Origin of the sequence: Pseudomonas sp. MYb327 (assembly GCF_040438925.1) — a bacterium.
GTDB lineage: Bacteria > Pseudomonadota > Gammaproteobacteria > Pseudomonadales > Pseudomonadaceae > Aquipseudomonas.
Window position 1 is genome coordinate 171,959 of the sequence record NZ_CP159258.1, and the last position, 56,248, is coordinate 228,206.

Annotated in this window: 53 protein-coding genes (1 of these 53 only partly in view); 26 read left to right on the top strand and 27 right to left on the bottom strand. The window is 58.8% G+C overall.

Features of this window, described 5'->3' with window-relative positions:
- Both ABVN21_RS00760 and ABVN21_RS00765 read left to right on the top strand, forming a co-directional pair.
- Positions 1 to 306, top strand: the 3' portion of a protein-coding gene (locus ABVN21_RS00760; protein WP_339556441.1) for an OmpA family protein. 600 nt of this gene lie to the left of the window's left edge; the window shows 306 of its 906 coding nt (coding positions 601-906); the start codon falls outside the window, past its left edge; the stop codon is at positions 304 to 306.
- 129 nt (positions 307 to 435) lie between these two features.
- Positions 436 to 1,653, top strand: coding sequence for an argininosuccinate synthase (locus ABVN21_RS00765; RefSeq protein ID WP_034149022.1), 1,218 nt, complete (start codon positions 436 to 438; stop codon positions 1,651 to 1,653).
- 119 nt (positions 1,654 to 1,772) lie between these two features.
- Here the strand turns inward: ABVN21_RS00765 and ABVN21_RS00770 are convergent, their stop codons facing one another.
- Complete coding sequence (locus ABVN21_RS00770) at positions 1,773 to 2,477, bottom strand: hypothetical protein (protein WP_339556442.1); 705 nt, start codon at positions 2,475 to 2,477, stop codon at positions 1,773 to 1,775.
- A gap of 552 nt (positions 2,478 to 3,029) precedes the next feature.
- Between ABVN21_RS00770 and ABVN21_RS00775 the strand changes: the two genes are divergently transcribed.
- Complete coding sequence (locus ABVN21_RS00775) at positions 3,030 to 3,656, top strand: response regulator transcription factor (protein WP_339556443.1); 627 nt, start codon at positions 3,030 to 3,032, stop codon at positions 3,654 to 3,656.
- A 91-nt stretch (positions 3,657 to 3,747) separates the two neighbouring features.
- On the opposite strand, the gene ABVN21_RS00780 is transcribed toward ABVN21_RS00775, so the two are convergent.
- The 8 genes from ABVN21_RS00780 to metG all read right to left on the bottom strand — a co-directional run bounded on the left by ABVN21_RS00780 (position 3,748) and on the right by metG (position 10,625).
- Positions 3,748 to 3,927, bottom strand: coding sequence for a hypothetical protein (locus tag ABVN21_RS00780; RefSeq protein WP_339556444.1), 180 nt, complete (start codon positions 3,925 to 3,927; stop codon positions 3,748 to 3,750).
- A gap of 106 nt (positions 3,928 to 4,033) precedes the next feature.
- The gene (gene nth / locus ABVN21_RS00785) at positions 4,034 to 4,672 is read right to left on the bottom strand and encodes an endonuclease III (RefSeq protein WP_339556445.1); all 639 of its coding nucleotides are present in this window, start codon (positions 4,670 to 4,672) and stop codon (positions 4,034 to 4,036) included.
- Between the two features lie 25 nt (positions 4,673 to 4,697).
- Entirely contained in the window at positions 4,698 to 5,285 is a 588-nt protein-coding gene (locus ABVN21_RS00790; protein ID WP_339556446.1) for an Rnf-Nqr domain containing protein, read from the bottom strand.
- Positions 5,278 to 5,889: an RnfABCDGE type electron transport complex subunit G gene (locus ABVN21_RS00795; RefSeq protein ID WP_339556447.1), complete on the bottom strand. Its 612-nt coding sequence runs from the start codon at positions 5,887 to 5,889 to the stop codon at positions 5,278 to 5,280. Before ABVN21_RS00795 ends, ABVN21_RS00790 begins: the two co-directional genes overlap by 8 nt.
- Positions 5,886 to 6,872 (bottom strand): RnfABCDGE type electron transport complex subunit D, encoded by a 987-nt coding sequence (locus ABVN21_RS00800; protein WP_339556448.1) that lies wholly within the window; start codon positions 6,870 to 6,872, stop codon positions 5,886 to 5,888. Before ABVN21_RS00800 ends, ABVN21_RS00795 begins: the two co-directional genes overlap by 4 nt.
- Entirely contained in the window at positions 6,859 to 7,869 is a 1,011-nt protein-coding gene (rsxB, locus tag ABVN21_RS00805) for an electron transport complex subunit RsxB (protein WP_339556449.1), read from the bottom strand. Before rsxB ends, ABVN21_RS00800 begins: the two co-directional genes overlap by 14 nt.
- Positions 7,866 to 8,435, bottom strand: coding sequence for an Rnf-Nqr domain containing protein (locus ABVN21_RS00810; RefSeq protein ID WP_339556450.1), 570 nt, complete (start codon positions 8,433 to 8,435; stop codon positions 7,866 to 7,868). The genes rsxB and ABVN21_RS00810 overlap by 4 nt, the downstream gene beginning before the upstream one ends.
- Before the next feature lie 138 nt (positions 8,436 to 8,573).
- The gene (gene metG / locus ABVN21_RS00815; protein WP_339556451.1) at positions 8,574 to 10,625 is read right to left on the bottom strand and encodes a methionine--tRNA ligase; all 2,052 of its coding nucleotides are present in this window, start codon (positions 10,623 to 10,625) and stop codon (positions 8,574 to 8,576) included.
- Positions 10,626 to 10,875: 250 nt separating this feature from the next.
- Here metG and apbC point away from each other — a divergent pair, with 250 nt between their 5' ends.
- Positions 10,876 to 11,970, top strand: coding sequence for an iron-sulfur cluster carrier protein ApbC (gene apbC, locus ABVN21_RS00820; RefSeq protein ID WP_339555422.1), 1,095 nt, complete (start codon positions 10,876 to 10,878; stop codon positions 11,968 to 11,970).
- A gap of 93 nt (positions 11,971 to 12,063) precedes the next feature.
- On the opposite strand, the gene ABVN21_RS00825 is transcribed toward apbC, so the two are convergent.
- A complete protein-coding gene (locus tag ABVN21_RS00825) occupies positions 12,064 to 12,822 on the bottom strand; it encodes an SDR family oxidoreductase (RefSeq protein WP_339555421.1) in 759 nt (252 codons plus the stop codon).
- Between the two features lie 167 nt (positions 12,823 to 12,989).
- Between ABVN21_RS00825 and ABVN21_RS00830 the strand changes: the two genes are divergently transcribed.
- The 4 genes from ABVN21_RS00830 (at position 12,990) to groL (ending at position 16,503) form a co-directional block, all read left to right on the top strand.
- The gene (locus ABVN21_RS00830; protein ID WP_339555420.1) at positions 12,990 to 13,721 is read left to right on the top strand and encodes a HugZ family protein; all 732 of its coding nucleotides are present in this window, start codon (positions 12,990 to 12,992) and stop codon (positions 13,719 to 13,721) included.
- A gap of 66 nt (positions 13,722 to 13,787) precedes the next feature.
- On the top strand, positions 13,788 to 14,264 hold the full coding sequence (locus ABVN21_RS00835) for an FxsA family protein (protein WP_339555419.1): 477 nt from the start codon (positions 13,788 to 13,790) through the stop codon (positions 14,262 to 14,264).
- A gap of 249 nt (positions 14,265 to 14,513) precedes the next feature.
- Positions 14,514 to 14,807 carry a co-chaperone GroES gene (locus tag ABVN21_RS00840; RefSeq protein ID WP_034149036.1) on the top strand — a complete coding sequence of 98 codons (294 nt, stop codon included), beginning with the start codon at positions 14,514 to 14,516 and terminating at the stop codon, positions 14,805 to 14,807.
- Between the two features lie 49 nt (positions 14,808 to 14,856).
- Positions 14,857 to 16,503, top strand: a complete 1,647-nt coding sequence (gene groL, locus ABVN21_RS00845) for a chaperonin GroEL (protein WP_339555418.1) — start codon at positions 14,857 to 14,859, stop codon at positions 16,501 to 16,503.
- A 120-nt stretch (positions 16,504 to 16,623) separates the two neighbouring features.
- Here groL and ABVN21_RS00850 read toward each other — a convergent pair whose 3' ends face one another.
- Positions 16,624 to 17,367: a phosphatase PAP2 family protein gene (locus tag ABVN21_RS00850; protein ID WP_339555426.1), complete on the bottom strand. Its 744-nt coding sequence runs from the start codon at positions 17,365 to 17,367 to the stop codon at positions 16,624 to 16,626.
- Positions 17,368 to 17,587: 220 nt separating this feature from the next.
- Here ABVN21_RS00850 and colR point away from each other — a divergent pair, with 220 nt between their 5' ends.
- From colR to ABVN21_RS00875, 5 genes are all read left to right on the top strand, one after another.
- Positions 17,588 to 18,271 (top strand): two-component system response regulator ColR, encoded by a 684-nt coding sequence (colR, locus tag ABVN21_RS00855; RefSeq protein ID WP_020799911.1) that lies wholly within the window; start codon positions 17,588 to 17,590, stop codon positions 18,269 to 18,271.
- Positions 18,261 to 19,544 (top strand): HAMP domain-containing sensor histidine kinase, encoded by a 1,284-nt coding sequence (locus tag ABVN21_RS00860; protein WP_339555417.1) that lies wholly within the window; start codon positions 18,261 to 18,263, stop codon positions 19,542 to 19,544. Before colR ends, ABVN21_RS00860 begins: the two co-directional genes overlap by 11 nt.
- Positions 19,545 to 19,700: 156 nt before the next feature.
- Entirely contained in the window at positions 19,701 to 20,369 is a 669-nt protein-coding gene (locus ABVN21_RS00865; RefSeq protein WP_339555416.1) for a class I SAM-dependent methyltransferase, read from the top strand.
- A 4-nt stretch (positions 20,370 to 20,373) separates the two neighbouring features.
- Positions 20,374 to 21,087: a lipopolysaccharide kinase InaA family protein gene (locus ABVN21_RS00870; RefSeq protein WP_339555415.1), complete on the top strand. Its 714-nt coding sequence runs from the start codon at positions 20,374 to 20,376 to the stop codon at positions 21,085 to 21,087.
- Between the two features lie 2 nt (positions 21,088 to 21,089).
- Positions 21,090 to 21,317, top strand: a complete 228-nt coding sequence (locus ABVN21_RS00875) for a hypothetical protein (protein WP_339555414.1) — start codon at positions 21,090 to 21,092, stop codon at positions 21,315 to 21,317.
- A 161-nt stretch (positions 21,318 to 21,478) separates the two neighbouring features.
- Here ABVN21_RS00875 and ABVN21_RS00880 read toward each other — a convergent pair whose 3' ends face one another.
- From ABVN21_RS00880 to ABVN21_RS00925, 10 genes are all read right to left on the bottom strand, one after another.
- Positions 21,479 to 24,523: a multidrug efflux RND transporter permease subunit gene (locus ABVN21_RS00880; protein ID WP_339555413.1), complete on the bottom strand. Its 3,045-nt coding sequence runs from the start codon at positions 24,521 to 24,523 to the stop codon at positions 21,479 to 21,481.
- A gap of 13 nt (positions 24,524 to 24,536) precedes the next feature.
- Positions 24,537 to 25,685, bottom strand: coding sequence for an efflux RND transporter periplasmic adaptor subunit (locus ABVN21_RS00885; RefSeq protein WP_339555412.1), 1,149 nt, complete (start codon positions 25,683 to 25,685; stop codon positions 24,537 to 24,539).
- 214 nt (positions 25,686 to 25,899) lie between these two features.
- Positions 25,900 to 27,000 (bottom strand): DUF1513 domain-containing protein, encoded by a 1,101-nt coding sequence (locus ABVN21_RS00890; protein WP_339555411.1) that lies wholly within the window; start codon positions 26,998 to 27,000, stop codon positions 25,900 to 25,902.
- Positions 27,001 to 27,014: 14 nt separating this feature from the next.
- Positions 27,015 to 28,079, bottom strand: coding sequence for an imelysin family protein (locus ABVN21_RS00895; RefSeq protein ID WP_339555410.1), 1,065 nt, complete (start codon positions 28,077 to 28,079; stop codon positions 27,015 to 27,017).
- Between the two features lie 27 nt (positions 28,080 to 28,106).
- Positions 28,107 to 29,534 (bottom strand): di-heme oxidoredictase family protein, encoded by a 1,428-nt coding sequence (locus ABVN21_RS00900; protein WP_339555409.1) that lies wholly within the window; start codon positions 29,532 to 29,534, stop codon positions 28,107 to 28,109.
- A 267-nt stretch (positions 29,535 to 29,801) separates the two neighbouring features.
- Complete coding sequence (locus ABVN21_RS00905; protein WP_339555408.1) at positions 29,802 to 31,157, bottom strand: imelysin family protein; 1,356 nt, start codon at positions 31,155 to 31,157, stop codon at positions 29,802 to 29,804.
- A gap of 162 nt (positions 31,158 to 31,319) precedes the next feature.
- Complete coding sequence (locus ABVN21_RS00910) at positions 31,320 to 33,371, bottom strand: EAL domain-containing protein (RefSeq protein WP_339555407.1); 2,052 nt, start codon at positions 33,369 to 33,371, stop codon at positions 31,320 to 31,322.
- A 414-nt stretch (positions 33,372 to 33,785) separates the two neighbouring features.
- Entirely contained in the window at positions 33,786 to 34,382 is a 597-nt protein-coding gene (locus ABVN21_RS00915) for a Fe-Mn family superoxide dismutase (RefSeq protein ID WP_095133215.1), read from the bottom strand.
- Between the two features lie 176 nt (positions 34,383 to 34,558).
- Positions 34,559 to 35,161, bottom strand: coding sequence for a LysE/ArgO family amino acid transporter (locus tag ABVN21_RS00920; RefSeq protein ID WP_274074307.1), 603 nt, complete (start codon positions 35,159 to 35,161; stop codon positions 34,559 to 34,561).
- 5 nt (positions 35,162 to 35,166) lie between these two features.
- Positions 35,167 to 35,568 (bottom strand): ACT domain-containing protein, encoded by a 402-nt coding sequence (locus ABVN21_RS00925; protein ID WP_339555405.1) that lies wholly within the window; start codon positions 35,566 to 35,568, stop codon positions 35,167 to 35,169.
- 96 nt (positions 35,569 to 35,664) lie between these two features.
- Between ABVN21_RS00925 and ABVN21_RS00930 the strand changes: the two genes are divergently transcribed.
- From ABVN21_RS00930 to ABVN21_RS00945, 4 genes are all read left to right on the top strand, one after another.
- Positions 35,665 to 36,558 (top strand): LysR family transcriptional regulator ArgP, encoded by an 894-nt coding sequence (locus ABVN21_RS00930; protein WP_339555404.1) that lies wholly within the window; start codon positions 35,665 to 35,667, stop codon positions 36,556 to 36,558.
- A gap of 54 nt (positions 36,559 to 36,612) precedes the next feature.
- Positions 36,613 to 37,605, top strand: a complete 993-nt coding sequence (locus ABVN21_RS00935) for an NAD(P)-dependent oxidoreductase (protein ID WP_339555402.1) — start codon at positions 36,613 to 36,615, stop codon at positions 37,603 to 37,605.
- Positions 37,606 to 37,711: 106 nt separating this feature from the next.
- The gene (locus ABVN21_RS00940) at positions 37,712 to 38,581 is read left to right on the top strand and encodes an ATPase (protein WP_339555401.1); all 870 of its coding nucleotides are present in this window, start codon (positions 37,712 to 37,714) and stop codon (positions 38,579 to 38,581) included.
- Between the two features lie 134 nt (positions 38,582 to 38,715).
- Positions 38,716 to 39,564 carry a cache domain-containing protein gene (locus ABVN21_RS00945; protein WP_339555400.1) on the top strand — a complete coding sequence of 283 codons (849 nt, stop codon included), beginning with the start codon at positions 38,716 to 38,718 and terminating at the stop codon, positions 39,562 to 39,564.
- A 54-nt stretch (positions 39,565 to 39,618) separates the two neighbouring features.
- On the opposite strand, the gene ABVN21_RS00950 is transcribed toward ABVN21_RS00945, so the two are convergent.
- Both ABVN21_RS00950 and pobA read right to left on the bottom strand, forming a co-directional pair.
- Positions 39,619 to 41,136 (bottom strand): MDR family MFS transporter, encoded by a 1,518-nt coding sequence (locus ABVN21_RS00950; protein WP_339555399.1) that lies wholly within the window; start codon positions 41,134 to 41,136, stop codon positions 39,619 to 39,621.
- Positions 41,137 to 41,215: 79 nt separating this feature from the next.
- A complete protein-coding gene (gene pobA / locus ABVN21_RS00955) occupies positions 41,216 to 42,400 on the bottom strand; it encodes a 4-hydroxybenzoate 3-monooxygenase (RefSeq protein ID WP_339555425.1) in 1,185 nt (394 codons plus the stop codon).
- Between the two features lie 190 nt (positions 42,401 to 42,590).
- On the opposite strand from pobA, the gene ABVN21_RS00960 reads away from it, so the two are divergent.
- Positions 42,591 to 43,487 (top strand): helix-turn-helix domain-containing protein, encoded by an 897-nt coding sequence (locus ABVN21_RS00960; RefSeq protein ID WP_339555398.1) that lies wholly within the window; start codon positions 42,591 to 42,593, stop codon positions 43,485 to 43,487.
- Positions 43,488 to 43,495: 8 nt separating this feature from the next.
- On the opposite strand, the gene ABVN21_RS00965 is transcribed toward ABVN21_RS00960, so the two are convergent.
- Both ABVN21_RS00965 and ABVN21_RS00970 read right to left on the bottom strand, forming a co-directional pair.
- Positions 43,496 to 43,672 carry a hypothetical protein gene (locus ABVN21_RS00965; RefSeq protein ID WP_162837843.1) on the bottom strand — a complete coding sequence of 59 codons (177 nt, stop codon included), beginning with the start codon at positions 43,670 to 43,672 and terminating at the stop codon, positions 43,496 to 43,498.
- Positions 43,673 to 43,873: 201 nt separating this feature from the next.
- Positions 43,874 to 44,779, bottom strand: coding sequence for a LysR family transcriptional regulator (locus ABVN21_RS00970; protein WP_339555397.1), 906 nt, complete (start codon positions 44,777 to 44,779; stop codon positions 43,874 to 43,876).
- 113 nt (positions 44,780 to 44,892) lie between these two features.
- Between ABVN21_RS00970 and ABVN21_RS00975 the strand changes: the two genes are divergently transcribed.
- The gene (locus tag ABVN21_RS00975; protein ID WP_339555396.1) at positions 44,893 to 45,777 is read left to right on the top strand and encodes an MBL fold metallo-hydrolase; all 885 of its coding nucleotides are present in this window, start codon (positions 44,893 to 44,895) and stop codon (positions 45,775 to 45,777) included.
- A 201-nt stretch (positions 45,778 to 45,978) separates the two neighbouring features.
- Here ABVN21_RS00975 and ABVN21_RS00980 read toward each other — a convergent pair whose 3' ends face one another.
- The gene (locus tag ABVN21_RS00980; RefSeq protein ID WP_339555395.1) at positions 45,979 to 46,860 is read right to left on the bottom strand and encodes a LysR substrate-binding domain-containing protein; all 882 of its coding nucleotides are present in this window, start codon (positions 46,858 to 46,860) and stop codon (positions 45,979 to 45,981) included.
- Positions 46,861 to 47,019: 159 nt separating this feature from the next.
- Here ABVN21_RS00980 and ABVN21_RS00985 point away from each other — a divergent pair, with 159 nt between their 5' ends.
- The 6 genes from ABVN21_RS00985 (at position 47,020) to ABVN21_RS01010 (ending at position 54,399) form a co-directional block, all read left to right on the top strand.
- Positions 47,020 to 48,657, top strand: a complete 1,638-nt coding sequence (locus ABVN21_RS00985; RefSeq protein WP_339555394.1) for a 5-guanidino-2-oxopentanoate decarboxylase — start codon at positions 47,020 to 47,022, stop codon at positions 48,655 to 48,657.
- On the top strand, positions 48,654 to 50,102 hold the full coding sequence (locus ABVN21_RS00990) for an aldehyde dehydrogenase family protein (protein WP_339555393.1): 1,449 nt from the start codon (positions 48,654 to 48,656) through the stop codon (positions 50,100 to 50,102). Before ABVN21_RS00985 ends, ABVN21_RS00990 begins: the two co-directional genes overlap by 4 nt.
- A gap of 217 nt (positions 50,103 to 50,319) precedes the next feature.
- Positions 50,320 to 51,423 (top strand): ABC transporter substrate-binding protein, encoded by a 1,104-nt coding sequence (locus tag ABVN21_RS00995; RefSeq protein WP_339555392.1) that lies wholly within the window; start codon positions 50,320 to 50,322, stop codon positions 51,421 to 51,423.
- Positions 51,424 to 51,571: 148 nt separating this feature from the next.
- Complete coding sequence (locus ABVN21_RS01000; RefSeq protein ID WP_339555391.1) at positions 51,572 to 52,480, top strand: ABC transporter permease; 909 nt, start codon at positions 51,572 to 51,574, stop codon at positions 52,478 to 52,480.
- Positions 52,477 to 53,325, top strand: coding sequence for an ABC transporter permease (locus ABVN21_RS01005; protein WP_339555390.1), 849 nt, complete (start codon positions 52,477 to 52,479; stop codon positions 53,323 to 53,325). The genes ABVN21_RS01000 and ABVN21_RS01005 overlap by 4 nt, the downstream gene beginning before the upstream one ends.
- 18 nt (positions 53,326 to 53,343) lie before the next feature.
- Positions 53,344 to 54,399: an ABC transporter ATP-binding protein gene (locus ABVN21_RS01010; protein WP_339555389.1), complete on the top strand. Its 1,056-nt coding sequence runs from the start codon at positions 53,344 to 53,346 to the stop codon at positions 54,397 to 54,399.
- A 131-nt stretch (positions 54,400 to 54,530) separates the two neighbouring features.
- Here the strand turns inward: ABVN21_RS01010 and ABVN21_RS01015 are convergent, their stop codons facing one another.
- The gene (locus tag ABVN21_RS01015; RefSeq protein ID WP_339555388.1) at positions 54,531 to 55,460 is read right to left on the bottom strand and encodes an AraC family transcriptional regulator; all 930 of its coding nucleotides are present in this window, start codon (positions 55,458 to 55,460) and stop codon (positions 54,531 to 54,533) included.
- 406 nt (positions 55,461 to 55,866) lie between these two features.
- On the opposite strand from ABVN21_RS01015, the gene ABVN21_RS01020 reads away from it, so the two are divergent.
- Entirely contained in the window at positions 55,867 to 56,220 is a 354-nt protein-coding gene (locus ABVN21_RS01020; RefSeq protein WP_339555387.1) for an antibiotic biosynthesis monooxygenase family protein, read from the top strand.
- The last annotated feature ends 28 nt before the right edge of the window (positions 56,221 to 56,248 follow it).

A 56,248-nucleotide genomic window follows, 5' to 3' on the forward strand; every position in this document is an offset into this window, starting at 1 on the left:
CAGGCCGATCCAACGGTCAATCACATCGAACTCGATGGCCACTCCGACAATAGCGGCAACCGCTTGACCAATCGTGACCTGTCACGCCGCCGGGCTCTGGCGGTCATGGAGTTCTTCAAGGCCAACGGAATTCAGGAATCGCAAATCACCGTCCGTTTCCACGGCGAGCGTTATCCATTGGCGCCGAACACCAACAACGCCAACCGCTCGAAGAATCGCCGGGTAGCGGTGCGTCTGGAGCGGGGAGCGCCGGCGGAGCAGGTTGCTCCTCAGGCTACGAAACCGGCAGCCTCGGCAACTTCCTGACCACTCGGTCATCGTCGCTCTCTCGACAGATTCTGTCGCTTCGTCGTCATAAGCTGTCGCGCCACTGTAAATTATCCTGCATGAGCGGTAGACTTCCCGGCTTTCCGTAGAACCCCGTGGAGTGATGGCATGGCGGACGTAAACAAGGTCGTTCTGGCGTATTCCGGCGGCCTGGACACTTCGGTGATCCTCAAGTGGCTGCAGGATACTTATAACTGTGAAGTCGTGACCTTCACCGCTGACCTCGGTCAGGGCGAAGAGGTCGAACCTGCACGCGCCAAGGCTCAGGCCATGGGCGTCAAAGAAATCTACATCGACGACCTGCGCGAAGAGTTTGTGCGCGATTTCGTGTTCCCGATGTTCCGCGCCAACACCGTTTACGAAGGTGAGTACCTGCTGGGTACTTCCATCGCGCGTCCGCTGATCGCCAAACGCCTGATCGAAATCGCCAACGAAACCGGCGCTGACGCCATTTCCCACGGCGCCACCGGCAAGGGCAACGACCAGGTTCGTTTCGAACTGGGCGCCTACGCCTTGAAGCCAGGCGTCAAAGTGATTGCTCCTTGGCGCGAATGGGACCTGCTGTCCCGCGAGAAGCTGATGGATTACGCCGAAAAGCACGCGATCCCGATCGAGCGTCACGGCAAGAAAAAATCCCCGTACTCGATGGATGCCAACCTGCTGCACATCTCCTATGAAGGCGGCGTGCTGGAAGACACCTGGACCGAGCACGAAGAAGATATGTGGAAATGGACCGTCTCCCCGGAGAAGGCTCCTGACAAGCCGCAATACCTGGAACTGACCTACCGCAACGGCGACATCGTCGCGCTGGACGGCGTCGAAATGACCCCGGCCACCGTGCTGGCGACCCTGAACCGTATCGGTGGCGAACACGGCATCGGCCGTCTCGACATCGTCGAGAACCGCTACGTCGGCATGAAGTCCCGTGGCTGCTACGAAACCCCGGGCGGCACCATCATGCTGCGCGCTCACCGTGCGATCGAATCGATCACCCTGGACCGCGAAGTGGCTCACCTCAAAGACGAGCTGATGCCTAAATACGCCAGCCTGATCTACACCGGATACTGGTGGAGCCCTGAGCGTCTGATGCTGCAACAGATGATCGACGCGTCCCAGGCACACGTGAACGGTGTCGTGCGCCTGAAGCTGTACAAGGGCAATGTGATCGTTACCGGCCGCAAGTCCGACGAGTCGTTGTTCGATGCCAACATCGCGACCTTCGAAGAAGATGGCGGCGCCTACAATCAGGCTGACGCTGCAGGCTTCATCAAGCTGAACGCATTGCGCATGCGCATTGCGGCGAATAAAGGCCGAAAGCTTTTCTGAGACCTTTGAGCTTGTAATGGATTTGTGGCCTCGTCATCGACGAGGCCACAAACTTGCGAAATGGGGTTTTTACCTGATATTGCGTTTCAATCATTTTTTGTCGACTTATGCCCCTCGTGTCACTTTTGATAGTTGTGTGCCGGCAGGCTGCTCTGATCAATGACCGTCATCTCGTGTGAATTCAAATTGTAAGCAACACAAAAAGCGCTGGTGTCGCGTTTTCTTGTCTGCTTTGAACCTGCGCCTTCTTTCAGTAACGCCTCCGATTCTGCTCCGGTGAGAAACAAAATCACGTGGCTCTTCCTCACCTGCGGATTTTTGATTGTCTCCAGTAAAGAGCCGAACTCCATTTTTTTGCTCAACCAGCGGGCATCAATGATGTACAGGTCATTCAAAAGCTCGGGCAGCCGGACGTGATGTTGAACCGAAAGGGTGGCCTGTAAGCCGATTTCGGTCGGCGGGGCCTGTGCAGTGCGAGAAGAAGGAACTGACCGCCTATCATTTGTCGGCGAATCCCGCCGGGCGTTTTCAGACGAACTCATTGTGTCGTTGTTTTCCGGCCGCTCGACACTGTCGAGTACCTTTATGAAATGTTTTTCTTTTTCAAAGTCCGAAGGTGCGTAAAGCGACCGATAGTTAAAGTTGAGCGTGGCAAAAAAAAGGAGCAGCAAATAAAAAGGGAAGCTGATCAAGAACCAGATGTAGATTTCGCGTTCATCCTCGTCCAGGAACGGCAATGATATGGCCGCCGAAGTTTCGGATAGCGTTGCGAATATTGCGATAATAGTCATGGGGTTGGTGATTCTTTTTTTGAGTTTTGTCATATCTTTTTCTCATGTGATTTAATCTTTCTTCATTGGTGAGTGGCTGTTTTTGTGGGTAGTTGGCATAGTATCTGTGGTGTTTGTGTTTTGGGTATTGATATTTTAATTGTGTGATGTGTCTTGTTCTTGATTATTCTCTGTTTTAATTTTTGAGTGTGCACTTCTTTAATAATTGATCATGGATGCGTTTCTGCTGTAAGAGCAAGTGGATGCATTGTGTATGATATTTCCGGTATGAGTATGGGTTCAGAAAATATCAGTTACTTTCAAACGTGGTTTAAAGGTCGGTGTTGTCCTATTACCGTTGTTTCGTATTTCTAATTGATTTTTTAGTCTTGAGTTGAAACAAAAAACTGGTGAAATGTGAATTGTCTTCACGCGTATTCTGTTTTCGAAGCATCGAATTATCGGTTTTTTTGTAAGACTAATCCGCGATATTTGTAGGGAATGTCTCTCGCTGTGGGTGGCCGGGGGGCATGGCATGCCATGGGTGAAACGACTAGGCTATTGTGCGGGCTCTAAAAATTCGAACAGCGAAAATTGGACTTGCCCATGAATAAAGTGCTGATCGTGGATGATCACCCCGTCATTCGTCTTGCGGTGCGTATGCTGATGGAACGTCATGGCTACGAAGTTATTGCAGAGACAGATAATGGCGTGGATGCATTGCAACTTGCCCGTGACTGTATGCCGGACATTGTCATTCTGGATATTGGAATACCGAAACTCGATGGGCTGGAAGTTATTGCGCGGCTGTCATCGTCAGCCATGCCGGTAAAAGTATTGATACTCACATCCCAGGCACCCGGTCATTTTTCCATGCGATGCATGCAGTCGGGGGCGGCTGGGTATGTTTGCAAGCAACAGGATTTGACGGAGTTGCTCAGTGCAATAAAAGCGGTGTTGTCCGGTTATAGTTACTTTCCAAATCAGGCATTGCATACCGTGCGTGCAAGTCTGGGTAATGCCAGTGAAGCGGATATGGTAGATCGTTTATCAGGGCGAGAGATGATGGTCTTGCAACAGTTAGCCAAGGGTAAGACTAACAAAGAGATTGCCGACGGGATGTTTCTCAGCAACAAGACTGTCAGCACTTACAAGACACGTCTTCTTTTGAAGCTTAATGCGCGCTCTCTGGTTGACCTGATTGAATTGGCTCAGCGCAATGGGCTTGTGTAATCCATTGGCGTTGGACGAAGCGCGATGAACGGGCATTTATCACGAGTCGGAACATAATAAAAAAGCCTCCGTTTCGGGAGGCTTTCAGGTGTCATAAGTCAAAATCGTAATCGGCCAATTGCTTTTGCAGTCGGCGCTCCTCCAGAAGATTGTCGATGGTACGGCGCTTGCTAAGGTTGGTTTTTGCTACTTCAACCACCGGTTCAGCCTCATCAGCCTCCACGGGGGTGAAATCATCTTCAACGTCCAATTGCTCTTTGCCAGTGCTCATTTAGTTACTCCAGGCTAAGACGGCCTTTGGGGCTCCTTATAACGACATTCTCCCGGCGGGTAAAAAAGATTTTTTCAATCGACGAATCAACAAATCTAATAGTGCCTCAATCGTCCGAAGTCTTGTGCTTGTATTCGCACAGGTCTTCGATCCGGCAACTGCCGCAACGAGGCTTGCGGGCCAGGCAGACATAGCGCCCATGAAGGATCAGCCAGTGATGTGAGTCGAGCAGGTATTCCTTGGGCACGAACTTCATCAGTTTTTTTTCCACCTCAACTACGTTCTTGCCGGGCGCAATGCCGGTACGGTTGCTGACGCGGAAAATATGGGTGTCCACGGCCATGGTCAACTGACGGAATGCCGTATTGAGCACAACGTTGGCTGTCTTGCGGCCCACGCCGGGCAGCGCTTCCAGTTCCTCGCGCGTTTGCGGTACTTCGCTCGCATGACGTTCCACCAGCAATCGGCAGGTTTCAATCACGTTTTTTGCTTTGCTGTTGAACAGGCCAATGGTCCTGATGTATTCGGACAATCCCTCGACGCCCAGCGCGTGAATCGCTGCCGGGGTATTGGCTACCGGGAATAGTTTTGCAGTGGCCTTGTTGACGCCGACATCGGTCGATTGCGCCGAAAGAATCACGGCGATCAGCAATTCAAACGGTGAGGAATAGGCCAGTTCGGTCTTTGGTTCCGGGTTGTCTTCATACAACCTGCGGAAAATTTCCAGACGTTTTGCGGCATTCATGGGCAGTGCATTTCCTCGAAGGCTGTCATTGTGAAGGTGTTGGGCTGTGCCAGGCTTGCCATGCGGCGACCAGTAATCCCAGCAGAATGAAACCGCCAGGGGCGAGCGTAGCCAGGCGCAGACCACCGTCGGCGGTCACAACCCAACCTCGCCAGTCAGCCTGTGTCATACCGGCTAGCCACGGTAGATGAGCGACGATCGTTCCGTTGCCGACCAGCTCGCGCAGCAAGCCCATGCCTACCATCAACGAGCCGAACAGGCCGATCAGCCGCAGACGATCTCGCCCCGGTCTCTGGAAAAAACCAGTGTGCTCCAGGACAACGCATTGCAAGGCGATCAGGCCTGCATAGATCCCCACTTGATGATGCCATTGCAGCGACCACACTTGCGCACCCAACTCCGCGCAAGAAGTTAATGTGGCGGCGAGTAGCACGCTGGTCAGCAAGTGCGTTGCCGGATGCATTCGCGATCTCAATGCGCCCATGCTCAGGCCAAAACCACTGATCACTGCGACAAACATCAGCCATAGGCCCAGAGCGGCCGTGATTGAGCCAGTGGCGCCGATCAAGGGTGCGAGCATCAGCGAGTTATGCAGAAACGATGATTTATTCATGGGAAGAACTTCCGAGCAGCTGTTGTCGGTGTTCATCGAAGTAGCGCAACGCATCATGGATCGCGTTGATGACTGCTCTGGAGGTAATCGTCGCGCCGGCGATCTGATCGAACTGACCCTGATCCTTTTTTAGCGCCCAGCCACTGTCGCCGGGCACGCTACGTGATTTTCCGGAAAACGCTTGAAGCCACGCACTGGGCCAGTCGGCGATTCGCGCGCCCAACCCCGGCGTTTCCGTTTGCTTGAGGGTTTTGACACCCACCAGCCTGCCATTGGTATCGATGGCGATCAGCAAGGTGATGGTGCCGGCATACCCCAGGGTCTGGCTGCGCAGCAAGACCACGGAAGGTCGACTGGCTTTGGTCGCCAAATAGCCACCCGACAAGGTGCTATTGGGTAAAGCCGGGTTTTCGAGCGTGAGGGGCTGTTCCAGCGGTTGATTGTCATAGCTGTCTGGCGGTAGCAAGTCGAGCAGGTTACGGCTGTCGACCAGGCGCTGTTCGGCCGCAATACGTGGCGCACTGCTGTACTGGACGTAATAGCTCAGGCCGATACCAACGATGGCCAGGACTAACAGGATCACTACGCTCGACGCGCGGCTCATGGCGCAGTTCGCTCCTGTCTTGATGCGACAAAACGCTCCAGCGCCGGTACACAAAGATTCATCAGTATCACGGCAAACGCCACGCCGTCCGGATAGCCGCCCCAGGTACGAATCAGATACGTCATCAGACCTACACCAGCGCCGAATAACAATCGCGCACCAGGGCTTTTCGCACCAGACACCGGTTCCGTGACGATGAAAAACGCGCCCAGCATGCTTGCGCCGGTGAGCAAATGAAACAGCGGTGAACCATGGGAATCGGAGCCCGAACCGTTCCAGCACAACAAACTAATGATGAACAGGCTGGCGAGCATGCCAACCGGCGCATGCCAGGTGAATACACGCTGTTGCAGAAGAAATGCTCCACCCGCGAGAAAGGCCAGGTTCACCCATTCCACACCTCGGCCACCGAAGTGACCAAATGCCGGGTTCGCGGAGAACAACTCATCCATGGTCAGGCTTTTGTTAATCCGCAGGCTGTCGAGTGCCGTCGCCTGAACCCAGGCATCCGGGAGCTGGCTGAAGCCAAACACATGCTGCAAGCCGCCCGACAAGTCCATGCCATAGGAAGCCGGCCACTGAGTCATTTGTTGGGGAAATGTCACCAACACTAGAGCAAAACCGAGCATCGCCGGGTTGAACGGGTTGCTGCCGACACCGCCATACAGATGCTTGCCCAGCAGCATTGCGAACGCGGCAGCACTGACCGTCAGCCACCACGGGCAGTAAGGTGGCAAAGCCAATGCCAGCAATGTCGCACTGACCAGGGCGCTGCCGTCGCTCAGAGTGGCTTTGAGTGGGCGCTTGCGCAACTGCAGCACGGCCGCTTCAACGGCCAATGCACTAATGCCTGCCAGCAGCAGATTGATCAAGATCCCCCAGCCATATAGCCAGATCAGCGCGAGCATCCCCGGCAGCGTGGCCAGCAACACCCGTTTCATGGCCTGCTGGAGGCGCTCGTCGACCGCTTCAAGGGGCGGCATAGGCATCCACCTGACGTTCAGCATCGCTGAGTGCGCGCTCCAGGGCTTCAATCTGGTCTGCCGGCGCTTCATTGGCTTGAGCTTTCTTCAGTTCGGCGCGGCGCATGGCCAACTGGATTTTCGCCCGATTCAGGTCGGCATTCTTGGCCGGAGCAGGAGTGGGTGTTGAAACAGGGGGAGCGGTGCTTTCAAGCTGCGCCAGGGTTTGTTCGGCGGCTTCGAACTGCTGCTGCAGGACGATCAGCTGTGATTGCTGTTCGTAGGTCGGTGGATGACCGAAGGCCTTGAGCGATTTGTTCAATTGCGCCCGGCTCATCGCCAGATCAACCTTGGCTTTTTTCAATGCCGCATCGGCATTGGCGGCCTTCTGTACGCGAACGCGCTCAAGGGCGGCCTGCACCGGGTCGAGCGATACTTCGCTGGGCTGGGCTGTGCGTTGCGCCCTGGCCTCTCGTTCGGCGGCTTTCTGTTCTTCCTCACGTTGCAGGCGGGCGCTGCGCTGTTCGAAGCGGCGCCGCGCGTGATTGCGCTTGGCGGCGCGGGCTCGGTGCTCTTCAGTGCTGAACGCCAGACCACCCACAATCGGCAGCACGGTGGCTGTTGGCAACGGCCGCATTTCGATGCAGTCCACCGGGCAGGGCGCCACGCAGAGGTCGCAACCGGTGCATTCGTCGATGATGACGGTGTGCATCAATTTGGCCGCACCGACGATGGCGTCTACCGGGCAGGCCTGGATGCATTTGGTGCAGCCGATGCATTCGGCCTCACGGATGTAGGCGATCTGCGCGGGGGCCGGACCACGGCTGACGTCCAGTTCCAGCACCGGTACGTTCAGCAGATCGGCCAGTGCCGCGATGGTTTCACTGCCACCGGGCGGACATTTGTTGATCGGCTCGCCGTTGGCGATGCCTTCGGCGTAGGGCTTGCATCCGGGATGCCCGCACTTGCCGCATTGAGTCTGCGGCAGAAGGGCGTCGATGCTTTGAATCAGACTCATGTTTTGATCAGCCCGCTGAATCCGAGAAAGGCCACTGCAATCAGTCCGGCACCGATCAGATCGATCGGCAAGCCGCGAAAGGGCAGGGGGACATCGTTATCGAGTGTGCGTTGGCGCAGGTCGTTAAACAGGCTCAACACCAGCCAGAAGCCCAGCCCCGCGCCCAGGCTCAGGGCCATGGCATTTAAGAATCCCTTGTCGTCCTGGGCGCTGAGCAGCACTACCCCAAGCACGCCAGCGTTGCCCAACAGTAACGGCCAGAGACCTTCGAACGGCAATGTCGAAAACATCCGTGGCAGCCATTTCAGCAGCGGGTGGATCAGCAGCACGCTGAGCGGCAGGAATACGAACAGACGTAGGGATGTCAGCTCTAGCGGCACTAGTAGCCAGTGATAGATCGAATAACCCAGCAAGCCAACGATTAGCATCAAACAGGTCGTTGCGACACCCAGCGCATGGAGTTGCCGGCGCTCGCTACCCAACAACGGATCGACGCCCAGCGGCCAGTGCAACACTAGGTTGTTGATCAGGGCAGTGCTGATAAGTGTCAGAAGCATTTCGCTCATGATCGTCCGTATCCGATCCTGGATGGTCCCGTAGGAGCTGCCGCAGGCTGTAGCCAGACCTTAAAGTAATTATGGGCCAGACATGAAAATCCCACAGTCGCGCCAGGCACGACTGTGGGATTGGTTTGCCGCCGTACCTTACTTGATCCGCTGGCCAGGCTTGGCGCCGCTGTCCGGGCTGAGCAGGTAGATTTCTTCACCGCCAGGACCGGCCGCCATCACCATGCCTTCGGAGATGCCGAATTTCATTTTCCGTGGCTTGAGGTTGGCGATCATCATGGTCAGGCGACCATCGAGCTTGGACGGGTCCGGGTAAGCGCTCTTGATACCGGAGAACACGTTGCGTTGCTCGTCACCGATGTCCAGTGTCAGGCGCAACAGTTTGTCGGCGCCTTCCACGTGTTCAGCCTTGACGATCAGGGCTACGCGCAGGTCGACTGCGGCAAAAGTGTCGAACTCGATTTCCGGCGACAGCGGATCCTTGGCCAGTTCGCCGTTACCCGCCGGGGCAGTTTCGCCAGTGTCGGTCTGGCTGGCGGTCAGGTCTTCTTTCGAAGCGTCGGTCATGGCTTGCACTTTGACCGGGTCGATACGGGTCATCAGCGGTTTGAACTCGTTCAACTGGTGGTTGGCGAGCAAGGTCGTGTGGTCGTTCCAGGTCAACGGCGCGACGTTGAGGAACGCCTCGGCATCGGCAGCCAGCAATGGCAGCACAGGCTTGAGGAAAATCACCAACTGGCGGAACAGGTTGACGCCGGTGGCGCAGATGGCCTGGACTTCATCCTGTTTGCCTTCCTGCTTGTTCAGCGACCACGGCGCCTTGTCGGCGATCCAGGCGTTGGCACGGTCGGCCAGGCCCATAATCTCGCGCATGGCGCGGGCAAAGTCGCGGGCTTCATAAGCGTCGGCGATGCCGGGTGCTGCGGCCAGGAACGCTTCGGTCAGCTCCGGCGCGGCGTTGGTGTCGACCATCACGCCGGCATTGCCCTTGTTGATGAAACCGGCGCAACGGCTGGCGATGTTGACGACTTTGCCGACCAGGTCGGAGTTGACCTTCTGCACGAAGTCTTCGAGGTTCAGGTCCAGGTCGTCTACGCCACGGCTCAGTTTGGCCGCGTAGTAGTAGCGCAGGTATTCCGGCGACAGGTGATCCAGGTAGGTCCGGGCCTTGATGAAGGTGCCACGGGACTTGGACATTTTCTGGCCGTTGACGGTCAGGTAGCCGTGCACATTGATGCCGGTCGGTTTGCGGTAACCCGCGCCTTCGAGCATGGCTGGCCAGAACAGCGCGTGGAAGTTGACGATGTCCTTGCCGATGAAATGGTACAGCTCGGCGGTCGAGTCCTTGCCCCAGAACGCGTCGAAGTCCAGCTCCGGCGTACGGTTGCACAGGTTCTTGAAGCTGGCCATGTAGCCGATCGGCGCATCCAGCCACACGTAGAAGTATTTGCCCGGCTCGTCGGGGATTTCAAAGCCGAAGTACGGCGCATCGCGGGAAATGTCCCACTGTTGCAGGCCGGCATCCAGCCATTCAGCGATCTTGTTGGCGACGGCGTCCTGCAGGGTGCCGCTACGGGTCCAGGTTTGCAGCATTTCCTGGAAGTCCGGCAACTTGAAGAAGAAGTGCTGGGAATCCTTGAGTACCGGGGTGGCGCCGGAAATTGCCGACTTCGGATCTTTCAGGTCGGTGGGTGCGTAGGTCGCGCCGCATTTTTCGCAGTTGTCGCCGTACTGGTCTTCGGTGCCGCATTTCGGGCAAGTGCCCTTGATGAAGCGGTCGGCCAGGAACATTTTCTTTTCCGGGTCGAAGTACTGAGTGATCGAACGCTGGGCGATGTGCCCGGCGTCGCGCAGCTTCAGGTAGATCTGGCTCGACAGTTCACGGTTTTCTTCGGCGTGAGTGGAGTGAAAGTTATCGAAGTCCACCAGGAAGTCGGCAAAGTCGGCGCTGTGTTCAGCCTGCACGTTGGCGATCAGTTGTTCCGGGGTGATGCCTTCTTTTTCCGCGCGCAGCATGATCGCCGAACCGTGGGCGTCGTCGGCGCAGACATAAATGCATTGGTTGCCGCGGTGCTTCTGGAAGCGCACCCACATATCGGTCTGGATGTATTCCAGCATGTGGCCAAGATGGATCGAACCATTGGCATAGGGCAGGGCGCTGGTGACGAGGATCTTGCGTGGCTCGGACATGGGGCTCGGCTACTTGATGAAACGGAGGTCGGCCACTATAAAGCGCCGGCGCATATTTTTCATCCTGTTGGCCTGTTTCATTGGATGAGCAACCTGTAGGAACCCGGCTTGCCGGCGATAGCGATCTTGAATACGCAATCGCCGGCAAGCCGGTCTCCTACAAAAGCGCGATCTTTTGAGCATCCCGTCGAACGATCAGAACAGGTACGATACCCGTCATCTTTTCCAAGTCCAGTTTTCGGAGTTGCCCATGAGCGCCGTCAATCGCGCAGCGGTGGAAGCCGTCCTTCGCCAATACACCGACCCTTATCTGAACCAGGACCCCGTCAGCGCCGGATGCGTGCGCAGCATCGAGATCCAGGGTGATCGTGTCAGCGTGCAGCTGGAACTGGGCTATGCCGCCGGTCTGTTCAAGAGTGGCTGGGCGCAGATGCTGGAAATGGCTATTCAAGGGCTGGATGGCGTGTCGATTGCCAAAGTTGATATCACCAGCGTAATAGCCGCGCACAAGGCCCAGGCGCAGATTCCGGGCCTGGCCAACGTCAAGAACGTAGTGGCCGTGGCGTCCGGAAAGGGTGGCGTGGGCAAATCCACCACCGCGGCCAACCTGGCCCTGGCCCTGGCCCGTGAAGGTGCCAAGGTCGGAATTCTCGATGCGGACATCTACGGTCCGAGCCAGGGCATCATGTTCGGTATTGCTGAGGGCACCCGTCCGCAGATCAAGGAACAGAAGTGGTTCGTGCCGATTCAGTCCCATGGCGTCGAAGTGATGTCCATGGCATTCCTGACCGATGACAACACGCCGATGGTCTGGCGCGGGCCGATGGTTTCCGGCGCTTTGTTGCAATTGGTGACACAAACCGCCTGGGGCGACCTGGATTACCTGGTCATCGACATGCCGCCAGGCACCGGCGACATTCAGCTGACGCTGGCGCAGAAAGTCCCGGTGGCCGGCGCTGTCATCGTTACCACACCACAGGATCTGGCTTTGCTGGACGCGCGCAAAGGCGTGGAGATGTTCCGCAAGGTCAACATTCCGGTGTTGGGCGTGGTGGAAAACATGGCCGTGCACATCTGCTCAAACTGCGGACATGCCGAGCATCTGTTCGGTGAAGGTGGTGGTGTGAAATTGGCCAATCAATACGGCGTTGAGCTGCTGGCCTCGTTGCCGCTGGCGATGGCCATCCGCGAACAGGCCGATGGCGGCAAGCCAACGGTGATCGCCGAGCCGGACAGCCCGATTGCCCTGGTCTACCAGGAACTGGCCCGCCACGTTGGCGCGCGGATCGTGTTGCAGGAAGCTGCGACGCCGGCGATGCCGAACATCACCATCAGCGACGATTGAAAATACGCATTTGTAAGAGCCCGGCGTGCCAGCGATGGTGGACTTGAATACGCCATCGCCGGCAAGCCGGGCTCCTACAGCGGGCGGTGCTGCTTAGATTCGCAGGCCGCCATCCATCTCCAGAATCCGACCGGTGTAATAGTCGTTCTCAAAGATATACGCTGCCGAATGGGCGATCTCTTCCGGCTTGCCCATGCGCTTGAGCGGAATCCCCGACGTCATCTTCTCCAACGCTTCCGGTTTCATGCCCAGGGTCATTTCGGTTTCGATAAAACCCGGTGCAATGCCGGCCACGCGAATGCCGTAACGCGCCAGTTCCTTGGCCCAGGTCACGGTGGCCGCAGCTACACCAGCCTTGGCGGCGGAGTAGTTGGTCTGACCGACGTTGCCGGCGCGGGAGATCGACGAGATATTGATGATCGCGCCGCTGTTGTTCAGCTCGACCATTTTTGCCGCGACTTCACGGGTGCACAGGAACACGCCGGTCAGGTTGACGTCGATCACTGCCTGCCATTGAGCCAGACTCATCTTGGTCATCTCGCCGTCCTTGACCTTGAGCAGCAGGCCATCGCGCAGGATACCGGCGTTGTTGATCAGGCCGTGGATCGCACCGAAGTCTTCGGCGACCTGGGCGACCATGTGCGTCACTTGCTCTTCATTGGCGACGTTGCACAGGTAGGCGCGGGCCTCGACACCCTTGGCCTTGCAGGCGGCAACGGCGGCGTCGAGCTTTTCCTGGTTCAAGTCGACCAGTGCCAGCTTCGCGCCCTTGTCGGCGAAATACTCGGCCATGGAACGGCCCAAACCCTGGCAACCGCCAGTGATAATGATTACTTTGTCAGTGAGTTGCATTCGCATGCCCCGGTAGCAGGTCTAGAGTGGTTTCCTTGTAGAGAGCCTCTCGATCTGCGCCTGACGTGGCCCGGCTGCACATGAGAATTGCCCCCGATGGCGTACTGGGCACTTATCCCCAGGTGCCTGTCCGTTTTTTTGACGGATTCTATATAAGGAGTCATAAATTGAGCGTAGAAGCGGCCAAGAATGCACGAGAATTGCTTCTCAAGGAATACCGCGGGGTGCTGTCGACGCACTCCAAGGCGATGCCCGGCTTCCCGTTTGGATCTGTTGTTCCGTACTGCCTGGACGAACTGGGGCGGCCGCTAATCCTTATAAGCCGCATTGCCCAGCACACTCACAACTTGCAGAAAGATCCGAAATGCTCGCTTTTCGTGGGCGAGCGTGGGGCTGAAGATGTGCAAGCCGTTGGTCGGCTGACCTATCTGGCCGAGGCGCAAATGATCGAGGGCGCGTCAGCCATCGACGCGGCAGCCGAGCGCTATTACCGCTACTTCCCCGATTCGCAGAATTATCACAAGGCCCATGATTTCGATTTCTGGGTGCTGCAACCGGTGCGTCACCGATACATTGGCGGTTTTGGCGCCATTCATTGGGTCAATGACCTGATCCTGGCGAACCCTTTTGCCGGCAAGGCTGAAGTGAGCATGGTCGAGCACATGAACGCCGATCACGCCAAGGCGATTACCCATTACGTGGATCTTGCGGGATTGCCAAAGTCTTCGCCGGCACAGATGGTCGGCATCGACAGCGAAGGCATGCACCTGCGCATCGGTCAAAGCCTTTACTGGTTGCCGTTCCAGGCTCCGTGTAATACGCCGACACAAGTTCGCGAAGCCTTGGTTTTCCTGGCTCACGCTGAACATTGGCCAAAAAATGAAGTCGCCGACGCTTGAATTCACGAAACGGCGACGTCATCTAAGGATTACTGGCAAGGCATTCTTGCGTTGAGGAACCATTTGATGCGCCCTTTTTTGTTGCTCTTTCTGCTGTTCCCGGTGTTGGAGCTGTTCGTATTCGTCAAGGTGGCAGGGGCCATCGGGTTTTTCCCGGCCCTGCTGCTGATCATTCTCGGCTCGATGTTCGGTGTATTCGTGTTGCGGATCGCCGGCCTGGCAACGGCTTTGCGAGCCCGTGAAAGCCTGAACCGTGGCGAGTTGCCCGCGCAGACCATGCTCGAAGGCCTGATGCTGGCGTTGGCCGGTGGTCTGTTGATCCTGCCGGGTTTCATCAGTGACGTGGTCGGCCTGATCATGCTGCTACCGATCTCCCGTCGCCTGCTGGCCAATAAAATGCGCCAGCGTGCCGAGGAGCAAGCGATTCGCCAGCGTGCGTTCGCCGATGACCTTCAGTCCCGTGGCGGCCCTACGCCGCGCGAGCCTCTGGGCCGCGAGCCCAACGTGATCGAAGGTGAGTTCGAACATCGCGATAGCAAGTAACACCTCATATCGACACGGCACCTTCGGGTGCCGTGTTCGTTTGCGGGGTAAAGAGAAGAAAATTTTTCGACCCCCGCCCTTGTAATAAGCTTATGCGCCCTTATGTAACGGTCACCGCAAGGTTTCTGGTGATCACACCAGACAGACTTCCGCGGTTCGCTCGACGAACCGCACCCGGCACCGCCGGACTTTGTTAAACCCGCCGGGACTACACCGGCCGATGAAAACCACAATTAGGAGAGATCGACAATGAAGCTTCGTCCTCTGCATGACCGCGTCGTCATCCGTCGCAGCGAAGAAGAAAAGAAAACCGCTGGCGGTATCGTCCTGCCAGGTTCGGCTGCTGAAAAAGCCAACAGCGGTGAAATCCTCGCTGTCGGCACCGGCCGCGTACTGGATAACGGTGAAGTGCGTGCACTGTCCGTGAAAGTGGGCGACAAGGTTGTGTTCGGTCCTTACTCCGGCAGCAACACTGTGAAAGTCGACGGCGAAGACCTTCTGGTAATGAGCGAGAACGAAATCCTCGCTGTTGTCGAAGGCTGATTACCCGCTCATTTTCCCGTTACTACAAAGTATTTAAGGAATATCGATCATGGCTGCTAAAGAAGTACTGTTTGGCGATTCCGCCCGCAAGAAAATGCTCACCGGTGTCAACGTCCTGGCTGACGCAGTAAAAGCGACCCTGGGCCCGAAAGGCCGTAACGTGATCATCGAGAAGAGCTTCGGCGCTCCGACCATCACCAAGGACGGCGTTTCCGTCGCCAAAGAAATCGAACTGGAAGACCGTTTCGAAAACATGGGCGCGCAGCTGGTCAAAGACGTTGCCTCCCGTGCCAACGATGACGCAGGCGACGGCACCACCACCGCTACCGTTCTGGCTCAATCGATCGTCAACGAAGGCCTGAAAGCCGTCGCTGCCGGCATGAACCCGATGGATCTGAAGCGCGGTATCGACAAAGCGACCATCGCTATCGTCAAAGAGCTGAAAAACCTGTCCAAGCCTTGCGCTGACACCAAGGCCATCGCTCAGGTAGGTACCATCTCCGCCAACTCCGACAACTCCATCGGCGACATCATTGCCGAAGCGATGGAAAAAGTCGGTAAAGAAGGCGTGATCACCGTTGAAGAAGGCTCGGGCCTGGAAAACGAACTGTCGGTTGTTGAAGGCATGCAGTTCGACCGTGGCTACCTGTCCCCGTACTTCGTCAACAAGCCAGAGACCATGGTCGCTGAGCTGGACGGCCCGCTGATCCTGCTGGTCGACAAAAAGATCTCGAACATCCGCGAAATGCTGCCCGTGCTGGAAGCCGTTGCCAAAGCCGGCCGTCCACTGCTGATCGTGGCCGAAGACGTTGAAGGCGAAGCCCTGGCGACTCTGGTTGTGAACAACATGCGTGGCATCGTTAAAGTCGCAGCCGTCAAGGCGCCAGGCTTCGGCGACCGTCGCAAGGCCATGTTGCAGGACATCGCCGTTCTGACCGGCGGTACCGTAATCTCCGAAGAGATCGGCCTGAGCCTGGAAAGCACCACTCTGGAGCACCTGGGTAACGCCAAACGCGTGACCCTGTCCAAGGAAAACACCATCATCGTTGACGGTGCTGGCGTACAAGGCGACATCGAAGCGCGCATCAACCAGATCCGTGCCCAGGTTGCTGAAACTTCCTCGGACTACGACCGTGAAAAACTGCAAGAGCGTCTGGCCAAGCTGTCCGGTGGCGTAGCAGTGATCAAGGTTGGCGCTGGTTCCGAAGTTGAAATGAAAGAGAAGAAAGCCCGCGTTGAAGACGCCCTGCACGCTACCCGTGCAGCCGTTGAAGAAGGCGTGGTACCTGGCGGTGGCGTAGCGCTGATCCGTGCTCTTGAAGCCATCCTGGACCTGAAAGGCGACAACGCTGACCAGGACGTAGGTGTTTCTGTTCTGCGTCGTGCCGTTGAAGCACCGCTGCGTCAGATCGCTGCCAACAGCGGTGACGAGCCAAGCGTTGTGGTAAACGAAGTCAAGAACGGCAAAGGTAACTTCGGTTACAACGCTGCGACTGGCGAATACGGCGACATGATCGAAATGGGTATCCTGGACCCAACCAAGGTCACCCGTTCCGCTCTGCAAGCTGCATCGTCGATCGCCGGTCTGATCCTGACCACCCAAGCGGCTGTTGCTGATGCACCGAAGAAAGACGGCGGTGCTGGCGGCGGTATGCCAGACATGGGCGGTATGGGCGGCATGGGCGGCATGATGTAAGCCAGCCTTACCCCTGTACTAAAAACCCCGCCTGCGAAAGCAGGCGGGGTTTTTTATTGCCTTTTTTTTGAGATTCACATCAATCCCTGTAGGAGCGAGCCTGCTCGCGATGGGGCTGGATCAGGCGCCGACAGGTTCCGCATTAGCCTCAGTTTCAGCCTTCACAGCCGGCCGATACAGAATCCAGTAATAAGACCCCAGACAAATCAGCCAGCAGAACACTGCCGTCCACACGTTGTGTGAAAAGAAGTGCGCGCCTTGCATCATTCGCCCGATGGAAAACACGCTGCCCAGCGCAAAGGCGAACACAAACGCTGCGCGTGCCAGGCGCGGGCGCCGGTCACGCAGCACGAAGAACAACGCAAATAGCGTGAAACCGGTGGCGGCATGACCGCCGGGCCAGCAACGACCAGGTTTATCGGTAGGCGGGCGTGGGCTCAATAACTCGCTGTAGGTCTCGTGACCGCCGAATTGCTCAAGGCTCCATGGGCATTGCACGGCCGTTACCGCTTTCATCGGTGTGACGAAAGAAGTCGCCAGCCCCAAAGACAGCACCAGACAGCCTAATTCGCGTTTGAACGGTTTGAGCCGGGTCATGAAGAACGATCCTGCAAAACCGAGGATAGCCAGCAGCGAGAAGAGGATAACCACTTGCTTGGCCCGGTCATGCAGGATGTCTTCCAGGAAGTAACTGTGCCGACCGATGAATTCCCCAGCGACCGGATCGTAGAAAAGCCTGGCCAGGTCCATGTCCAGGGATGTCAGCTCAAGCAATACCAAAATAATCGCCGCAACGGCGGGAATGCCCAGGCATAACCACCCATTGAGCGGGCGGGAGGCAGGGCGGACAAGGGTCGAAACCATGGCAATTCCTTGGTCGGTAAAGTGATCTGAAGTACGCAGCCGCGCGGAGTTTGAGCCCGATCCTGTCGTCAGCCTGTGAACCAATAGTGAAAAAGTTGTTGAGGCGTTAACCGGGATTTTCACTGAAATTCGTAACTGCACGCAGTCCTAGCCGTGAGCCACACTTGGCCTTAAGCTGCGCGGGCCAAGACGGCCGTTACCGCGTACGGAGAAGGTGCCCATGCGAATTCTATTGGTTGAAGACAACCGCGATATCCTGGCTAATCTGGCCGATTACCTGGGCCTCAAAGGCTATACCGTGGATTGCGCGCAGGACGGTTTGTCAGGCCTGCATTTGGCGGCCACTGAGCATTACGACTTGATCGTCCTCGACATCATGTTGCCCGGGATCGACGGCTACACCCTGTGCAAGCGCCTGCGCGAAGATGCCCGCCGCGACACGCCCGTCATCATGCTGACGGCTCGCGATCAACTGGATGACCGGCTACAGGGCTTCAAGTCCGGGGCCGATGATTACCTGATCAAGCCCTTTGCCCTGTCTGAGCTGGCGGCGCGCATCGAGGCTGTCATGCGTCGTACCCAGGGTGGCGGTCGCCGCACTTTGCAAGTCGGCGATCTGAGCTACGACCTCGATACCCTGGAAGTCACCCGCGAGGGGCGCCTGCTCAAACTCAACCCGGTGGGCCTGAAGTTGCTGGCCGTACTGATGCAGAAAAGCCCTCACGTGTTACGCCGTGAAATTCTTGAAGAAGCGCTGTGGGGTGACGATTGCCCGGACAGCGACAGTCTGCGCAGTCACGTCCACCAATTACGTCAGGTGATCGACAAGCCATTCGCCAAGCCCCTGCTGCAAACCGTGCACGGTGTGGGTTATCGCCTGGCCGAGGGCCGTGATGGAGTTTAAACAGAGCCTTTCCCAGCGGATCATCATTGCCTTTGCGCTGATGAGCGCGTTGGTGGCGGGTGCATTCGCCATGGGCATCGTCTTCACCGTGCATCTGGTGGAAGAAAAACTGATTTCGGCAGGCCTGGGCGGCGACTTGCAGCGTCTGTTGCTGATGGACAATGTCTCCGACTGGAGCCATCGCCCTGAACCCGACCAGTTGTTCTATTTCAGCGGCGGGCGTGGCGATTTCGAGCTGCCCAAGGATTTGCGTCACCTGGATACGGGTTTTCACGAGGTGTTCCGCGAGAATTTGTCATACCACGCGATGGTCGAAATCATCGATGGTCGGCGGTATGTGCTGTTGCAGGATCAGAGTGATTTCGAAGAGCGCGAGCGGGTGTTGTTCGCCGTGGTGCTGGTGGGCTTCGTCCTCAGTCTGGCGTTGGCGGTTTTCCTTGGTTGGGTCCTGGCGCGCAAGGTGATGGCGCCGGTAGTGCGCCTGGCACGTCAGGTGCGTCATCGCGATCAGTTATTAGGTCTGGCGCCACCTCTGGCGCCGGATTACGCGGCGGATGAAGTGGGTGAACTGGCGGTGGCCTTCGATGCTACCCTCGGTCGATTGCGCCAGGCTTTGACGCGGGAGCGCTTGTTCACCAGCGATGTCAGTCACGAACTGCGTACGCCTTTGATGGTATTGGCCAGTTCCTGCGAATTGTTACTGGAAAACTCGGGCCTTGATCTGCGCGGTCGAGCCCAGGTCGAACGAATTGCCCGGGCCTGTGAGGAAATGCGTGAGCTGGTGCAAACCTTCCTGATGTTGGCCCGGGCGCAACGTGAGGACTCCAACATGTCACCGCAGCAGTCCGTGAGCCAGGTGGCCGATGGGCTGCTCAGTCTGTGGCGCGAGCCGATCGAGGCAAAAGGGCTTAGGTTGATCTTCGAACCGGGCAATCCGCAGAACACCCGTTTCAACGCAACATTGCTGCAGGCTGTCATGGGCAACCTGTTGCGAAATGCGCTGCATTACACCGAGCGGGGCTTCATTCGCCTGACCCTGACGAGCAGTGGTTTCCTGGTCGAGGACAGTGGCGTGGGGATTCCCGAAGAAAAACGCGAAGCCATGTTCGAGCCCTTCGTACGGGGCACCGAGAAGCGCGGCGACGGGCTCGGGCTTGGCCTGTCATTGGTGCAACGAATCTGTGAAAACCAGGGCTGGAGCGTCAGCCTGACAACCATGGAACCCAACGGGTGTCGTTTCCACGTGCAACTGCATACATCGCAAGTGCATTGAGGGATCAAAAAGGGGCAAATATATTAATAGCTGGCCCCTGTAATATCTCGAAATATTTTCGGGTTTTACATAACATTTTTTTCACAAAGGGATAACCTGAAACTGACACACCGCTACCTATGGTGGTTGGAATCAGAAGCTCAGGAGACCTTTGTGATGGCCGGCCCTATCAAACTAGATTTTTCCGAAAAATACGACGATCAACACGCCCAGCGTTACCTGCGCAAGCACAAGGATGGTCTTGGCCGTCGACTGTCTCACTTGCGCGACGAGCAGCTGGCGCGAAAGGCCCTGGCACTCGTCGGCGAGCCGGGGCTGGTTCTCGATTTGCCCTGCGGAGCAGGGCGTTTCTGGCCCTTGCTGGCAGAAAAGCCCAACCGTGTAATTATCGGTGCCGACAATTCCGAGTCCATGCTGAAGATCGCTACCCAGGCGCAACCGGCCGATGTGGTGAAACGGGTACAACCCTTGCACACTTCTGCATTCGACATCGCCTTGCCTGATAACGCCGTCGACAGCATTTTTTGCATGCGCTTGCTCCATCACATCGGTGAAGCCGAGCATCGACTGGCTATTTTGCGTGAATTCGAGCGCGTCACCCGGGACAGTGTGATTCTTTCGCTGTGGGTGGATGGCAATTTCAAAGCCTGGAAACGCAAGCGCGCGGAGAGAACTCGTGGGCAGGTTGGTTACCAGAACCGATTTGTGTTACCGGCTGCTACGGTCGAAAAGGAATTTGAGCAGGCAGGTTTTCGAATTCAGGAACAACTGGACTTTATTCCGCTCTATGCCATGTGGCGGGTCTACGTATTACGGAAGAGGTAACAGAATGGCAGCGCAATGTGCAGCGGAAGCGGAAGTCTCTTCCCCGGATCGCTTTGACTATTTCTGGAACCAGCGCGGTGACTGGGTAGAAGAGCCCAATGTCCGTCGCGGTGGCGAAAGTGGCGTGCAGCGCATCATGGGCAGCGATGGTCATCTGCTCTACGTTAAACGGCAGACCGGGCATATCCATCGCAGTTGGTTGCACCCGTTTGGCCGGCCGACCGTGTTGCGTGAACGCGATGCGCTGATCGGCGTACGCGCGCTGGGCGTACGCGTCCCGGAAATCGTTTACTGCGGCGCACAACGCGATCCGGTGCACAAATGGCGCGCACTGCTGGTTACCAAGTCACTGGACGGCTTTGAAGAAATTGAACATTGGTACGCTGGCGGCGGACGTGAGCGTGTCGGTGAGGCCGCGCATGATCGCGTGTTGAAGGATCTGGCCGATAACCTGGCGCGCATGCACAAGGGGCGCTGGCAGCACAGCTGCATCTATATCAAGCACGTATTCGTGCGCGTTACCGGCGTAGGCGAGGCGGCTAAAGTCGAGGTCGCCCTGATCGATCTCGAGAAGTGCCGACAGCGCCTGACCGCCTATCGCGCAGCTGCCCATGACATGAAACAACTGCGTCGCCACTCGTCGTTCAGCACGACAGACTGGGACAAACTCGTCTACTTTTATAAGACGGCGTTTGGCAGCGCTATCAAAGGTTTATAGCAATGAAACTCGAAGTTGCGCGAGGTTTGTTTCTAATAGGAGCCTTGGCAGTTGCTTCAATCGCGGTGGCGGCTTGGGAGCAGCCCCGCACGCAAGTACTCAGTTCAATGCAAGGTGACGCGCATTGTCCGTTGCCACGAGTTGCCAAGGCATCCGTAGCAACACAGCCCGACCATGATTTATTGCTGTTCATGTTTGGACTTTCTCAAGGATTGAGGCCGCAAAGTTGAACAGATTGAAGCCAAAATAAAGGCCTCGCTGATGCGAGGCCTTTTTTATGCCCGTTGACTGACGATTGCACTCAACCTTGCAGGAGCCGGCTTGCTGGCGATCCAGGCGCCGCGGTGCCCAAGATATACCGCGTCGTTGTTCATCGCCAGCAAGCCGGCTCCTACAGGGCGTTGGCGTGTACAGGCTTCTCGGGTTTGGCCAGCAGCGTGTACACGCACGGCAATACGAACAGCGTAAACAACGTACCAATCGACATCCCCGTTGCGATAACCGTACCGATATCGAACCGGCTGACCGCCCCCGCCCCGGTGGCGATGATCAAGGGCACCATGCCGAACACCATGGCGGCGGTCGTCATCAGCACCGGACGCAAACGAATGGCCGCCGCTTCTTCCACCGCCTCGCGAGCCGTCAGGCCCTTGTCCTTACGCAACTGGTTGGCAAACTCGACAATCAAGATCCCGTGTTTGCTGATCAGCCCGATCAACGTCACCAAACCAACCTGGGTGTAAATATTCATGCTCGACCAGCCGAGGAACAGAGGGATCAGCGCCCCGCAGATCGACAGCGGTACGGTCACCAGAATCACCAGCGGGTCGCGAAAGCTTTCGAACTGGGCCGCCAACACCAGGAAAATGATGGCCAGCGCCAGGGCAAAGGTCACCCATAACGCACTGCCTTCCTGAACGTATTGTCGCGATGCGCCCGCATAGTCGAACGCAAAGCCCGCCGGCGCTTCTTCCCGGGCGATCTGGCGCACGGCGTCAATCGCTTCGCCCATGCTGACCAGTGGCACCCCGGACAGAATGGCTGAGTTGAGTTGCTGGAACTGGTTCAGCTGCCGTGGTCGCGCCCGGTCTGTCACGGTAATCAGGGTCGACAGGGCCAGCAGTTCGCCTTTGCTGTTCTTCACGTAGTAATTGTTCAGCCAGTCCGGGTTATCCCGGAATGGACGCTCAACCTGGGCAATGACCTTGTAGCTGCGACCTTCAATGGTGAAACGGTTGATCTCCGCCTCGCCGAGTAACGTCGCCAGTGTTCCGCCGAGATCCTGCATCGAAACGCCCATCTGGGCGGCCTTGGCACGATCGATATCCACCACCACTTCGGGCTTGTCGAACGCCAGGTCGACGTCGGCGAAGGCGAACTTGCCGGACTCCATCACCCGTTTTTTCACCCGGTCGACCACTTGCAGCAGCAACTCGTAATCGTTGGCGGTGTTGATGACGAACTGGAAGGGCAGGCCTTCGCCGGTACCTGGCAGGGAAGGCAGGTTGAAACCGAAAATCTGCAGCCCCGGGATGCTCGCCAGTTTCGCTTGGACCTCGGGCAGAAGCTGCATTTGGGTGCGACTGCGTTCGTTCCACGGTTTCAGCAGGAAGCCGCCGACGCCCGATTGCACACCGTTGAAACCGTTGATCTGGAACGACGAGTAGTATTCGGGAAACTCCTTGAAGATCGTGATGAACTCGTCGGTGTAGGTGCTCAGGTAGTCCAGGTTGGTCGGCTGCGGGGCGTTGGCGATCATGAAAATGATGCCCTGGTCCTCATCCGGAGCCAGCTCCGACTTGGTGAAATTGAGCAGCACCGGAATCAGGCACAGCACGATCGCCGCGAACACTAGCACCACCGGCCGGGTGTTAAGGGTGCCGTGCAGCATGCGTTGATAGCGTCGTTTGAGACTTTCGAAAATCAGGTCGAGGCGGTGGGCGAGGCCACTGGGGTTTTCGTCGAGGCGCAACAGAAAGGCGCACATCATTGGTGACAGGGTCAACGCGACGATGCCGGAAATCACTACGGCCCCGGCCAGCGTCAGGGCAAACTCCTTGAACAGTGCCCCGGTCAGCCCCGTCAGGAAACCGATCGGCGCGTACACTGCCGCCAGGGTGATGGTCATCGAAACCACCGGCATGGCGATCTCCCGGGCGCCTTCGATGGCGGCGTCCAGGGGTGACTTGCCTTCCTCGATATGGCGATGGATGTTTTCCACTACCACGATGGCATCGTCCACCACCAGCCCAATGGCCAACACCATCGCCAGCAGGGTCAGCAGGTTCAGGGAATATCCCATCATCTGCATGAAGAACATCACGCCGATCATCGACAGCGGAATGGTGACCACCGGGATCACCACCGAACGTAGGGAGCCGAGGAACAGGAACACCACGACAATTACGATCAGCACGGCTTCGAAAAGGGTTTTCACTACTTCGTCGATCGAGGCCTGGATGAACAGCGTGGCGTCGTAGGCGATTTCAGCCTTGAGGTTCGGCGGCAGCTGGGCTTCAAGATCCGGCATGATCTTGCGCACTTCCTTGATCACGTCCAGCGGGTTGGCACCGGGTGTGGCCTTGATGCCGATGTAGACCGAGGGTGTGCCACCGAAAGAGCTGATGGTGTCGTAGTTTTCCGCACCCATCTCCACCCGCGCCACATCACTCAGCAGCACCCGACTGTCGCCCTCGACCTTGAGCGGAATCGCGGCAAAGGCTTCGGCGGATTTGAGTTCGGTATTGGCGTTGATGCTGGTGACCACGTACTCGCCTTTCACTTCGCCGGCGGCGGAGAGGAAGTTGTACTTGCGCACCGCATCGGTCACGTCGCTGGCGCTGAGGCCGAAACCGGCGAGTTTCACCGGATCGAGCCAAAGGCGCATGGCAAACACCTGGTTGCCGAGAATCTCGGCTTCGGCCATGCCCGGCAATGTCGCCAGTTTCGGCTGGATGACCCGCGACAGATAGTCGGTAATTTGCGGGTTGTTCAGTTCCTTGCTGAAGAAGCTGATGTACATCAACGCCGAGGCGTCAGCGGCCTCCTTGCTCAGGACCGGGTCTTCGGCGTCCTGGGGCAACTGGTTCTTGACCTCGTTGGCCTTGGCCAGCAGTTCGGTGAACAAACGGTCACTGTTGGCGCCGATGCGTGCGTAGATCGAGATCACCGAGAAGTTCTGGCGACTGACCGAGGTCATGTAGTCGATGCCCTCGGCGCTGGCCAGGCTCTGTTGCATCGGTTGGGTGATGTAGCCCTGAATGGTTTCGGCGTTGGCTCCGGGGTACGCGGTGGTCACCGTGATCAGGGCGTTTTCCATTTGCGGGTACTGGCGCAGCGGCAGCTTGCTCCAGGCTTGGAAGCCCAGCAGTACGATCAACAGGCTGACCACGGTGGCAAGCACCGGGCGGCGGATGAACGGATCAGTAAAAGCCATGGGGGTTCCTTGATCAGTCAGCGCGAGGCTGACTGTTCTTCTCGGCTAGGGTCTTGTCGTCGCTGATGGCGATGTGCGCGCCGTTGTCCAGTTTGATCTGGCCGGCAGTCACCACTTTTTCGCCGTTCTTCACGCCTTTGGTGATCATCACCAACCCGTCGCGACGTTCGCCAGTCTCAATGAAACGCCGTTCGGCAATCAGGATCGGTTGGCCCTTGTCGTCTTTTTCGATGCTGCCGTCTTCGGCTTTTTTCTCTGCGACGACATACAGCGAGTTGCCGTACAGCGTGTAGGTAATCGCGCTTTCCGGCACGACGATGCGCGGCTGCGGGTCGGGCAGCATGACCTGTAAGCTGGCGAACATGCCTGGCAGCAGCTTTCCATCGGGGTTGGCCAGCGTGGCGCGCACCTGCATATTGCGCGTGCTGTTCTCGAGCTTGGGGTTGATCGCGCTGATTTTGCCGGGGAAGGTTTGCGTCGGATAAGCCGCGACGATGATTTCAACCGGCTGGCCGAGGGCGATTTTCGGCACCGACTGCTCCGGCACGAAAAAGTCGACGTATAGACTGCTAAGGTCTTGCAGGGTGGCAATCATGGTGCCGCTGGCCAGATAGTCGCCAATGTCCACCTGACGAATGCCGATGGTCCCGCTGAAGGGGGCGACGATGCTTTTTTTGCCGAGCGCAGCCTTGAGTTGATTGACCGTGGCTTTGCTCTTTTTCAGCACCGCCGACAGTCGGTCGAACTCACCTTTGGAAATGGCCTGGCTACCGACCAGTTGACTGCCGCGACCGTAATCGAGCTGGGCCAGCCCAAGGTCGGCCTGAGCGGTTTCAAGCAGGGCAGTTTCCACGGCGCTGTCGAGGCGCAGGAGGGGCTGACCGGCCTTGACCTTCTGCCCCGACTCGAACTGCAAATCGATGACGGTGCCGTCTGTTTCGAGGCTCAGGTCCACGCCTTGCAGCGCCGTTAGCGTGCCGACAGTAGGCAGTCGCGCCTGCCAGGGCCGTTCGATGGCGGTGGCCACGGCGACACTGATCGGTGGTTTGGGCGCGGTGAAACCTTGAATCATCGTGTAGATGGAGAAGGCTTTGTAACCGGCCAGGACCAGCACGATCAACAGAACAACACCCAACATGATCAGCATGCGGCGACGCAGCATATTTCCAGTTCCTTGGAGAAAATCAGGTGAGACAGGCGGGAACCTTACCCCGACTCCGAGGGTGATTCCAATGGATGTTTTTTTGCAGCTTCCCCAATTTGTAGGAGCCGGCTTGCCGGCGATGGGGCCATTAAATATGGCGGGGGTTTTGAGATGGACATCGCTGGCAAGCCAGCTCCTACAGAGAATCGCATTTACCGTAGGAGCCGTTGCGTTACGCCATCAGATGCAGATGGTTGTCCCAGAGCCCCGCCGGAAGGTCCAGCGGTTTTGCAACCAGATCGGTCTGGCGGCAATCGTAGTAGCGGCAGCGACCCTGGCCCGAGGTCACGACAAACCCGTCGGCCACCGCACCGACTCCGGCGCAATCGGGAAGTGGCGCGTCCAGTCGCACTTCGCCACTGTCCAGGTCCCAGATGAAAAAGCGGTTGCCCCGTGGCGCGGTCAACGCGACCAGCCGCAAGTCACTGTGCACCGCGACGCTCGCGGTGTAATGCCCCATGGCTTGCAATTGATGCTCAGGCACCGGAAACGCCACGAACGGTTGGCCCGGACGCTTGATCGCCAAGAGTTCCGAGTGCTCGTGCGCCGCGCCCATGAATTGCTGGCCGGCGACGATGGTGCCGTCGCTGGCAATCCCCAGGTGGCGCACGCTGTTCATCTGCTGTGCGAGGGTTTCCTTGCTCAGCAATGTGCCGTCGCGTTGCATCAGGACCAGGCTCGGCTCCATGGCGTTCAGGTTCATCTCGACCCGGCTTTCAGCTTCGGTACGAATCCCGCCGTTGGCCACCACCAGAGTTTCGCCATCGGGCATCCACGACACCTGATGCGGGCCGATGCCGTGAGTGGAAATCTCGCCGCTATGGACCAAGCGTTCACCTTCGAACTTGTACACGCCGAGCAGCCCGCGACCCGGATCGGTCGTGTCGTTTTCGGTGGCGTACAACCAGTCGCCGCTGTGGTGTATCACGGCGTGACCGTAGAAATGCCGATTTGGTTGCGACGCAACGGTTTGCAGCAACGTGCCGTTACGCAGGTCGATCAAGTAGCTCTCGGTGCCCGGGCGCCGGGCGACAAACAGCGCGATCGGCAGCGCCGGGTGATTGATGATGTCGTGGCAACGCTGGCCGACCTCGGTGGCGAACACCTGGGTGCCATCCAGCCGATAACCGACGGCGTAGTGCCTGCCATCGGTATCATCCCGCGCCGAAAGCAGCAGCGGGCTTTTGTCCTTTTGCTTGAACAGCGTCCAGCCGCCCAGTGTCACTGCTCCCAGCAGCAAGCTACCTAAAGTCAGAGCCTGACGTCGCAGCATGGCACTCGTCCTCATTAGTCACCGTCGTTGGCGTTGAAGCCCAGTTGAATGCCCAACGCCTTGGCCAGCTCGCCTTCGTGCAGGCGATGGACGACGTTGAGACTGTCGTAGAGATCATTGAGTTGCTGGCGACCGGCATCGTCGCTGAGCATTTCAGTCAACGAACGCTGGTTGCTGGCGAACAGTTTCAAGGACGCGGCATAGGCGGCGTCGATCTTGTCGGCCAGTGGTTTCTGCTCGCTCGGCAGCAGGCCACGAATGCCTTTGTTGTCGACCCCTTCCCACACCGTTTTGGCGGCGGCGAGGCTGGCTTCGAGACCGGTCAAAGACGACTGGCTACGCCATGCATCGGCCTGGAACGGTTGCGGCACGCCCTTGCTCTGGCGGCCCATTGGCGTGCCGAGTTTTTTCTTCAGGCTGTCGAGGGCGGTGACTTGCACGCGCAGCACATCGGCGATGGCTTCGTGGGAGTCGGCGTAGCGCTGGTTCGGGAATTTGCTCATCTGCGCGAGCATGCCATCGGTGTTGTTCCAGCTTTTCAGAATCTCTTCGGCCAGTTGTTTCTGACGCTCGCCGATGGCGATCAGCAGCGGGCAGTATTTGGCTTTCTGTTCAGCGTTGGCCACATCAGGCTTGCTGTCGAAAAGGATGTATTCGTAGGCCGACAGGCCTTGCACCACGACGCTGGACTTGGCCAGGGCAGCGGCATCGATCTGCGGCTGTGCGGTGACCAGTTGCTCGACCTGACGGCCGACCAGGTTTTTCTTGTCCGGCCAGAATTGCACCTGCCAGGCACGGTTGCCCTCGGCCAGCGGGCCGATCAGCAGCGGTTGCAGCTCGGCCCAGGCTTTTTGCGCGTGCAGGAAATCGGCGCGGGCGGTTTCGAGGTTTTCCTTGCCTTCGCAGTAGGCGAGGGCGCTGACGGCCAACTGGCGGTCGGCTTCAACCCAGCGGGTGTAGGTCGGCAGAATCACCGACTTGGCGATCGCCGCCGAAGTGACAGCTTGCGGGTCCTGTGGCGAACAGGCGCCCAAGGCTAGCGCGGCAAGGCTGGTGAACAACAATTTGGGACGGAACATGTCGGGCTCCCGCTGGAAGAGTGCGTATTAAAGGGAATTCAAAAACGCCAGCAACGCAGCGCGCTGCTCGGCATTGAAAGACAAAACCTGTTGCTGCGCCGCTTTCGCCTCGCCGCCATGCCAGAGCACGGCTTCGAGCAAGTTGCGGGCGCGGCCGTCATGCAAGAACTGGGTGTGGCCACTGACCGCTTCCGTCAGGCCGATGCCCCACAACGGCGGCGTGCGCCAGTCGCGGCCGCTGGCCTGGAATTCAGTGCGGTTGTCGGCCAGACCGTCGCCCATGTCATGCAGCAGCAAATCGCTGTAAGGGCGAATCACTTGATTGGCCAGTTCAGGTTCGGCGGCGTTGGCGGCGGTGGTGTATTTCGGTGTGTGACAGGACTGGCAGCCGGCCTGGTAAAACAGGTTTTTGCCGGCCAGCACTTCAGGTGCGCTGACATCGCGGCGCGCCGGTACGGCGAGGTTGCGGCTGTAGAAAAGCACCAGGCGCAGGATGTTATCGCTGACTTCCGGCTCGCCATCGGGGCTGTTGCCGTTCGGAGCGGTTTTGCAGGCGGTTTGCGTGTCGGTACAGTCATCAACGGTTCTCAGGCTGGTCGTGAGGCCCATATCACCGGAAAATGCGTGCACATTTTGTTGATTGAGGTTTGGTTGCCCGGCCTTCCAGCCAAATCGCCCGAGGACGGTTTTCTGCTGGGCGTCGTCCCAGACCCGGTTCGGGCGTCCGGCGATGCCGTTGTTTTCTTTCGCCTGAGCATCGGCGTTGGCCAGGATCGCTGCTTCGGGGATGGCTTCAAGCAAGCCGAGGCCGATCATCGGCGGTGCAACCCGCGCGGAGAAACGGGTGTCGGGGTGCATCGGGCCGTAGCCCAGCTGGGTGATGTTCAGGTTCGGCTTGCGCAACTCGACTTCGGTGCCGTCCTTGAAGCGAACCGCCACCGGCGTGTAATCGACGCGCACTTTGCCTTCCGGGACCACGCCGGGGACGGCCATGTCCTGGAACTGCCCGCCGTAGACCGGCTCCGGCACCACACCCAGTTGCTCGATGACCTTGGCGTAGGCCGGGGCATCGGGGATCGACAGACGCACCAGCATCGACACGGCGTTCACCGCATCTGGCGTGGGCGGATGACCGCGGCCGTCCTTGATGTGGCAGTTCTGGCAGGCGTTGGTGTTGAACAGCGGACCCAGGCCGTCACGAGCGGTGGTGGTCGACGGGGCGATCACCCAGGGATTGCGGAAAAAACTGTTGCCGACGCTGAAGTCCACGCGCCGCGACGGCGGCAGGTTGGCGGAGGGCAGGGAAAACGCGTTCTGATCGGTCTTGCGCACGGTCGCATTTCCCCCGGAGCGGGCTTCACCGGGTTCGGCCTTGGTAAAACGCGGGGCGTCATCGCAGGCACTCAGGCCCAGGGCCAGAAACAGTGCGGATAAGCGAAGAGGCAGCGGAGGCATCAGACATCCTGCAAGACGAGCAAAACAAGGGCGCAAAGTCTAACAGGGCAGCGGGTTTTGAATAAGAGGAATTATCGTTTGCTTGATCTGGGGGCAGGTTTCAAGTTGGGACCGTGTCGTGGCCATCGCGGGCAAGCCACGCTCCTACAGATCTCGCATCGAACCTGTAGGAGCGGGCTTGCCCGCGATGAGGCCATCAACATCACTGACAAATCAGGCCAAAAAAAGGCGACCCGAGTCGCCTTTTTTTCACTCAGCCAGCGTTGATCAGAATTCGTGATCAGCGTTGTCCGGGTTCAGGTCGGCGATGCCCAGTTTGCCAGCGGCAGCCTCGATCGAACCGGTCTGCTTGACCAGAGAAGCGATGGCGTCGCGGACGATCTGGTTGCCAGCGGCGTTACCGGCAGCGATCAGCTGGTCGTAGTGCTCACCCTTGTTGGCATGATCAACGATGACCTGCATCTTGGCTTCAGTTGCAGCCAGGTCGGCTTTCAGTGCGGTGTCGGCAGCCGGGTCAACTTTGGCCACCAGGGACGACAGGCTGGCGCCGGTCATTTTGGTGCCGTCGACGCGAGTGTATTCACCCAGGTAAACGTTACGAGCGCCTTTGGCATCGTAGAACTGCGAGTTGTGGGTGTTGTCGCTGAAGCAATCGTGTTCGTCTTCCGGGGAGTTGGCTTCCAGGGAAACCTTCATGCGCTCGCCCGCCAGTTCGCCCAGGGACAGGCTGCCCATGCCGAACAGCATTTTGCGCAGGCCACTTTCAGCCGGTTCGGCTTCCAGGGTGGCGCGGTAGTTGTCGGCCACGTTTGGCTTCCAGTTGCCGACCATTTCTTCCAGGTCGCTGACCAGCAATTGCGTCACGGATTTCAGGTAGGCACGGCGACGATCGTTGTGACCGCCGGTGGCGCCTTTGCCTTCCAGGTAGTCCGAAGGCGGACGGTTGCCAGCACCAGGGCCGGTGCCGTTCAGGTCCTGGCCCCAGAGCAGAAATTCGATGGCGTGGTAGCCAGTGGCGACGTTGGCCTCGGAACCGCCCAGCTCGTTCAGGCTGGCGAGTTTTTCCGGGGTGATGTCTTTCACATCGACCTTGTCTTCGCCGACCTGGATCTGGGTGTTGGCGATGATGTTGGCGGTGGCACCAGGGTTACCCAGTGCGTGTTCGTAGGATTTGTCGACGTAGTCGATCAGGCCTTCGTCCAGTGGCCAGGCGTTCACCTGACCTTCCCAGTCGTCGATGATGGTGTTGCCGAAGCGGAACACTTCGCTCTGCAGGTAAGGAACGCGAGCGGCGATCCAGGCAGCCTTGGCAGCTTTCAGGGTGTCCGCGTTCGGCTTGGCGAGGAAAGCGTCGACGGCGGTTTGCAGGGTTTTCGCAGTGGATTCGGCATCGCTGTAGACAGCGAATACGATGTCGGCGTAGTGCGCGACAACGGCTTTGGCGGCGGCTTCGTCGACTTTGGAGGCAGCAGCAGGTGCAGCGGCTGGAGCAGCCGGGGCAGCTGCGGTGCTGGCAGCCGGCGCAGGAGCGGCAGCTTTGTCTTTGTCTTTGCCTTCACCGCAACCGGCGAGGGAAATTGCGATGGCCAACAGACTGGCGGTAGCCAGAGGCATACGAATCATGGCGAACATCCTGCTTCGAGAGGGGGTGGTATGACGCGCCCAGCGCGCAAAACTGCCACATAATGCAAATCTTTCGCATTATGTGTAAAGGGTTGTGCTTGGAAATATTTCTTATTCACGAAGCGGTTGCGTTGGATCAAAGAGCCAGACGCAGCCGATTCATCAAAGGATGGCCGCATTGCTGCGCTGGGCCTGCCTCAGGTAGGCGCTCAATTCCCGTGTCGGCAGGGGTTTACTGTAGAAATAACCCTGACCTTCGTGGCAGCCCTCGGAGATGATGTAAGCCTCTTGCTCGGCCGTTTCCACGCCTTCTGCAATCACCTGCATGCCCAGGCTCTTGCCCAACTGGATGATGGCGCGAACGATGGTCGCATCGTCGTCGTCATCGAGCAGATCCTGAACGAAGCTCTTGTCGATCTTGATCTTGTCTAGCGGCAGGCTTTTCAAATAGCTAAGGGATGAATAGCCGGTCCCGAAGTCATCGATCGCGATCAACGCGCCGGAGCGCCGCAGGCTGAGCAAATGCTGGGCGGCGGTGCTGATGTCTTCCATCAGGCCGGTCTCGGTGACTTCCAGCTCCAGGCTGCGCGGTGGCAGGCGATACATCTGCAGCAGGTTGTTGACCACCCGTGGCAATTCGGCGTGGTGCAATTGTACGGTGGACAGGTTTACCGCCATGCGCAGGTCGGTGAAGCCCTGGTCATGCCAGTCCCGCAGCTGTTTGCACGCCTGATCGAGCACCCACTCGCCGATGGCAATGATGGTGCCGTTCTGCTCGGCCAGCGGTATGAACAGGTCCGGCGGTACCAGACCGTGCTCCGGATGCTGCCAGCGAATCAAAGCCTCGACGCCAACCACACGATGATCGCGGTAGCTGATCTGCGGTTGGTAGACGAGGTAGAACTGGTCGCGGGTCAGGGCGTCGCGCAGGTCTTTTTCCAGTTCGCGACGGCGGCGCATTTCGGTGTCGACGCTGGCGATGTAGAACTGATAGCGGTTGCGCGAGCGAGTCTTGGCCAGGGTCATGGTTTGCTCGGCTTTTTGCAGCAGCTTTTCGGTACTGTCGCCATCCTCGGGAAACAAAGTGATGCCGATGGTGGCGCGCAGACGGATTTCCTGATGATCAAGGGCAAACGCCGCTTCCAGGTCATCGAGAATGCTTTGCGCCAGTTCAGCTGCTTCGTAGGGTTGTTCGATATCGGCCTGAACCAGGGCGAACTGGTCGCCGCCGAGACGGGCGAGGGCGCCGAGGCGGCCACTGTGCGCCCGCAAGCGATCAGCCAGGGCCAGCAGCAACTGGTCGCCGGTCTGATAGCTGAATTGTTCGTTGATGCCCTTGAAGTCATCGAGGCCGACACACAGCACCGCGACTCGCCGTTGCAACTTGCCGGCGTCGACCAGGATTTTGTCCAGCTGCGTTTGCAACTGCTGGCGGTTCGGCAGCCCGGTAAGGAAATCGTACTGGGCCATGCGCAACAGGCTGTTTTCGGCTTCGTGACGCAGATGGGTGTTGCGTTCAATGGACTCCAGCAACTGGTTGGCGGTGTTTATCCAGATCCCCAGTTCGTTTTTCTCGTGCCCTCTGAGCAGCGGAATCTTGTGTTCGCTGGGGCGGTCCGGGTTGATTTCGGTCAGATGCTCAATGATCCGCGACAGCGGTTTGGTCAGCAGCCAGTGGTAGACCAGGTACAGCACCAACCCCATGGCCAGCGCGCGCAATACACCGGAAATGAAAATGATCACTGAGCTGACAATAAAACCTTGCCCATAGGTGGCGGTGTCCAGGGTGATGCTCAGATCGCCGTAATACTCGCTGTACGGACCACGACCCACCAATTGAGTGGTGAAGGTGCGTTCCTTGCCCAGGATCAGGTCGGTCAGCCAGCGACTGTTGGAGTGCTGCAACTCGCGTGATTTTTGCGCGAGCATGGCTTCATTGGGATGACCGATGGAGGCCTGACGCACGGCATCGTCCTGAAACAGGCCTTCGATAACCTGCATGCCCATTTCCCGGTCCAGGCTGTAGACGGCCTGGGTCGAGGGATCGCGGAACATGTCGAGGATGCGTTCGGCATCGTTGGCCACGGCCTGGCGTGTTTTATAGGCATCGAAAACAATCTGTGCGCAGCTCAAGACCACGCCGACGATCAACGCCGACAGGAGCACGACCCGAAGCAACTTCACCGACAAGCTGTTCTTGAGTTCCAGCTTCAAAGGGTTATTCCTTGTTCCGTGCGGGTAGCATCAAGTTGCCATGAGTATTGGCAATCCCGTGATGGCAGTCAAAGGGACAATCTTCCATGTGAGATTTTGCCTGCAGCTTGGCCGATTTGCTGTTATCTGATGGTCCTATTCGTACTGTGTCGGTTGTCGAGTCCTTCAACTTGAGCGGGGAGGTGGAGATATTTTGCTTTTTGTTGATGTTAGACGGCTGTGGCGCTGGGGCAAGGGGTTGAAGGATGGTTTCATCGTGGGAAATTGGCCTGTTTTTATTGAGAATCGCGATTGATCTGTAGGAGCTGGCTTGCCAGCGATGGCGGCAAATCAGCCGCCACAACACGGCCAGGCATTTATCAGGCCCATAAAAAAACCCGGCTAAAAAGCCGGGTTTTTTGACTGGTATCGAGTTTAAGCGGTGAAGGTTTTGCCTTCGAACTGCTCAGCCACGAATTTCCAGTTGACCAGGTTCCAGAACGCTTCGACGTACTTCGGACGCAGGTTGCGGTAGTCGATGTAGTAAGCGTGTTCCCAGACGTCGCAGGTCAGCAGCGGGGTGTCGCCGTTGGTCAGCGGGTTGCCGGCGCCGATGGTGCTGGCCAGGGCCAGGGAACCGTCAGCCTTTTTCACCAGCCAGCCCCAACCGGAACCGAAGGTGCCGATGGAAGTCTTGCTGAACTCTTCCTTGAACTTGTCGAACGAACCGAAGGCCGCGTTGATGGCATCAGCCAGTGCGCCGGTTGGTTGACCGCCGGCGTTTGGTGCCAGGCAGTTCCAGTAGAAAGTGTGGTTCCAGACCTGAGCGGCGTTGTTGAAGATACCGCCCGAGGAAGACTTGACGATTTCTTCCAGGGTCTTGCCTTCGAACTCGGTGCCTGGCACCAGGTTGTTCAGGTTCACGACGTAGGTGTTGTGGTGCTTGTCGTGGTGGTATTCCAGAGTTTCCTTGGAAATGTGCGGCTGCAGAGCATCGTGTGCGTAAGGCAGTGGCGGCAATTCGAAAGCCATGGTGGATCTCCTAATCAGGTCAGGTGCGGTGAGCGCAAGGCCGATCACGGGCGGCCAGACTAGCGCCGGGGAGTTTGTACTCTTTGCGGCGCAGGTGTCGGATCATAGCACCGGGGGTGCGGCATAACCACGCAACAACTGTGTGGAATAGAGGTTCCAGAGCTGTTTGGAATAAATCAACCGGCGGTGATCAACTGCAGTGCTACGGCAAACATCATCACGGCCACCAGCAGGTCGAGAATTCGCCAGGTACTGGGTCGAGCCAGCCACGGCGCCAACCACGCCGCACCGAGCGCCAGGGTGAAAAACCATAATAATGAAGCGCTCGCCGCGCCCACGACATACGCGCCCGGTTCTGTCTGCTGGGCACCGAGGGAGCCGATCAGCAAAACAGTGTCCAGATAGACATGCGGATTGAGCAAGGTCACCGCCAATGCGCTGAGCATCACCGCTCGCAGCGAGCGCACGGTCTGGTTCTCGCCCTGTTGCAGGCTTTGTTTCGAGCAGGCCCGGCGCAACGCCTGGCTGCCGTACCACAGTAGAAACGCCGCGCCACCCCAACGCGCGATAGCCAGCAACGTCGGGTTTTGCGCCAGCACCGTTGCCAGGCCGAATACCCCGGCGGCCACCAACAATGCATCGCAGGCCACACACAGCGCCGCCACCGGTAAATGGTGTTCACGGCGCAGGCTCTGGGCCAACACAAACGCGTTCTGGGTGCCGATTGCCATGATCAGACCGAAGGCCACCAACAGGCCGTTTACATAGCTTTGCCACATGGCTGTTACTCCGCGTTGGCTGCCAGATCGCGCAGCACTTGCATGGCGCGTTCGGCATCGGTCTGGCCGACAAACAAGTGGTCGTGGTAATAGCCGGCGATCACGTTACAGCTGATGCCGGCCTGGCCCAGTGCCGTGGAGAATGCGGCCGTCAGGCCGACTGCTTCGAGGGACGAGTGCACGTTCAAGGTGATCCAGGCCGCGACGTAGTCGAATTTGAACCCGGCCTGCTCGGCGTGGGAACGTTCGACAATTACCGTCAGACCTTCCTGCTCGCGGAAGCTGCCGATAATTTCCAGACCCGCGGGCAACTGCCCGTCGCGCAGGGTGCAGAACACATATTCGCCGACATTGAGTTGCGGGCTCATGCTGCGCAGCAGCGTTGCCAATGAAGTTTCGCCAGCCATGTGGGTGTTCCTTGTTCAAGAGTTCTTGCTGGTCATTCTCCCGTGACAAGCTGTATAAGAAAAACCAATCTTGCTGATCGCTCATTAGGAAAACTGATGTTCGACTATAAATTGCTTTCTGCCCTGGCCGCTGTGGTCGAACAGGCCGGCTTTGAACGGGCTGCGCAGGTGTTGGGTTTGTCGCAATCGGCGATTTCCCAGCGCATCAAATTGCTCGAAGCGCGTGTCGGCCAGCCCGTATTGGTGCGAGGCACGCCGCCATCTCCGACGGAGATTGGCCGGCGTTTGCTCAACCACGTCCAACAGGTGCGGTTGCTTGAGCGTGATCTACAAACATTGGTGCCGGCGCTGGATGAAGAAGGCCTGCCGGAGCGCCTGCGAATCGCCTTGAACGCCGATAGCCTGGCCACGTGGTGGGCGCAGGCCGTGGGGGATTTTTGTGCGGAGCAACATCTGCTGATGGATCTGGTGGTTGAAGACCAGACCGTCGGCCTCAAACGCATGCGCGCCGGTGAAGTGGCGGCTTGCCTGTGTGCCAGCGAGCGGCCGGTCGCTGGCGCGCGCAGCGTTTTGCTCGGCGCGATGCGTTACCGGGCGCTGGCCAGTCCGGCGTTTATTGCCCGGCATTTTCCTCAAGGTGTGCGCGCCGATCAGTTGGCGCGAACCCCGGCACTGGTGTTCGGCCCGGATGATTTCCTACAGCATCGATACCTGGCTTCACTCGGTGTCGATGGCGGATTCGAACACCATTTATGCCCTTCGTCTGAAGGCTTTATCCGCCTCACCGAAGCGGGTCTCGGCTGGGGGCTGGTGCCTGAACTTCAGGTTCGCGAGCAGCTGAAACGCGGTGTTTTGCTGGAGCTTTTGCCAGATAAACCGATCGATGTGCCGCTGTACTGGCATCATTGGCGCAATGGCGGTCAATTGCTGGGATTACTGACCGATCAGTTGGTACACGCGTCGAAACAATGGTTGGTGCCCTTGGACTGACGGGCAGCGTCAAGACCTCTCGCACTACGCAAAACGAAATATTCGGAGCAATACATGAAAATTCTGGTCACCGGCGCAAGCGGCTTCATCGGCGGGCGCTTTGCGCGTTTCGCCCTGGAGCAAGGCCTTGATGTGCGGGTCAATGGTCGCCGGGCCGAGGGTGTGGAGCATCTGGTGCGGCGTGGTGCCGAGTTCGTCCAGGGTGACTTGAGCGACCCGGAGCTCGCCCGTGAGCTGTGTTCCGACGTTGAGGCCGTGGTGCATTGCGCCGGCGCCGTCGGGGTGTGGGGGCGTTACCAGGATTTTCTTCAGGGCAACGTCCAGGTCACCGAGAACGTGGTCGAGGCCTGCCTGAAGCAGCGGGTCCGGCGCTTGGTGCACTTGTCGTCGCCATCGATTTACTTTGATGGCCGCGATCACTTGAGACTGACCGAAGAACAGGTCCCCAAGCGCTTCAAGCACCCTTACGCAGCGACCAAATACCTGGCCGAGCAAAAAGTCTTCGGCGCCCAGGAGTTCGGACTGGAAACCCTGGCACTGCGCCCGAGATTCGTGACCGGGGCCGGTGACATGAGCATCTTCCCGCGCCTGCTGAAAATGCAGCGCAAGGGACGCCTGGCAATCGTCGGTAACGGCCTGAACAAGGTCGATTTCACCAGCGTGCAAAACCTCAATGAAGCATTGCTCAGCAGTTTGCTGGCCAGCGGTTCGGCGTTGGGCAAGGCCTACAACATCAGCAACGGCACGCCTATTCCATTGTGGGACGTGGTCAATTACGTCATGCGCAAAATGGAAGTCCCACAGGTTACGCGCTACCGTTCCTACGGTTTGGCCTACAGCGTCGCGGCGCTCAACGAGGGCGTGTGCAAGTTGTGGCCGGGTCGCCCGGAGCCGACCCTCTCGCGCTTGGGCATGCAGGTCATGAACAAAAATTTCACCCTGGACATCAGCCGCGCCCGGCATTATCTGGATTACGACCCGAAGGTCAGTCTGTGGACGGCCCTCGATGAGTTCTGCGGCTGGTGGAAGGCCCAGGATATTCGCTGAAAGGTCCCACACTGAACCGAGTGCGGGGTCGAAGGTCAATCGGTGCGGCAGTGGGGGTTATACTCGCCGCATCAAGCCATCACCGCGATTCACAAAGGTTGACTCAATGTCCATGCGTAACGATGCCCGTGACGACTTCGATGATGTACCGAGCCTGCGTGCCGACGTCCTCGACGACGATGTTTTTCCGGCCACCACCCGCACCTCCGTGCATTCGCGGCCGGCGCCCGTGGTTAAAGTCAGAGGCCCGAGCACGGGGCCGTTGTGGGCGCTGGTCGGCGCGCTGTTCTTTGCCTTCGCCGGTCTGGCCTGGTGGAGTTTTCAGCAGATTTCGCTGATGGAACAGCAATTGGTCGCGACCCAGGAAAGTTTCGCGCGGATCAGTGAGGAAGCGGCGGGGCGCTTGCAGGATATTTCCGGCAAGGTGGTCGCCAGCCAGACCAACGTCAGCTCGGACAGCGAAGCGCTGAAGCAGCAAATCAAGCTGCTGGAAAGCAAACTCCAGGATCAGAGCCAGCAGCAGCAAGGCGTTGCGGGTCAAACCTCGGATCTGGACAAGCGCCTGGCGCAGATGACCGCGCAAACCACCGATCTGGACAAACGCCTGGCGCAGGTAACAGCCCAAAGCACCGAGCACCAAACCGTCAACACGCAGTTGCAGGCGCAGGTCAAAGTCTTGATCGGCGACGTTGCCGCGCTGAAAAGTGCCACGACCGACACCGAGAAATTCGATGCACAGCTGAAAAGCCTCGGCGCCGATATCACGGCGCTGAAGAAACAAGGCAACCCGAGCGCTGCCATCGATCGTCTGGAGCAGGAGATCGTCGTACTCAAAAGCGAGCAGGACAATCGCCCTTCGCCAGGTGCGACCAATACTGCAGAGTTCGACGCTTTCCGTGGGCAGGTGACGCGCACCATCAATTCCCTTCAAGCGCAGATCCAGAACCTGCAACAACAATTGCGCGCCCGTCAGTAACTCCACAGGCACTCTGTGGCGAGGGAGCAAGCGCCCTCGCCACAAAAGCCTTCTCTCCATGCTTTGCTGAATATTCGTACATATCCCCAATCCGTCTACGCTCTTGAAATACCTAAAAGAACGAGGGACGCACAATGGGGTTTTTGCATAAATTGGCCTTGCTCGGCAGCATGCTGCTGCTGTGCCTGGGTCCGGTTCAAGCCGCCGACACGAACAAGGCCGACAGCCAGGCCGCCATCGCCTTGCTGGAAAAAGCCCTGGCTTACTACCACGAGAATGGCGACAAAGCCTTCGCTGCGTTCAGCCGCCAGGGCGAGTTTGTCGACAAGGACCGTTACGTCTTCGTAATCGATACCAAAGGCGTGATGCTCGCCAGCGGTGGGCCGTCCGCGGCGCTGATTGGCCGTGATGTGTCGGAAGTGCTTGGGCCGGATTTGCAGAAAACCTTCAAGGACGCCCTGAAAGTGCCGGAAGGCAATGGCATTCAGCAGGCGGAGTACCGCTGGCAGAACTGGTCTGACGGCAAGGTCGAGCGCAAGCACGTGTATTACCAGCGTGTCGGTCAGCGAATACTGGCGGTCGGTTACTACCTGCCACGGGCGTCGGCGGAACAGGCCATGGCGTTGCTGAACAAAGCGGCGGCAGACCTGGCCAAGGACGAGAAGGGCACGCTGGCGGCGATCAACTCCCTCAAGGGCGGCTACCTACAGGATGACCTGTATGTGTTTGTCGTCGACCTCGACACCCAGCGTTACGTCGCCCACGGCACCAACCTGCGGTTGATCAATACCGATTTCAGCAAGATCAACGATCCGGAAGGCAAACCGGTGGGCGAGCCGATGCTGGCGTTGGTCGCTAAACAGGATTATGGCGAGTATGAATATCGCTGGAAGAATCCGGTGACCGGCAAGGTCGAGAACAAGCACGCCTACCTGAAAAAGGTCGGGCATTTTCTAGTAGCTGTGGGGTATTACAGCCCTTGATGATCAAAAGATCGCAGCCTGCGGCTGCTCCTGCGTAGGCTGCGATCTTTGCGTTTATCGAACCTTGTCTTCGCGACCGCGCAACAACATGTTCGGCATCGCAACCGCCGCCGCCAGACCCAACAGCGACACCGCGGCACTCACCATCAGCAAATGCTGGAACGTCAGCAGCAATTCGGCGCGCAAGGCATTCTGCGCATCCCCCGGCGCGGCGTTGAGACCGTCCAGCAACACATTCCCCGAATGCCCCTCGGCAATCAGTGCCGATCCGGCCAGATGGGCGAAACTGGAATCCTGCAACAACGCCAGCAGCAGCGCCGACATCAACGCCACGCCCACCGCGCCACCCAGCGAACGAAACAGGTTGGTGGTGCTGGTGGCCACGCCGATGTCGCGTTGTTCCACCGAGTTCTGCGTACCTACCAACGAGGTTGGGAATTGCATGCCCCCGGCGATGCCGCTAAGCAACATGAACAGGCTGCTCAGTAAAAACGCCTGGGGTGGACTGAACGCCATGCCGAGAATCGAGATCGGCATGAGCACAGCGCCGGTCAGGATCATCGGTTTGTAGCGGCCAGTCACCGAGGTGCGGCGCCCGGCGAAATACGCACCAATTGGCAAACCCATGGCCAGAGGCAACAGATGCAGGGCGGCGCTGTCGGCACCGGCACCGGTCACACTTTGAAAGCGCAGCGGCATCAGTACGATCAACGAGATGGTCTGGAAACTGGTGAAGAAAATCGTGCACCAGCACAGGATCGCATTGCGATTGGCGAACAGATGCATCGGCAGCAACGGTTCCCGCGCCCGCCGTTCATGGGCGACAAACAAGCCCAGCACCACTACCGCACAGCCAAGCAGACTCAACACTTCGGTGCTGCGCCACGAGTGGCCCTGACCGACCTGGGTGATACCCAGCAGCAAGGCCGTCAGGCCGATAATCATCAGCAGGGTGCCAAGGTAATCAATGACCGGTTTGCGTTGCGGAATCGGCAGGCCGACCAAGGTGCGATTGGCCACCAGCCAAGCGCCGAGGCCCAGGGGCAGGTTGATCAGGAAGACCCAGCGCCAGGACAAGTATTCGGTCATGTAACCGCCGAGCACCGGGCCGGCCACGCTGGCCACTGCGTACATGCTGCTGAAGTAACCTTGATAGCGACCGCGCTCCCGTGGCGGCACGATGTCGCCGATGATCGCCTGACTCACCGAGATCATCCCGCCCGCGCCGATGCCCTGGATTATTCGCGCCAGCACCAGTTGCTCCATGCTCTGGGCCATGCCGCAGAACAACGATGCCAGGGTGAATAGGCCCATCCCGAACAGCATCAGCTTGCGACGTCCGTACAGATCGCCAAGCTTGCCGTAGATCGGCACCGCGACCGTCATCGCCACCATGTAACCGGAAATCACCCAGGCCAGCAGGCTGACGTCCTTGAATTGCGCGGAAATGGCCGGCATCGATACGGCGACGATGGTCTGGTCCAGCGCGCCAAGAAAAATCGCCAGCATCAGGGCGATCAGCACGCTGCGGATGGCCGGTTTGGGCGTTTCAGGCTGGTTTAGATTGGTCACGGGAAAACCTGCGGGCAGTGATTGACCCGCAAGCGGCATGGGCGAGCGGGGATGCTCGCCAGTGTAAGTCGGTAGGAAGCTATTCGATAGCCTCATAAGGAAGACCGACGTAATTTTCCGCAATGGTTTTTCTGCCGGCCTCGGAGTCAACAAAGTATTCCAGCTCCGACTCGGCGATGCGCTGGCTGAAGGCATCGTGATCATCAAAGCGGTGCAGCATCGAGGTCATCCACCAGGAAAACCGCTCGGCTTTCCACACCCGGCGCAGGCAGATTTCGGAGTACTTTTCCAGCAAATCGACGCGATCTTCGCGGTAAACCTTGAGCAGGATGTTGAACAAGGTACTGACGTCACTGGCCGCCAGGTTCAGCCCCTTGGCGCCGGTGGGCGGGACAATGTGGGCGGCGTCGCCGACCAGGAACATGTGCCCGTACTGCATCGGTTCAACCACGAAGCTGCGCAGCGGCGCGATGCTTTTTTCGATGGACGGCCCGGTCACCAGATTGTCCGCCAGCGCTTGCGGCAAACGGGACTTGAGTTCATCCCAGAAGCGCTGATCGGACCAGTCCTCGACCTTTTCATCAGCCGGCACCTGGACGTAATAGCGAGTGCGGGTTTGCGAACGCATGCTGCACAGGGCGAAACCTCGCTCATGGCGGGCGTACACCAGCTCTTCGTGGACGGGTGGCGTGTCGGCGAGAATTCCCAGCCAGCCGAATGGATAGACTCGCTCGAAGATTTTCAGGTTCTCGGCGGGAATAGATTGTCGAGCGACGCCGTGGAAACCGTCACACCCGGCGATGTAATCGCAATCGAGGCGATACAACTCGCCATCCTTCTCAAACGTAACAAACGGTTCATCGGTTTTCATGCCGTGGGGGACGACATTGATGGCCTGGTAAATTGTCTGTGCCCCCGCGACCTGACGAGCGGCCATCAGGTCACGGGTGACTTCGGTCTGGCCATAGATCATCACGGTTTTGCCGCCGGTGAGCGCTTGCAGATCGATGTGCACCTGACGCCCGCCGAGGGCCAGCTCGAAGCCGCCGTGGACCAACCCTTCGGCGTCCATGCGCTGACCGACGCCGGCCTGGCGCAACAGCTCTACCATGCCTTGTTCGAGTACACCGGCACGGATGCGTCCGAGCACATAATCCGGGGTCTGGCGTTCGACAATGAGGGTGTCGATACCAGCGTTGTGCAGCAACTGGCCGAGCAGCAGACCGGATGGACCGGCACCAATAATGGCAACTTGGGTTTTCAGCGTTTTCATTGTTTTTATGACTCGCAAGCTTCACGCGACCAGGGCCGGTGAATGAGTTTTATGGATCGAGTGCTTGCATTTTTCCCTTGCGGGTCTGTCAATTGAAGGTGAAAACTGAGCCGATACCTGTACATTTCGCCAATCGGTGCGATTATCGCCCGTCATCTACTCCGAGACCTGGATTGAAGTGATGAACAAGCCTGACCTGCCTTCGATTCCGGTGTTCAAGCTCTACGGTGAAAGCCTGGATTGGCCGACCCCGGACTTGCTGCACTGTGAAACCATTTCCAAACGCAGCCGCGAACATCAATGGGAAATCAAACCCCACCGTCACGCTGATTTATGTCAGTTGCTCTTCGTTTTCAAAGGTCAGGCAGAGCTTGAAATCGAAGGCAAACGGACGCAACTGACCGAGCCTGCCATTCTGGTTTTACCGCCATTATCGGTGCATGGTTACCGATTTTCCGAGGATGTCGAGGGGTTCGTCGTGACCCTGGCCGCGCCGCTGGTCGCTCATCTTCAGGCTCAATTGGGCAACTCGGTGAATGCCTTGGCCCAGGCCGAAAGTTACCCGGGGGACAAGGACAGCGAATACCTCAATAGCCTGTTTTCTGCCCTGCAAACCGAATACACCGGCCACCAACCGGCGCGGGAAATGCTCATGCATTCGCTCGTCAGCGTGATCATGGTGTGGGTCAGCCGTCAGGTGATCCAGCGTCGTGCTGCCAGTCAGCGACCGCAACGAGCGCGCGAATACCTCAACGGATTCATTCAATTGGTGGAAGAGACTTATCGCCAGCACGTCAAGGTCGAGGACCTGGCGCATCGCTTGGGGATTTCCGTGTCTCACCTCAATGGCACCTGCCGCGAACTGGCGGGGCAACCAGCATTGCAGATCATGCACGAGCGTCAATTGCTGGAGGCCAAGCGCCTGCTGACCTATACCAGCATGACCATCTATGAAATGTCTGATGTGTTGGGCTTCTCGGATCCGACCAACTTCACGCGCCTGTTTCGGCGCCGGGTGGGAATCTCGCCCAAAGCCTTTCGAGACCGCTTGAAGGCCGATCAGGATAACCAGGCCTGACCCCTTCGTCAGCGCAGGGCGTTGAGGGTCGCGTTGTGCGGAATGCAACGCTCGAAATTGCAGCTGGCGTATTCACGGGGCAGGTTTCGCAACTGTTCCACACGCCAGGCTGCCGCGCCATACAACCCGAGCGTCACCGCGCAGGTGATGAAAATGGCGAGGTACCTTCTTGTTTTGATGTTCATGGCGTTGACCTCTGAACGAATACCTTGCGGTACTCCTTTGAGCATAGGTCAGCGCGGGTGAGTTGCCAGCAATAACGCGGTATTCAAAACACTGATGACCCCTGTAGGAGCTGGCTTGCCAGCGATCGCGGGTTATCAGTCAGCATCAATGTTGACTGTGTCGACGCCATCGCTGGCAAGCCAGCTCCTACGGGTCGGTGTTTACAGGCCAGCGTCCCACGCCGGTTCTTGCGGAAATCTCACCACCAGAAAATCCAGCAGGCTGCGCAACGCCGCCGGCATGTGCTTGCGCGAGGCATACACCGCGTACACGTTCATCTGCCGTGGCTCGGCTTGCGGCAACAGGCGAATCAACTCGCCGCTGTGGATGTGCACGCCCGCCTGATACGTCGGCAGCATCGCCACGCCAGCCCCGGCCATTGTCGCTCGCAACAAGGTGCTGGCCTCATTGGCGCTGATGTTGCCTTGCACCGGCACTGAAACCTGTTCGCCGTCCTGCTCGAAATGCCACAGGCTTTTGCCGAAGTAGGAGTGGGTCAGGCAATTGTGCAGGCTCAGGTCCTCGACCCGCTGCGGAACCGGGTGTTCGCGCAGGTAAGCAGGGGAGGCGCAGATCACCGAGCGGCAGACCGTTAAACGGCGGGCAATCAGATTCGGGTCCAGGTCATTGCTGGTGCGAATTGCCAGGTCGATGCGCTCGTCCACCAGATTCACCGTACGGTCGAGCATCTGCATGTCGATGCTGACGCGGGGATAACGCCTGACGTACGCCGCCACTGCATCGGCCAGTTGTGCCTGGCCGAACGAGGTGCTGACGCTGATGCGCAGCTGGCCACGTGGTGCGTCATCCGGTTCGCTGACAGCCGCTTGCATGTCGGTGGATAAATCGAGCATTTGCCGACAGCGCGGCAGGGTTTCGCTGCCTGCGGCGGTGAGGCTCAACTTGCGTGTGGTGCGGTGCATCAGTCGCGCGCCGACCCAGTCTTCCAGTTCCGCCAGATACCGCGAAACCACCGGCCGCGACAGTTCCAGATGGTCGGCAGCGGCCGATTGACTGCCAAGGTCGACCACCGTGACGAACACCCGCATTGCTTGTAGACGGTCCATGATTTGCCCGATATTAGAAACAAACTATGTTCCAGCATCGCATTTTTTGTACTGAACCATGCAACTAAGCTTTGCTCCATCGCCATGCATGGCATTCGAACACGGAGCAACAAATGATCGGTTTCACTTCCCTCAAGCGCGTTTTACTGGCGACCACTGCCCTCGGTTTCGCCGCCCACGCAGCGGCATCGACATTGACCCTGGATGTCTATAACCCTGGCGATAAAGCGATTTTCCCGGTGACTTCAGTGCTGGTCAGCGGCGAAAAAGAGGCGATTCTGGTGGACGCCCAATTCGGCAAATCCCAGGCCGAACAAGTGGTGGAAAAAATCCGCGCCAGCGGCAAGCAACTGACCACTATCTACATCAGCCACGGCGACCCCGATTATTATTTCGGCCTCGACACCCTGACCGCTGCGTTCCCCAAAGCCAAAGTGCTGGCCTCGCAGCCGACGGTCGATCACATCAAGCAAACCGTCGACGGCAAACTCGCGTTTTGGGGCCCGAAAATGGGTGCGGATATTCCGGCCAAAACCATCGTGCCGGACGTGCTCAAGGGCGACAGCCTGATACTTGAAGGGCAGAAGTTGCAGGTGCTGGGTCTTGAGGGCAAGCAACCGGATCGCACCTTCGTCTGGATTCCATCGATCCAGGCCGTGGTCGGTGGCGTGGTCGTGGCAGAAAACATCCACGTGTGGATGGCCGACACACAAACGCCGCAATCCCATGCCGATTGGTTGGCTACCCTGCACTCAATCGAAACCCTGAAGCCGAAAACCGTCGTGCCGGGTCATTACTTGGGTGATAGCGCTCGTTCCCTGGCTGGCGTGAAATTCACCGCCGATTACATCAAGGCTTTCGACGAAGAAACGGCCAAGGCCAAGGATTCCGCTGCACTGATCACCGCAATGAAAAAACGCTACCCGGCACTGGGTGAAGAAAGCTCCCTGGAGCTGAGCGCCAAAGTCGCCAAGGGCGAGATGAAGTGGGGCGAATAATCCTTCGTTCCCACTGAATTATCCGTGGCGAGGGAGCTTGTCGGGATGAAGTGGAAGTGCTGAAGCACTCGCGGCAGCGGTTTACTGTCGGGTATTGATGGCGTAGCGCAAATCATCGCTGGCAAGCCGGTTCCTACAGAGATCGTTGTCACGACAAAAAACCTGTAGGAGCCGGCTTGAACTGCGATGCTTTTCAAGGTTTCAGCGATTCTGGGCTTGTTCCACTAACCACCCCATCAACTCGCGCAACTTCGCCGAAGGCCCGGGTTTTTCCGGGAACACCAGGTAATACGCCAACCCGGTTTTCACCTTCAATTCAAACGGCATGACCAGTCGCCCGGCACTCAAATCGTCGCCAATCAACGACCAGTCCCCAATCGCCACGCCGGTCCCCTGGGACGCCATCGACATCGCCAGGTCCAGTGTTTCGAAATGTTGGCCCTTGCTCACATTGCTCAAGCGCACATCCGCCGTGGCCAGCCAGGCTTTCCAGTCTCGTTCATCCCGAGTCGGGTGCAGCAACATGTGCTGCTCCAGATCTTGCGGCGATTGCAGCGGTACGGGGCCTTCAAGCATTGGCCTGGAGCACACCGGCGTCAGCAGCTCATCGAACAGCTTTTGTGACACCAACGAAGCGTCCGGCGAAGCACCGTACATCACCGCTGCATCGAACTGCTCGCGATGAAAATCCACGCCGTGCTTGACCGTAGTGGTCAGTTCAACGGGTACGTCCGGGCGTTCTTTTTGCCACTGCAACAGCCGTGGCAACAGCCAGCGCATGACGCAAGTCGGGGCCTTCAGTTGCAGGGTTTCGCGCTTCTCGCCGATCTGCTCCACGGCCTCGTCGATCAAGCCGAAAATCTGTTGCACCCGTGGCAACCACTCGCGTCCCTCGGCAGTGAGATCCAGGCCGCGGGCCTGGCGGATGAACAGTTCATAACCCAGATGATCTTCCAGCCCGGCGATCTGCCGGCTCACGGCGCCTTGGGTGATGTGCAGTTGCTCGGCTGCCCGGGTGAAATTGCAGCACTGCGCGGTAATCAGAAAAGTGTGCAGCGCCGGCAGGGGAGGCAGTCGTTTCATTGGGATCCAAGGTATGACGTAAGGACATGGCTAGTATGACTATTTATCCATTGTTGAGGCTACGTGTCGCCCGTTCCAATGAGGCCATCCCTGGACCTGCCCGCTCATCATAAACACAGCGCAGGCCCGGCGTCTCAAACGAACAAGAAGGGCAAAGACATGGCGACGTGCGGCGAAGTATTGGTCAAGTTACTCGAAGATTACGGGGTCGAGCAGGTGTTCGGCATCCCCGGGGTTCATACCGTGGAGCTGTATCGCGGGCTGGCCCGTTCGAGCATCAACCACGTCACGCCGCGTCATGAACAAGGCGCCGGTTTCATGGCCGACGGCTATGCCCGCACCAGCGGCAAACCAGGCGTGTGCTTCATCATTACCGGCCCTGGCATGACCAACATCACCACGGCGATGGGTCAGGCCTACGCCGACTCGATCCCGATGCTGGTGATCTCCAGCGTGCAGACCCGCAACCAATTGGGCGGCGGTCGCGGCAAGCTGCATGAGCTGCCGAACCAGAGTGCACTGGTCGGCGGCGTCGCAGCGTTCTCCCACACCCTGATGTCGGCGTCGGAGTTGCCGGGTGTGCTGGCCCGTGCCTTCGCGCTGTTCCAGGCTGGCCGTCCGCGTCCGGTGCACATCGAAATCCCGCTGGACGTGCTGGTCGAAGAAGCTGATGGCCTGCTTGCTAGTATCCCGGTCAACATCGACCGTGCCGGTGCTTCGCCTAGCGCCGTGTCGCGTATGACCGAGTTGCTGGCTGGCGCCAAGCGTCCGCTGATTCTCGCCGGTGGCGGTGCCATCGATGCCGCTGCCGAGCTGACTGAATTGGCGGAGTTGCTGGACGCCCCCGTCGCGCTGACCATCAACGCCAAAGGCCTGCTCGAATCCGCTCATCCGCTGCTGATCGGTTCGACCCAAAGTCTGGTCGCCACCCGTGCATTGGTAGCCGAGGCGGATGTGGTGTTGGCCATCGGCACTGAACTGGCCGAGACCGATTACGACGTCACCTTTGCCGGTGGTTTCGAGATTCCCGGCAAGCTGCTGCGCGTCGACATCGACCCGGACCAGACCGTGCGCAACTACCCGCCGCACGTGGCGCTGGTGTCCGACTCGCGCAACGCTGCGCAAGCCTTGCTCAGCGCGCTGTCGCACAAATCCCTGGCCGAGCGCCGCAACGATTGGGGCCAGGTCCGCGCCGCGCGTTTGCGTGTGGAGTTGGCCGCGAACTGGGATGCGCCAACCCTGGCCCAGACCCGTTTCCTGGAAACCGTTCTGCACGAACTGCCAAACGCAGTGTTCGTCGGCGACTCGACCCAACCGGTGTACACCGGCAACCTGACGTTCAACCCGGAGCGCCCGCGTCGCTGGTTCAACTCGTCCACCGGTTACGGCACCCTCGGCTACGCCTTGCCGGCGGCGATTGGCGCCTGGCTCGGTGGCAGCGTCGAAGGCGGCGCACGCCCTCCCGTGGTGTGCCTGATCGGCGATGGTGGCCTGCAATTCACCCTGCCGGAGCTCGCCAGCGCGGTTGAAGCGCGCACCCCGGTGATCGTGCTGCTGTGGAATAACCAGGGCTACGAAGAGATCAAGAAATACATGGTCAACCGCGCCATCGAGCCGGTCGGCGTGGACATTTACACCCCTGACTTCATCGGTGTGGCCAAGGCGCTGGGCTGCGCCGCCGAAGCGGTCAGCGATGTCGAGCAACTGCGCGGTGCATTGCGTGTCGCCTCGGATCGCCAGGGTCCGACCCTGATTGAAATCGATCAGACCCTGTGGACGAAGGCGGTGTCGAAATGAGTTTCCCAACGACGCTCGAAGGCCTCTACATCGACGGCCAATGGTCGGCGGGCAACGAGCACCTGCGCGTGATCAACCCGGCCACCGAAGCACTGTTGACCACCGTCGTGGGCGGTGACGAGCGAGCGGTTGATCAAGCCGTCAGCGCGGCGACCAAGGCCTTCAGCATCTGGTCGAAAACCACAGGCGCCGAGCGTGGTGCCATCCTGCGCAAGATCGCTGCGGGCGTGAAGGCCGGCCGCGAACAGTTGATGCATTTGCAGTCGAGCAACAACGGCAAGCCGCTGTTTGAAGCGGCCATCGACGTCGACGACGTGATTGCCACGTTCGAGTATTACGCCGGTCTGGCTGAAGGTCTCGACGCGAAACAAGACAGCAATGTCGAGCTGCCCACCGACGATTTCAGCGCTCGCCTGCGCCGCGAGCCGTGCGGTGTGGTCGGCCTGATCGTGCCGTGGAATTTCCCGATGGTCACCACTGCGTGGAAGCTTGCCCCAGCCCTGGCCGCCGGTTGCTGCGTGGTGCTCAAGCCTTCGGAAGTGACGCCGCTGCCGGAGCTGGAACTGGCGGCGATCATCGCCGAGGCCGGTTTGCCCAACGGTGTGTTCAACCTGATCTGCGGCACGGGCCTGGCAGTGGGTGCGCCGCTCTCGGCGGACCCGCGCATCGCCAAGATTTCCTTCACCGGCAGCAACGCGGTCGGCGTGCAGGTCATGCAACGGGCGGCGGAAACCGTCAAAGGCGTGAGCCTGGAACTGGGCGGCAAATCCTCACTGCTGGTGTTGGCTGACGCTGACCTCGACCTGGCGGTGGAAGTGGCTTGCGGCGGTGGTTTCTTCAACGCCGGTCAGATGTGTTCCGCCACCAGCCGCGTGCTGGTCGCCGATGAACTGGCGGATGAATTCCTCAGCCGTGTGAAGGCCCGCGCCGAAGCGATTCGCGTGGCCGACCCGTTTGACCCGAATGTGGAAATGGGCGCGCTGGTCAATCAGGCGCAATACCAGCGTGTGCTCGGCCACATTGATCGTGGATTGAGTGCTGGCGCCAGACTGGTGTGTGGCGGTAATCGTCCGGCGGATCTGCCGCGCGGATATTTTTTGCAGCCGACGGTTTTCACCGACGTGCCCCTCGACAGTGCGCTGTGGTGTGAAGAGATTTTCGGCCCGGTGATTTGCGTACGCCGTTTCGCCTCCGAAGCCGAGGCGATTGCCCTGGCCAACGACAGCCAGTTCGGGCTGGTGGCCAGCGTCGTCACGCGTAATGCCGAAGCGGCGGATCGCGTCGCCAACGCTTTGCAGGCGGGGCTTGTGTGGATCAATGCGCCGCAAGTGATCTTCCCGCAAACCGCCTGGGGTGGTTACAAGCAGAGCAGCATCGGCCGCGAATTGGGGCCGTGGGGCTTGCAGGCTTTCCAGGAAATCAAACACGTGATTCGCGCCGTCTGACGGCACGAAAAAGGTCAGCGCATGCCTCTCGATGAGGCATGCGCCGACGTCATGGCTTCAATGAGTTTTTATCGATAGTCAGGTGTTTTTCACGACCTCAGGATGAACTCACTGGCTCAGCCAAGCCCCCGAAAATACGAGGGGTAACACTGATCCGGCCGCGCGGATGCAACAGTTTCGACCTGCCTTATACCTACAAAAACAAAGGGAGTCCGTAATGGGCGAGCATGATCTGAACAGACGTCAATTCATCAAGACCGTGGGCGTAGCCTCGGTTGCCGCGGCGGCCATGAGCCTGCCGTTCGTCAAGGCCAACGCCAGCGACACACGCTTTCAAGGCAAGACCCTGCGCCTGCTGACCTGGTCCGACGACACCGGCCTGGCGGCACTGCGCAACATCGCCGCGACGTTCGAAGACAAGTACGGTTGCAAGGTCATCGCCGACCGCACCGGCAGCACTTCGGAAATGGTCGCCAAACTCAAGGCCGGCGGTGATCGTCCACAGTACGACATCATCACCCTGGCCGGCGTCGGTGCCGAAGGCCTGGCCGCCGCCAATCTGCTGGAAAAACCCGACCTCAACCGTATTCCCAATCTGGTCGACGTACCGGAGAAATACCGCACCGGCGCCAATGGCCACGGCATTGGTTACCTGCTCTGGTGCAACAGCCTGGTCTACAGCACCCGCACCATCAAGGACGCGCCGGACAGCTACGCCGCCCTATGGGATGCCGACCTGTCGCCGAACATTTTCTTGCCGCCGCCGAACTGGACCGAGGCGATGGACCTGATCATCATCGCCGCCAAACTGGCCGGTGGTGACGAGCACAACATCGAGCCAGGCTTCAAGAAACTCGCCGAGCTCAAAGATCGCGTCGTCACCTTGGGCGAAAATCCGAACCAGATCGCCGAACTGTTCCGCACCGGTTCGCTGGACATGGGCGGTTTGTACGCACCGGCGTTCTTCCCGAAACAGATCCGCGATCCGGCCTATGGCCTGGGCGCCACCTTCGGCATGAAGGAAGGTTTCTACACCGACCTGATGCTTTCGGTGATGCCGAAGAATCGTCCAGGCGATACCGACCTGGCCTACGCCTTCATCAACCACTCCCTGGACCCGCTGGTGCAGGGCAAGATGGCCGAAGACATCTACAACGGCCCGGTCAACGCCAAGGCGATCATCTCCGCCGAAGCGCGCAAGAGCCCGTACATCCTCACGCCGGAGCAGATTGCCGAGAAGGCGATCATGCATGACAACGCCTTCCTGGCCACCGTGCATGACCAATGGATTCGTCGTTACACGGAAATCTTTTCTTCCTGATCCGAATGGCGGGGGAGGTTCTTCGAACCTCATCGCTGGCAAGCCAGCTCCTACAGGTCATGCGCTGTTCTTGTAGGAGCTGGCTTGCCAGCGATCGAGTGCGCAGCACTCGCCATGCACCTGATCTTCCATTGACGAGACCTTTGCTATGGAACACCAACCTTTGACCCATTCGGTCAGCGCCGCTGAGTCGCGCCCGAGTCGGGGTGTTTCGCCGACGGCGCGTGCCTGGTTTTTTCTCACGCCGTCGATGCTGTTTCTGGGCGTGTTGATTGCCGCCAGCCTGCTGGTGCTGCGCATGAGCGTGGGCACCAAGGGCGCGGAATGGTCCGGGTTCAGCCTGGCCAGCTACGCGCAATTGCTGGAACCCTATTACCTCAAATCCCTGCTGCTGACCCTGCGCCTGGCGCTGATCAGTGCAGTGATCGCGGTGATCCTGGCGATCCCGGTGGCCTACACCATGTCGCGCCTGACATCGCCGTTCGTGCGGCGGATCTTCCTCGCGGCGGTGCTGTTGCCGTTGCTGGTCAACCTGCTGCTGCAAAGCTACGGCTGGCTGGTAATTCTCGGCCCGGGCGGGATGCTCAACCAGACGCTGATGGGCCTGGGCCTGATCAAGCGTCCGATCATGCTTCTTTACAACCAGAACGGCGTGTTGATGGGGCTGGTGCAAACCGCTTTCCCGTTGGCCGTGCTGCCGATTGCCAGCGCCATGCGCGGCGTTGCCCGCACCTACGAAGAAGCCGCCGCGACCCTGGGCGCGAGTCGCTTGCAGGTGTTCCGCCAAGTGGTATTGCCGATGAGTCTGCCGGGGATCATCACCGGTGCGACGCTGGTGTTCGCCTACAACGCCAGCAGCTTCGTCGTGCCGCTGCTGCTCGGCGGTCGACGCGTGCCGATGCTGGCGGTAATGGTGCATGACCAGATCGCCCCGTTGATGAACTGGCCCGCCGCGTCCGCCGCTGGCGTGGTGCTGATCGTCACCACGCTCGCGATCATGACCTTGTCCGAATACATCACTGGCCGTCGTCAGCGCATGCTGGAGGCTTCGCAATGAGCACGCTGATCAAGAAACGTTATGGGCTGTTGCCCGGCGAGACCGGCAAGTTCGCCGGCATCCTTTCGGGCTTCATCCTGCTGTTGGCGGTGCTGCCAATCCTGACCATGATCGTGATGTCGTTCAGCGGCGCGTCGAACCTTGACTTCCCGCCAAGCAGCTACAGCCTGCAGTGGTACAAGGCTGCCTGGCACACTTTCGTCTCGCCGGATTCCAGCGATGTGCTGAGCCTGGGCAAAGCCATGACCACCAGCCTCATGGTGTCGTGCCTGACTATGGTCTTCGCGACGCTGATCGCGGTGCCGGCGGCTTATGCGCTGACCCGTTGTGAATTTCGCGGCAAGGCCGTGGCGATGCAATTGATGTCGTTGCCACTGGTGTTCCCGATGGTGGTCTTGGGCCTGGCGTTGCTGCTGGTGTTCGACAGCCTGCCGTTCCAGATGACCACCTCGCGGCTGGTGATTGCCCACGTGATCCTGGCGCTGCCATTCGTGGTGAAGAACTGCACGGCGGCCATGCTCTCCATCGGCAGCGAAGTCGAAGAGGCCGCGCAAATGCTCGGCGCTTCACCGCTGCGAGCGATTGTCGACGTGGTGGTGCCGTTGATGAAGTCGGGGATTCTGGCGGGGATGCTGCTGGCCTTCATCGTCTCGTTCAACGAATTCACCGTGACCTATTTCCTCTACACCATCGACGTCATGACCGTGCCGATCTGGATGTACAGCCGCACCGTGTCGTCGCTCGACCCCACCGTATTTTCGTTTGCCGTGCTGATCGTGTTGATCGACTTCGTCCTGATTTGGGCGCTCGAAAAACTGGTTGGTGAAGGTGGCGTTTCGTTCTGATTTCTTGAGGTGATTCTTATGTCTGGTCTGATTCTGGAAAACGTCGAGAAACATTACGGCTCGGCCTGCGCGGTAAAGGATGTGAACCTGCATTTGCCCGAGGGCAAACTGGTGTGTTTCCTCGGCCCGTCGGGCTGCGGCAAAACCACGTTGTTGCGGATGATCGCTGGCCTGGAAACCCTGAGCGGCGGAGAGATTCGCCTGGACGGCGAGGACATCGGTCACACCCCGGCGCACCTGAGAAACTTCGGCATGGTGTTCCAGTCGCTGGCGCTGTTCCCGCACATGACCGTGGGCGAGAACATCGCTTATCCGCTGAAGCTGCGCGGGGTCAGCAAGGCTGATCAGCAGGCGCGGGTGGTGGAGTTGCTGGAACTGATTCAACTGCAAGCGATGATCGACCGCCCGGTGGCCAAGCTATCCGGCGGCCAGCGCCAGCGCGTGGCGATTGCCCGGGCAATTGCCAATCACCCGAAAATCCTCTTGCTCGACGAGCCGCTGTCGGCGCTCGATGCCAAGCTGCGCGAGTCGATGCAGGTGGAAATCCGCCAGCTGCAACAGCGCCTGAACATCACCACCATCATGGTGACCCACGACCAGCGTGAAGCCATGACCATGGCCGATATCGTCGTCGTATTGGGCGAGCACAAGGTGCAGCAGGTGGGTACGCCGATCGAGATCTACCGGCACCCGGCCAACGAGTTTGTCGCGGACTTCATCGGCTCGGGCAACATCTTTCCGGCCACGGCGCTGGGCAACGGCAAGGTCAGTCTGCCGGGCGGCGATGCCCTGCAAGTGCCAATCTGCAGCAGCATTGTGGTGGGGGAAAAAGTGAAGATGCTGATCCGCCCGGAAGACCTGCAACTGTCGGCACCGCAAGCGACGGCGGGTAATCGGTTGCTGGGCAAGGTGACGTTCGTGCGGGATATCGGCGCGACGATCGAGACCACGGTGGAGTGTTCCGGGGTGTCGTTTACGGCATTGAGCACGCCTTGTCAGGGGATTGGGCTGAGCATTGGGCATCCGGTGTCGGTGACGTTGCCGGCGGAGGCGTGTCGGGTTCTGGGGGCCTGATCCGGTTTTGATGTTGGCTTTGCTGGCCCCATCGCTGGCAAGCCAGCTCCTACAGGGTTCTGTATACACCGATCCTATGTAGGAGCTGGCTTGCCAGCGATGAGGCCATCAGCCACACACCAAATGCTCGATTACACCGACAACCGCAACCGCGCCAAATCCCGCAACGGCGGCGCCCCGAACATTCGGCTGTACTCCCGGCTGAACTGCGAGGGACTTTCATACCCCACCCGATACCCCGCCGCCGAAGCTTCCAGGCCCTCGGCCAGCATCAACCGCCGCGCCTCTTGCAGGCGCAGCTGCTTCTGATACTGCAACGGACTCATCGCCGTCATCGCCTTGAAACGGTGGTGCAGAGTCGACACGCTCAGGTTCACTTCCTTCGCCAGGTCATCAATGCGCAGCGGTTGTTCATAATTGCCGTTGAGCCATTTGATCGCCTGGCTTACGCGGTGACTCTGACTGTTGGCGATGGCGATTTCGTACAGCCGATGGCCCTGTTTGCTGCGCAGCAAGCGATAGAGAATTTCCCGACGAATCAGCGGCGCGAGCATGGCGATGTCTTTCGGTGTGTCCAGCAAACGGGCAAGTCGCAGCACTGCATCAAGCATGGCGCTGTCCAGCCGTTCGACATACAGCCCGCGCCCCGTCGGTCGGGTGGGTACACCGAGGGGACCGGCGTCGGCGATCAACGCGGAGATTTCCGCCGGGTCGATGTCCAGTCGCAAAGCGAGGATCGGGTGCTCGGCCGAGACATCGACCACCCGCCCGCTCAATGGCATCGAGACCGAGACCACCAGGTAGTTCAGCGGGTCGTAATTGAAATACTCGTTAGCCAGCTGAACTTCCTTGCGACCCTGGGCCATGATGCACAGCGCCGGTTGAGCAAGCACCGGCGCGAACTCGTGGGACTGGCTGTGGCGCGACATGAACAGTGAGCCGACGGCAGTGGCATAGCTGCCATCTTCGGCGGTGTTGCGACGGATGATCGCCGCCAGCTCCGCGCGCTGCTTTTCCATGTCGGTGTCAAGCGGGGCTTGAAATTGATCGAGCGACGACATGCAAGGCATCCTCGGCAAAGGCATGGGTGATGGGCAGAGCATAAGTTTGTGCAAGCAATAGCGGTAGACACATCCTGCCTGATGCTTGCCTGATTCTGCACGAGGTGCCTTCTATCCCTGCGCATGTCCAGCGCCTCGGCATACCAACCAACCCCTTTACGAGCTGCCGAAGGCTGCGATCTGTTGATTTCGTTTTTTAGATCAAAAGATCGTGGCCTTCGGCAGATCCTGCATGACCGTGGGGTAACGTGAAGGCGCGTCCAGCCTTGGATTGTTACTGCACTTTCGCAGGATTGTGCAACGCCGCGGCAGGAATCGACTAACGGCATCCTTCCTCTGGCCCTTAACCTTTGATCCTGTCGCAGCCCGTCCCAGGCTGCCACGCGACTCCCCGGGAGGGTTGAACATGTCCAAGCAAATCCCCGTCAGTCATATGGCCTTTGTCCGGGCGCGCGCCGGGCGCTCCGAAGAATTGGGTGTGCGCCTGAGCGCGCTGATCGAGCCATCCCGCGCCGCGCCAGGTTGCCTGAACTTTGCCTTGCAGCATTCGCAATGCGATCCGGAGTTGTGGCTGGTGTCCGGTTTCTGGATCAACCAGCAGGCCATGACCGCCTACTTCAGTACACCGTCCATGGAAATCTTTGCCGAGCTGGTGCAGGAATTGGTGGTTAATAGCCTGGATTTCCACACCTTCAAGGATGTGTCGGCCGCACAAGCCCTCAGTCATGCCGGGGCGGATGTACACAAACTGGCCGGTTGAGGGTTTAATGGCAGCATTCTCAACTAGC

Excerpts from the sequence above, each read along its gene's own strand:
- ABVN21_RS00880 (WP_339555413.1), bottom strand. The coding sequence starts at position 24,523 with ATGGCTTTTACTGATCCGTTCATCCGCCGCCCGGTGCTTGCCACCGTG.
- ABVN21_RS00905 (WP_339555408.1), bottom strand. The coding sequence starts at position 31,157 with ATGATTCGTATGCCTCTGGCTACCGCCAGTCTGTTGGCCATCGCAATT.
- ABVN21_RS00900 (WP_339555409.1), bottom strand. The coding sequence starts at position 29,534 with ATGCCTCCGCTGCCTCTTCGCTTATCCGCACTGTTTCTGGCCCTGGGC.
- ABVN21_RS00960 (WP_339555398.1), top strand. The coding sequence starts at position 42,591 with ATGAACAAGCCTGACCTGCCTTCGATTCCGGTGTTCAAGCTCTACGGT.
- ABVN21_RS00770 (WP_339556442.1), bottom strand. The coding sequence starts at position 2,477 with ATGACAAAACTCAAAAAAAGAATCACCAACCCCATGACTATTATCGCA.
- ABVN21_RS00990 (WP_339555393.1), top strand. The coding sequence starts at position 48,654 with ATGAGTTTCCCAACGACGCTCGAAGGCCTCTACATCGACGGCCAATGG.
- ABVN21_RS00765 (WP_034149022.1), top strand. The coding sequence starts at position 436 with ATGGCGGACGTAAACAAGGTCGTTCTGGCGTATTCCGGCGGCCTGGAC.
- ABVN21_RS00970 (WP_339555397.1), bottom strand. The coding sequence starts at position 44,779 with ATGGACCGTCTACAAGCAATGCGGGTGTTCGTCACGGTGGTCGACCTT.
- ABVN21_RS01005 (WP_339555390.1), top strand. The coding sequence starts at position 52,477 with ATGAGCACGCTGATCAAGAAACGTTATGGGCTGTTGCCCGGCGAGACC.
- rsxB (WP_339556449.1), bottom strand. The coding sequence starts at position 7,869 with ATGAGTCTGATTCAAAGCATCGACGCCCTTCTGCCGCAGACTCAATGC.
- metG (WP_339556451.1), bottom strand. The coding sequence starts at position 10,625 with ATGTCCGAGCCACGCAAGATCCTCGTCACCAGCGCCCTGCCCTATGCC.
- ABVN21_RS01020 (WP_339555387.1), top strand. The coding sequence starts at position 55,867 with ATGTCCAAGCAAATCCCCGTCAGTCATATGGCCTTTGTCCGGGCGCGC.
- ABVN21_RS01000 (WP_339555391.1), top strand. The coding sequence starts at position 51,572 with ATGGAACACCAACCTTTGACCCATTCGGTCAGCGCCGCTGAGTCGCGC.
- ABVN21_RS00870 (WP_339555415.1), top strand. The coding sequence starts at position 20,374 with ATGGCAGCGCAATGTGCAGCGGAAGCGGAAGTCTCTTCCCCGGATCGC.
- ABVN21_RS00940 (WP_339555401.1), top strand. The coding sequence starts at position 37,712 with ATGTCCATGCGTAACGATGCCCGTGACGACTTCGATGATGTACCGAGC.
- ABVN21_RS00980 (WP_339555395.1), bottom strand. The coding sequence starts at position 46,860 with ATGAAACGACTGCCTCCCCTGCCGGCGCTGCACACTTTTCTGATTACC.
- ABVN21_RS00825 (WP_339555421.1), bottom strand. The coding sequence starts at position 12,822 with ATGCAACTCACTGACAAAGTAATCATTATCACTGGCGGTTGCCAGGGT.
- apbC (WP_339555422.1), top strand. The coding sequence starts at position 10,876 with ATGAGCGCCGTCAATCGCGCAGCGGTGGAAGCCGTCCTTCGCCAATAC.
- ABVN21_RS00810 (WP_339556450.1), bottom strand. The coding sequence starts at position 8,435 with ATGAGCGAAATGCTTCTGACACTTATCAGCACTGCCCTGATCAACAAC.
- ABVN21_RS00865 (WP_339555416.1), top strand. The coding sequence starts at position 19,701 with ATGGCCGGCCCTATCAAACTAGATTTTTCCGAAAAATACGACGATCAA.
- ABVN21_RS00790 (WP_339556446.1), bottom strand. The coding sequence starts at position 5,285 with ATGAATAAATCATCGTTTCTGCATAACTCGCTGATGCTCGCACCCTTG.
- ABVN21_RS00835 (WP_339555419.1), top strand. The coding sequence starts at position 13,788 with ATGCGCCCTTTTTTGTTGCTCTTTCTGCTGTTCCCGGTGTTGGAGCTG.
- ABVN21_RS00800 (WP_339556448.1), bottom strand. The coding sequence starts at position 6,872 with ATGCCGCCCCTTGAAGCGGTCGACGAGCGCCTCCAGCAGGCCATGAAA.
- ABVN21_RS00975 (WP_339555396.1), top strand. The coding sequence starts at position 44,893 with ATGATCGGTTTCACTTCCCTCAAGCGCGTTTTACTGGCGACCACTGCC.
- groL (WP_339555418.1), top strand. The coding sequence starts at position 14,857 with ATGGCTGCTAAAGAAGTACTGTTTGGCGATTCCGCCCGCAAGAAAATG.
- nth (WP_339556445.1), bottom strand. The coding sequence starts at position 4,672 with ATGAATGCCGCAAAACGTCTGGAAATTTTCCGCAGGTTGTATGAAGAC.
- ABVN21_RS00930 (WP_339555404.1), top strand. The coding sequence starts at position 35,665 with ATGTTCGACTATAAATTGCTTTCTGCCCTGGCCGCTGTGGTCGAACAG.
- ABVN21_RS00890 (WP_339555411.1), bottom strand. The coding sequence starts at position 27,000 with ATGCTGCGACGTCAGGCTCTGACTTTAGGTAGCTTGCTGCTGGGAGCA.
- ABVN21_RS00780 (WP_339556444.1), bottom strand. The coding sequence starts at position 3,927 with ATGAGCACTGGCAAAGAGCAATTGGACGTTGAAGATGATTTCACCCCC.
- ABVN21_RS00875 (WP_339555414.1), top strand. The coding sequence starts at position 21,090 with ATGAAACTCGAAGTTGCGCGAGGTTTGTTTCTAATAGGAGCCTTGGCA.
- ABVN21_RS00795 (WP_339556447.1), bottom strand. The coding sequence starts at position 5,889 with ATGAGCCGCGCGTCGAGCGTAGTGATCCTGTTAGTCCTGGCCATCGTT.
- ABVN21_RS00885 (WP_339555412.1), bottom strand. The coding sequence starts at position 25,685 with ATGCTGCGTCGCCGCATGCTGATCATGTTGGGTGTTGTTCTGTTGATC.
- colR (WP_020799911.1), top strand. The coding sequence starts at position 17,588 with ATGCGAATTCTATTGGTTGAAGACAACCGCGATATCCTGGCTAATCTG.
- ABVN21_RS00920 (WP_274074307.1), bottom strand. The coding sequence starts at position 35,161 with ATGTGGCAAAGCTATGTAAACGGCCTGTTGGTGGCCTTCGGTCTGATC.
- ABVN21_RS00860 (WP_339555417.1), top strand. The coding sequence starts at position 18,261 with ATGGAGTTTAAACAGAGCCTTTCCCAGCGGATCATCATTGCCTTTGCG.
- ABVN21_RS00985 (WP_339555394.1), top strand. The coding sequence starts at position 47,020 with ATGGCGACGTGCGGCGAAGTATTGGTCAAGTTACTCGAAGATTACGGG.
- ABVN21_RS00775 (WP_339556443.1), top strand. The coding sequence starts at position 3,030 with ATGAATAAAGTGCTGATCGTGGATGATCACCCCGTCATTCGTCTTGCG.
- ABVN21_RS00945 (WP_339555400.1), top strand. The coding sequence starts at position 38,716 with ATGGGGTTTTTGCATAAATTGGCCTTGCTCGGCAGCATGCTGCTGCTG.
- ABVN21_RS00935 (WP_339555402.1), top strand. The coding sequence starts at position 36,613 with ATGAAAATTCTGGTCACCGGCGCAAGCGGCTTCATCGGCGGGCGCTTT.
- ABVN21_RS00995 (WP_339555392.1), top strand. The coding sequence starts at position 50,320 with ATGGGCGAGCATGATCTGAACAGACGTCAATTCATCAAGACCGTGGGC.
- ABVN21_RS00915 (WP_095133215.1), bottom strand. The coding sequence starts at position 34,382 with ATGGCTTTCGAATTGCCGCCACTGCCTTACGCACACGATGCTCTGCAG.
- ABVN21_RS01015 (WP_339555388.1), bottom strand. The coding sequence starts at position 55,460 with ATGTCGTCGCTCGATCAATTTCAAGCCCCGCTTGACACCGACATGGAA.
- ABVN21_RS00850 (WP_339555426.1), bottom strand. The coding sequence starts at position 17,367 with ATGGTTTCGACCCTTGTCCGCCCTGCCTCCCGCCCGCTCAATGGGTGG.
- ABVN21_RS00840 (WP_034149036.1), top strand. The coding sequence starts at position 14,514 with ATGAAGCTTCGTCCTCTGCATGACCGCGTCGTCATCCGTCGCAGCGAA.
- ABVN21_RS01010 (WP_339555389.1), top strand. The coding sequence starts at position 53,344 with ATGTCTGGTCTGATTCTGGAAAACGTCGAGAAACATTACGGCTCGGCC.
- ABVN21_RS00925 (WP_339555405.1), bottom strand. The coding sequence starts at position 35,568 with ATGGCTGGCGAAACTTCATTGGCAACGCTGCTGCGCAGCATGAGCCCG.
- ABVN21_RS00965 (WP_162837843.1), bottom strand. The coding sequence starts at position 43,672 with ATGAACATCAAAACAAGAAGGTACCTCGCCATTTTCATCACCTGCGCG.
- ABVN21_RS00895 (WP_339555410.1), bottom strand. The coding sequence starts at position 28,079 with ATGTTCCGTCCCAAATTGTTGTTCACCAGCCTTGCCGCGCTAGCCTTG.